This is a genomic window from Winogradskyella echinorum (genome assembly GCF_014297365.1).
GTDB classification, from domain to species: Bacteria; Bacteroidota; Bacteroidia; order Flavobacteriales; family Flavobacteriaceae; genus Winogradskyella; species Winogradskyella echinorum.
Genome location: NZ_JACOQD010000002.1, coordinates 57,672 through 115,342 on the forward strand (window position 1 = coordinate 57,672; position 57,671 = coordinate 115,342).

The 57,671-nt window shown below is 31.0% G+C and carries 49 protein-coding genes (2 of these 49 cut by a window edge); 17 read left to right on the forward strand and 32 right to left on the reverse strand.

What is annotated here, in order from left to right; genetic code table 11:
• The 3 genes in view from H8K90_RS07415 to H8K90_RS07425 are tightly spaced (at most 41 nt apart) and all read right to left on the reverse strand, a layout consistent with a single transcriptional unit that may run on beyond the window.
• On the reverse strand, window positions 1-37 hold the 5' portion of the coding sequence (locus tag H8K90_RS07415) for a TerC family protein (RefSeq protein ID WP_186845332.1). 752 nt of this gene lie to the left of the window's left edge; 37 of the gene's 789 nt are visible here — the first part of the coding sequence; it begins with the start codon at window positions 35-37; the stop codon falls past the left edge of the window.
• A gap of 6 nt (window positions 38-43) precedes the next feature.
• Window positions 44-430, reverse strand: coding sequence for a hypothetical protein (locus tag H8K90_RS07420; protein ID WP_186845333.1), 387 nt, complete (start codon window positions 428-430; stop codon window positions 44-46).
• Window positions 431-471: 41 nt separating this feature from the next.
• Entirely contained in the window at window positions 472-840 is a 369-nt protein-coding gene (locus H8K90_RS07425; protein WP_186845334.1) for a helix-turn-helix domain-containing protein, read from the reverse strand.
• Between the two features lie 304 nt (window positions 841-1,144).
• Here H8K90_RS07425 and H8K90_RS07430 point away from each other — a divergent pair, with 304 nt between their 5' ends.
• The 3 genes from H8K90_RS07430 to H8K90_RS07440 all read left to right on the forward strand — a co-directional run bounded on the left by H8K90_RS07430 (window position 1,145) and on the right by H8K90_RS07440 (window position 3,431).
• Window positions 1,145-2,290 (forward strand): M14 family metallopeptidase, encoded by a 1,146-nt coding sequence (locus tag H8K90_RS07430; RefSeq protein ID WP_186845335.1) that lies wholly within the window; start codon window positions 1,145-1,147, stop codon window positions 2,288-2,290.
• 74 nt (window positions 2,291-2,364) lie between these two features.
• Window positions 2,365-2,847, forward strand: coding sequence for an Lrp/AsnC family transcriptional regulator (locus tag H8K90_RS07435; protein WP_186845336.1), 483 nt, complete (start codon window positions 2,365-2,367; stop codon window positions 2,845-2,847).
• 68 nt (window positions 2,848-2,915) lie between these two features.
• Window positions 2,916-3,431, forward strand: coding sequence for a DinB family protein (locus H8K90_RS07440; RefSeq protein WP_186845337.1), 516 nt, complete (start codon window positions 2,916-2,918; stop codon window positions 3,429-3,431).
• Here the strand turns inward: H8K90_RS07440 and aroB are convergent.
• Window positions 3,426-4,499 (reverse strand): 3-dehydroquinate synthase, encoded by a 1,074-nt coding sequence (gene aroB / locus H8K90_RS07445; RefSeq protein ID WP_186845338.1) that lies wholly within the window; start codon window positions 4,497-4,499, stop codon window positions 3,426-3,428. The genes H8K90_RS07440 and aroB overlap by 6 nt on opposite strands.
• A 100-nt stretch (window positions 4,500-4,599) precedes the next feature.
• On the opposite strand from aroB, the gene H8K90_RS07450 reads away from it, so the two are divergent.
• Window positions 4,600-5,772: a proline dehydrogenase family protein gene (locus H8K90_RS07450; protein WP_186845339.1), complete on the forward strand. Its 1,173-nt coding sequence runs from the start codon at window positions 4,600-4,602 to the stop codon at window positions 5,770-5,772.
• On the opposite strand, the gene H8K90_RS07455 is transcribed toward H8K90_RS07450, so the two are convergent.
• The 21 genes from H8K90_RS07455 to H8K90_RS07555 form a co-directional block, all read right to left on the reverse strand.
• On the reverse strand, window positions 5,773-6,915 hold the full coding sequence (locus H8K90_RS07455; RefSeq protein ID WP_186845340.1) for a polysaccharide deacetylase family protein: 1,143 nt from the start codon (window positions 6,913-6,915) through the stop codon (window positions 5,773-5,775).
• Window positions 6,916-6,955: 40 nt separating this feature from the next.
• Window positions 6,956-9,313: a GumC family protein gene (locus H8K90_RS07460; RefSeq protein WP_186845341.1), complete on the reverse strand. Its 2,358-nt coding sequence runs from the start codon at window positions 9,311-9,313 to the stop codon at window positions 6,956-6,958.
• 21 nt (window positions 9,314-9,334) lie between these two features.
• Complete coding sequence (locus H8K90_RS07465) at window positions 9,335-10,111, reverse strand: polysaccharide biosynthesis/export family protein (RefSeq protein WP_186845342.1); 777 nt, start codon at window positions 10,109-10,111, stop codon at window positions 9,335-9,337.
• Window positions 10,112-10,140: 29 nt separating this feature from the next.
• On the reverse strand, window positions 10,141-12,036 hold the full coding sequence (locus tag H8K90_RS07470; protein WP_186845343.1) for a polysaccharide biosynthesis protein: 1,896 nt from the start codon (window positions 12,034-12,036) through the stop codon (window positions 10,141-10,143).
• The gene (locus H8K90_RS07475; protein WP_186845344.1) at window positions 12,030-13,157 is read right to left on the reverse strand and encodes a DegT/DnrJ/EryC1/StrS family aminotransferase; all 1,128 of its coding nucleotides are present in this window, start codon (window positions 13,155-13,157) and stop codon (window positions 12,030-12,032) included. The genes H8K90_RS07470 and H8K90_RS07475 overlap by 7 nt, the downstream gene beginning before the upstream one ends.
• Window positions 13,158-13,452: 295 nt before the next feature.
• The gene (locus H8K90_RS07480; RefSeq protein ID WP_186845345.1) at window positions 13,453-14,166 is read right to left on the reverse strand and encodes an endonuclease/exonuclease/phosphatase family protein; all 714 of its coding nucleotides are present in this window, start codon (window positions 14,164-14,166) and stop codon (window positions 13,453-13,455) included.
• Window positions 14,167-14,492: 326 nt separating this feature from the next.
• Window positions 14,493-15,107 (reverse strand): sugar transferase, encoded by a 615-nt coding sequence (locus tag H8K90_RS07485; RefSeq protein ID WP_186845346.1) that lies wholly within the window; start codon window positions 15,105-15,107, stop codon window positions 14,493-14,495.
• Window positions 15,107-16,252 (reverse strand): glycosyltransferase family 4 protein, encoded by a 1,146-nt coding sequence (locus H8K90_RS07490; protein ID WP_186845347.1) that lies wholly within the window; start codon window positions 16,250-16,252, stop codon window positions 15,107-15,109. Before H8K90_RS07490 ends, H8K90_RS07485 begins: the two co-directional genes overlap by 1 nt.
• A 2-nt stretch (window positions 16,253-16,254) precedes the next feature.
• Window positions 16,255-18,159: an asparagine synthase (glutamine-hydrolyzing) gene (gene asnB, locus H8K90_RS07495; RefSeq protein WP_186845348.1), complete on the reverse strand. Its 1,905-nt coding sequence runs from the start codon at window positions 18,157-18,159 to the stop codon at window positions 16,255-16,257.
• 10 nt (window positions 18,160-18,169) lie between these two features.
• The gene (locus H8K90_RS17050) at window positions 18,170-19,318 is read right to left on the reverse strand and encodes a glycosyltransferase (RefSeq protein ID WP_186845349.1); all 1,149 of its coding nucleotides are present in this window, start codon (window positions 19,316-19,318) and stop codon (window positions 18,170-18,172) included.
• 11 nt (window positions 19,319-19,329) lie between these two features.
• Window positions 19,330-20,379 carry a sugar-transfer associated ATP-grasp domain-containing protein gene (locus tag H8K90_RS07505; protein ID WP_186845350.1) on the reverse strand — a complete coding sequence of 350 codons (1,050 nt, stop codon included), beginning with the start codon at window positions 20,377-20,379 and terminating at the stop codon, window positions 19,330-19,332.
• Between the two features lie 28 nt (window positions 20,380-20,407).
• Window positions 20,408-21,484 (reverse strand): glycosyltransferase, encoded by a 1,077-nt coding sequence (locus H8K90_RS07510; protein ID WP_186845351.1) that lies wholly within the window; start codon window positions 21,482-21,484, stop codon window positions 20,408-20,410.
• Window positions 21,474-22,412, reverse strand: a complete 939-nt coding sequence (locus H8K90_RS07515; RefSeq protein WP_186845352.1) for an ATP-grasp fold amidoligase family protein — start codon at window positions 22,410-22,412, stop codon at window positions 21,474-21,476. The genes H8K90_RS07510 and H8K90_RS07515 overlap by 11 nt, the downstream gene beginning before the upstream one ends.
• Window positions 22,413-22,435: 23 nt before the next feature.
• Window positions 22,436-23,023, reverse strand: a complete 588-nt coding sequence (locus H8K90_RS07520) for a serine O-acetyltransferase (RefSeq protein WP_186845353.1) — start codon at window positions 23,021-23,023, stop codon at window positions 22,436-22,438.
• A 32-nt stretch (window positions 23,024-23,055) separates the two neighbouring features.
• Window positions 23,056-23,979, reverse strand: a complete 924-nt coding sequence (locus H8K90_RS07525) for a hypothetical protein (RefSeq protein WP_186845354.1) — start codon at window positions 23,977-23,979, stop codon at window positions 23,056-23,058.
• Window positions 23,980-23,981: 2 nt separating this feature from the next.
• Complete coding sequence (locus H8K90_RS07530) at window positions 23,982-25,415, reverse strand: MBOAT family O-acyltransferase (RefSeq protein WP_186845355.1); 1,434 nt, start codon at window positions 25,413-25,415, stop codon at window positions 23,982-23,984.
• 216 nt (window positions 25,416-25,631) lie between these two features.
• Entirely contained in the window at window positions 25,632-27,149 is a 1,518-nt protein-coding gene (locus tag H8K90_RS07535) for a DUF2264 domain-containing protein (RefSeq protein WP_186845356.1), read from the reverse strand.
• A gap of 3 nt (window positions 27,150-27,152) precedes the next feature.
• The gene (locus tag H8K90_RS07540; protein ID WP_186845357.1) at window positions 27,153-28,274 is read right to left on the reverse strand and encodes an O-antigen ligase family protein; all 1,122 of its coding nucleotides are present in this window, start codon (window positions 28,272-28,274) and stop codon (window positions 27,153-27,155) included.
• An 88-nt stretch (window positions 28,275-28,362) separates the two neighbouring features.
• Window positions 28,363-29,457, reverse strand: a complete 1,095-nt coding sequence (locus tag H8K90_RS07545) for a glycosyltransferase family 4 protein (protein WP_186845358.1) — start codon at window positions 29,455-29,457, stop codon at window positions 28,363-28,365.
• Window positions 29,454-30,986, reverse strand: a complete 1,533-nt coding sequence (locus H8K90_RS07550) for a lipopolysaccharide biosynthesis protein (RefSeq protein ID WP_186845359.1) — start codon at window positions 30,984-30,986, stop codon at window positions 29,454-29,456. The genes H8K90_RS07545 and H8K90_RS07550 overlap by 4 nt, the downstream gene beginning before the upstream one ends.
• On the reverse strand, window positions 30,979-31,968 hold the full coding sequence (locus tag H8K90_RS07555) for a glycosyltransferase (protein WP_186845360.1): 990 nt from the start codon (window positions 31,966-31,968) through the stop codon (window positions 30,979-30,981). Before H8K90_RS07555 ends, H8K90_RS07550 begins: the two co-directional genes overlap by 8 nt.
• Before the next feature lie 640 nt (window positions 31,969-32,608).
• On the opposite strand from H8K90_RS07555, the gene H8K90_RS07560 reads away from it, so the two are divergent.
• Window positions 32,609-38,272, forward strand: a complete 5,664-nt coding sequence (locus H8K90_RS07560) for an Ig-like domain-containing protein (protein ID WP_186845361.1) — start codon at window positions 32,609-32,611, stop codon at window positions 38,270-38,272.
• Between the two features lie 72 nt (window positions 38,273-38,344).
• Here H8K90_RS07560 and H8K90_RS07565 read toward each other — a convergent pair whose 3' ends face one another.
• From H8K90_RS07565 to porX, 7 genes are all read right to left on the reverse strand, one after another.
• Window positions 38,345-39,724, reverse strand: a complete 1,380-nt coding sequence (locus tag H8K90_RS07565) for a nucleotide sugar dehydrogenase (protein ID WP_186845362.1) — start codon at window positions 39,722-39,724, stop codon at window positions 38,345-38,347.
• A gap of 235 nt (window positions 39,725-39,959) precedes the next feature.
• Window positions 39,960-40,979 carry an NAD-dependent epimerase gene (locus tag H8K90_RS07570; protein ID WP_186845363.1) on the reverse strand — a complete coding sequence of 340 codons (1,020 nt, stop codon included), beginning with the start codon at window positions 40,977-40,979 and terminating at the stop codon, window positions 39,960-39,962.
• A gap of 89 nt (window positions 40,980-41,068) precedes the next feature.
• The gene (locus H8K90_RS07575) at window positions 41,069-41,446 is read right to left on the reverse strand and encodes a hypothetical protein (protein WP_186845364.1); all 378 of its coding nucleotides are present in this window, start codon (window positions 41,444-41,446) and stop codon (window positions 41,069-41,071) included.
• Window positions 41,447-41,487: 41 nt separating this feature from the next.
• Window positions 41,488-42,687: an alanine dehydrogenase gene (locus H8K90_RS07580; RefSeq protein WP_186845365.1), complete on the reverse strand. Its 1,200-nt coding sequence runs from the start codon at window positions 42,685-42,687 to the stop codon at window positions 41,488-41,490.
• 111 nt (window positions 42,688-42,798) lie between these two features.
• Window positions 42,799-43,353: a hypothetical protein gene (locus H8K90_RS07585; RefSeq protein WP_246457616.1), complete on the reverse strand. Its 555-nt coding sequence runs from the start codon at window positions 43,351-43,353 to the stop codon at window positions 42,799-42,801.
• Between the two features lie 243 nt (window positions 43,354-43,596).
• Entirely contained in the window at window positions 43,597-44,061 is a 465-nt protein-coding gene (gene tsaE, locus H8K90_RS07590) for a tRNA (adenosine(37)-N6)-threonylcarbamoyltransferase complex ATPase subunit type 1 TsaE (protein ID WP_186845366.1), read from the reverse strand.
• 199 nt (window positions 44,062-44,260) lie between these two features.
• Entirely contained in the window at window positions 44,261-45,808 is a 1,548-nt protein-coding gene (porX, locus tag H8K90_RS07595) for a T9SS response regulator signal transducer PorX (RefSeq protein WP_186845367.1), read from the reverse strand.
• Between the two features lie 61 nt (window positions 45,809-45,869).
• On the opposite strand from porX, the gene H8K90_RS07600 reads away from it, so the two are divergent.
• The 12 genes from H8K90_RS07600 to H8K90_RS07655 form a co-directional block, all read left to right on the forward strand.
• Window positions 45,870-47,099 (forward strand): HD domain-containing protein, encoded by a 1,230-nt coding sequence (locus H8K90_RS07600; RefSeq protein WP_186845368.1) that lies wholly within the window; start codon window positions 45,870-45,872, stop codon window positions 47,097-47,099.
• Window positions 47,100-47,265: 166 nt separating this feature from the next.
• Complete coding sequence (gene lpxD / locus H8K90_RS07605) at window positions 47,266-48,294, forward strand: UDP-3-O-(3-hydroxymyristoyl)glucosamine N-acyltransferase (protein ID WP_186845369.1); 1,029 nt, start codon at window positions 47,266-47,268, stop codon at window positions 48,292-48,294.
• Entirely contained in the window at window positions 48,281-49,687 is a 1,407-nt protein-coding gene (locus tag H8K90_RS07610; RefSeq protein WP_186845370.1) for a bifunctional UDP-3-O-[3-hydroxymyristoyl] N-acetylglucosamine deacetylase/3-hydroxyacyl-ACP dehydratase, read from the forward strand. The genes lpxD and H8K90_RS07610 overlap by 14 nt, the downstream gene beginning before the upstream one ends.
• A gap of 6 nt (window positions 49,688-49,693) precedes the next feature.
• The gene (gene lpxA, locus H8K90_RS07615; protein WP_186845371.1) at window positions 49,694-50,479 is read left to right on the forward strand and encodes an acyl-ACP--UDP-N-acetylglucosamine O-acyltransferase; all 786 of its coding nucleotides are present in this window, start codon (window positions 49,694-49,696) and stop codon (window positions 50,477-50,479) included.
• Window positions 50,480-50,528: 49 nt separating this feature from the next.
• Window positions 50,529-51,095 (forward strand): elongation factor P, encoded by a 567-nt coding sequence (gene efp, locus H8K90_RS07620; RefSeq protein WP_186845372.1) that lies wholly within the window; start codon window positions 50,529-50,531, stop codon window positions 51,093-51,095.
• 5 nt (window positions 51,096-51,100) lie between these two features.
• The gene (locus tag H8K90_RS07625; protein WP_186845373.1) at window positions 51,101-51,700 is read left to right on the forward strand and encodes a hypothetical protein; all 600 of its coding nucleotides are present in this window, start codon (window positions 51,101-51,103) and stop codon (window positions 51,698-51,700) included.
• A gap of 3 nt (window positions 51,701-51,703) precedes the next feature.
• Window positions 51,704-52,639 (forward strand): UDP-3-O-(3-hydroxymyristoyl)glucosamine N-acyltransferase, encoded by a 936-nt coding sequence (locus H8K90_RS07630; protein ID WP_186845374.1) that lies wholly within the window; start codon window positions 51,704-51,706, stop codon window positions 52,637-52,639.
• Entirely contained in the window at window positions 52,639-53,049 is a 411-nt protein-coding gene (locus tag H8K90_RS07635) for a nuclear transport factor 2 family protein (protein ID WP_186845375.1), read from the forward strand. The genes H8K90_RS07630 and H8K90_RS07635 overlap by 1 nt, the downstream gene beginning before the upstream one ends.
• A gap of 77 nt (window positions 53,050-53,126) precedes the next feature.
• Window positions 53,127-53,999, forward strand: a complete 873-nt coding sequence (sucD, locus tag H8K90_RS07640; RefSeq protein ID WP_186845376.1) for a succinate--CoA ligase subunit alpha — start codon at window positions 53,127-53,129, stop codon at window positions 53,997-53,999.
• Window positions 54,000-54,130: 131 nt separating this feature from the next.
• Window positions 54,131-54,877 carry a 3-oxoacyl-[acyl-carrier-protein] reductase gene (fabG, locus tag H8K90_RS07645; protein ID WP_186845377.1) on the forward strand — a complete coding sequence of 249 codons (747 nt, stop codon included), beginning with the start codon at window positions 54,131-54,133 and terminating at the stop codon, window positions 54,875-54,877.
• 52 nt (window positions 54,878-54,929) lie between these two features.
• Window positions 54,930-56,963, forward strand: coding sequence for a VWA domain-containing protein (locus H8K90_RS07650; protein WP_186845378.1), 2,034 nt, complete (start codon window positions 54,930-54,932; stop codon window positions 56,961-56,963).
• A 10-nt stretch (window positions 56,964-56,973) separates the two neighbouring features.
• Window positions 56,974-57,671 carry the 5' portion of a prohibitin family protein gene (locus tag H8K90_RS07655; RefSeq protein ID WP_186845379.1) on the forward strand. 115 nt of this gene lie beyond the right edge of the window, so the window shows 698 of its 813 coding nt (coding positions 1-698); the start codon lies at window positions 56,974-56,976; its stop codon lies beyond the right edge, outside the window.

The following is a 57,671-nucleotide window of genomic DNA, read 5'->3' on the forward strand; positions in this document are numbered from 1 at the left end:
CCATTATAGCATCCGAAGACAGTAGAAAATCTAGCATAAGAAATTAATTAATCTTTTTAGCAATACCCTTTTCTACGCGCAATTCGCTATTAGACTTTTTAATAGCAAGCTTATATTCAAAGGTATAAGAGTTATTTGTAGTAGAAAGTATTTTCATGTGTATAGCCTCTTTTTCAGACATACTATTAGGGTTAATTTTTTTTAGAATAAATTCACAATCATTTATCCAGCGTACTGTAGAAGAGTCAACTTTGCCTTCGTAATAATCTATATTTAGTGAATCTGTACGCATAAACTTCCCTGTTTTTTCCACACCGTCAATCGTGTAGTTAAATTCAAATGTACCAACTTTATAATCTGAACAATTACGCTCTATGTTGTAGCAACTTGTTAAGAATAGAAGTAATAAAAGAAAATATAAGGGCTTCATTATAAATGTTTGTACAAAGATAATGAATCGTAAAGTGAATTTTAGGGATTAAAACTTTTAAAAGTTCCATCCTTATAAAAGATGACTATTTTTTCAATTTCAGAATCAGAATTCGATTTTTGAATTTTAGACTTTAATTCTGGTTTTGGTAAATTAGAATTAGGTGATTCAGAAATTTTTGGCTTACTAGGAAATTCTCCTTTACCATTCATTAACCAATATAATTCTACTTCAGGATAGGTGTGAAGTACCTTCATTACAAAATCTAAACTAGGCTTATTTCTACCAGAAAGAATATGCGAAATACTAGAGCGTTGCACACCAATTTTTTCGGAAAAACTAGAGGCTGTTTCACCATAATAATCGATGACTTTTTGAAGTCTTTCAGTAAATTTAGCTGAGTTTATCATTGTAAACTTTGTTTCTATCTTTTAAACGTTACAAAAGTAAACATTAGTATTGTATTTCTTCGGGATTGTTTAAATATTTAACAAGAACTATTAAATTAAAACTTTCAACAATACTTATAATTGACTGAAAATAAATTAATTAATATGTGTAAAATATTATTATTAAATTATTTGCAATCTATATATTTAGATATGTTGGTATTAAGACGAAATTTGTATACGAATGTAACATTACTGGAACAAACAAGTGTTTACAATTGTAAATTATCAAATGATTACATTTGTAACTCAATAAAATTACGTAATGCAATTAGAGCAGATTAATAGTTTATATTCTTTATTAAAAACGCCAGAATTATTTGGGCGTTATATTACCAATTCGCACATTGAAAAATGTCTTGAGAAATTTCCTAAATCTTTAATTTCGGTGGTTGGTCATTCTGTAGAGGATCGACCTATTTATAGTTTAAAATTTGGAAGTGGATCTACAAAAATTTTATTGTGGTCTCAGATGCATGGTAACGAATCAACCACAACAAAAGCATTATTTGATTGTTTTAATTTGTTTGAAACAAATAATAAGATTACAAACTCAATATTAGAATCATGTACTTTACTAGTTATTCCTATTTTAAATCCTGATGGTGCTGAACGCTATACACGGTTAAATGCAAACGAGGTGGATTTAAATAGAGATGCACAGGATTTATCTCAGCCAGAGAGTAGAGTATTACGTCAAGTTTACGAAAATTTTAAACCTCATTATTGTTTTAATCTTCATGGGCAGCGTACTATTTACGGTATTGAAATGTCTGGTGTTTCTTCGACCTTGTCTTTTTTATCACCTTCACAAGATGAAAATCGTTCTTTAACTAAAAATAGAAAGACTGCGATGGCAGTTATTTCTAAAATAAATAGTGTTTTGCAAGAAGAAATACCTAATGGAATTGGACGCTATGATGATGGCTTTAATTTGAATTGTGTAGGAGATACGTTTCAAAACTTTGGAATACCTACAATTTTATATGAAGCTGGTCATTACCCAAATGATTATAACAGAGAAGAGGTGAGGCGTTATATCTTTATTTCATTGTTAAAAGGGTTGCGTTATATATCTAAAGGTGTTGATGAATTAGATTATATAGATTATCTAAAAATTCCTGAAAATTCTAAATCTTTTTATGATATCATTATAAGAAATGCTAAGATATCAGAAGATAACGATCAGCTGACTGATATTGCCATACAGTATAATGAAGTTTTAAATGGAGGAAAAATAGACTTTGTTCCTGTAGTTGAAGAAATTTCGAAATTAGATAAATTTTACGGTCATAAAGAAATTGATGCTGATGGAGCTTTAGTGGAAGCAAGTGAAAATTTGATGCTAAAAGTGGGTTACGAAATCGATTTCGTTTTAGTGAATAATAAGAAAATAGGGCTTTTTATCTAAAATAATTCAATTAAAATGCATAATTAACAATAAAAATCATCTATTTTTGCGGTTATTATAAATATTATATAAATATGGCAAAGTTTAAATTAGATGAAGTTGACCACCAAATTTTGGATATGCTTATTGATAATACGCGAATTCCATTTACAGATATTGCAAAAAAATTATTGATTTCTGCAGGTACTGTTCATGTTCGTGTAAAGAAAATGGAAGAGGCAGGAATTATAAAAGGTTCGTCTTTAACATTGGATTATAAAAAACTAGGTTATTCATTTATAGCTTATGTTGGTGTTTTTCTTCAAAACACATCGCAAACTAAATTTGTTTTAGAGCGCATTAACCAAATACCTTATGTAACTGTAGCGCATATCACTACTGGAAAATTTAATATTTTCTGTAAAATTAGAGCAAAAGATACAATGCATGCAAAAGAAATTATTTTTATGTTAGATGATATTGAAGGTGTTTACAGAACTGAGACTATGATTTCGTTAGAAGAGAGTCTTAATGATAAAAAACGATTAATGCATACTATATTTAATGAATTAGATTAGTAAGTAATTAGATAATTATAACAGAAGCCCTTGGTTTAATTAACTTAGGGCTTTTTTTAAATTTAAATATGATTTCTAATCAACTTAAAACCGAAGAATATAATTCGTATTACAGAACTTATATAGATAAAGCAGTTAACGTTGATATTGTTGACGGCTTAAAGCAAAATTTAGAATCTGTAGTAGAATTTTATTTAAGCATTCCTCATAATAAACATGATTATGCTTATGCTGAAGGAAAATGGAGCATTAAGGATGTCTTGCTTCACATTATAGATACAGAACGAATTTTTGCATATAGAGCATTGAGAATCGCTAGGCAAGATAAAACTCCTTTAGTGGGTTATGAGCAAGATGACTATGTGATTTCTGCGAATGCTAGTGCACGAACTTTAGAGAACATTATAGAGGAATATAAGGCTGTAAGGCTAGCCTCTATAGCTTTATATAGTAGTTTTGATAATGCGGTATTAAACGAAACAGGAGAGGCGAGCGGTTTCCCGTTTTCTGTGAGAGCTTTAGGATATATATTAACTGGCCACGAGAATCATCATAACCAAGTTATAAAAGAACGCTATTTATAACGCAGCATAAAAATCAAACGCTTCTAAAATCAATTCATTGCTTACTACGCAATCTATTTTAGGTTTTCCAATAGCATCGAGCAATACAAATTTTACAATTCCATGACTATTCTTTTTATCATGCTTTAGCAAATTGATAATTAATTCTTGGTCTTGTTTGTTTATATCGACTTTGGCAAAGGTTTTTAAAATACCTTCTGAAATAACATTCAATTCTTCTATACCTAAATCGCATGTTTTATTAGATATAAAGGCTTCCATTAGCATGCCAATAGCTATGGCTTCACCATGAAGCAATGGTGTTTTATCGGCATTTTCTAAGAAATAACTTTCAATAGCATGGCCAAGTGTGTGTCCGAAATTGAGAATCTTCCTTAAACCTTGTTCAGTTGGATCATCGGTAACTACTTTGTTTTTTATGATGACAGAATCATAGATTAATTTATCTAAATCAGATATGTCTAAATTTTCAAGATGAGTAAGAGTATGCCAATAATCTTTATCATAAATTAATCCATGTTTTAGCATTTCTGCAAAACCAGAAACCATTTCATTTTGTGGTAGAGTATTTAAAAACGAAGTATCAACTCCTACCATTTCACCTTCGTTAATAACACCAACCTGATTTTTTAAAGCACCTAAATCAACACCTGTCTTACCTCCAACAGATGCATCTACCATAGCAAGTAATGAAGTTGGTATGTTTATATATGCAATGCCACGCATGTATGTGCTAGCGACAAAACCACCTAAATCAGTAACAACACCACCTCCTAAATTAATTAATAAACTTTTACGATCTGCATTATACTCAGATAAGGCCTCCCAAACTCCCATGCATATATCTATGGTTTTATGGTCTTCACCATTTGGCATTTCCATTACTTCAACAATTATATCTCCAGATTCTAAACGTTCTAAAAATTGAGGCAAGCATAAATCGTGCGTATTGGTATCTACTAAAATAAATATCTTAGATGGATTTTTGGTTATAATATAATTATTTAGCTCTGTGTAAACACTAGCGTTAAAGTGCACTACTGCATTTTTTGTCGAAATAGAATTCATTGTAGAAAGTAACTAATTTTGATGCTGTGAAAATACTTCCTTTTTTTAGAAAAAAATAAACCTAAGAATAAATATATTTGCATTTATAACCATTTAGTTAATGATAGACCACTCACTCTTTGAAAATACTGGCACTGCATTTACATTAAAATCTGATTCTGAATTAGAACGTGCCTACTTTTTATTTAAAATGATTTCTTCGCAGCCTTTAGTACGAATTGGTACTGCGGCAACTAATTTTGCTCTTAAAGCCAAATTGCCTGTAGAAGGTTTAATTCGTTCTACGGTTTTTGATCATTTTTGTGGTGGAGTTAATGAAGAAGATTGTTTGCACGTTATAGATAAATTATACACTAAAGGTGTAAGTTCTGTTTTAGATTATTCAGTAGAAGGTAAAGAAACAGAAGAACAATTTGATAATGCTGTTGAAAAAATATTGAAGATTATTCGCTTCTGTGATGAAAAGGAAGCTATGCCAATTGTGGTTTTTAAACCAACCGGTTTTGGTCGCTTTCATTTATATCAAAAGAAAACTGAAGGATTAGATTTTACAGAAAGTGAGCAAAATGAATGGGATAGAGTAGTAGCGCGTTTTGATGCAGTCTGTAAATTAGCAAAAGAAAAAGATGTAGAAGTCTTAATTGATGGTGAAGAAAGCTGGATGCAAGATGCTGCTGATGACTTGGTTGAAGATATGATGCGTCGCTACAATAAGGATGTAACTATTGTTTATAATACCTTGCAGACTTACCGTTGGGATCGTTTAGAGTATTTAAAACAATTACATAAACGTGCAAAAGCAGAAGGCTTTAAGATAGGGATGAAGATAGTAAGAGGTGCGTATATGGAAAAAGAGCGTAATAGAGCTGAAGAAAAAGGCTATGCTTCACCAATTTGCGAAAACAAAAAAGCTACAGATGATAACTTCAATGCTTCTATGAGTTATATTTTAGATAACTTAAACGAGATCTCAGTTTTTATAGGCACACATAATGAAGCAAGTTGCTATTTGGCCATGGAGCTTATGGAGAAATACAATATTGCCAAGGAAGATAATAATGTATGGTTTGGTCAATTATATGGTATGAGCGATCATATAAGTTTCAATTTAGCAGCTTCCGGTTACAATGTTGCTAAGTATATTCCTTTTGGGCCTGTAAAAGATGTGATGCCTTATTTAATTAGAAGGGCAGAGGAAAATACGTCTGTTGCTGGCCAAACTAATAGAGAGTTATCTTTATTAAAAGCAGAAAAAAAGCGACGAAAATTATAATTATTTACGTAATTTTTCTAAAATCATTAACCATAATTTTTCTGCCCTGTAAATGTTTTTGTTTATGATTTTTCCTTCGTGAGACTTAAATAAATTTACAAGAAAGTTAGAGCGTTTGGCATAGTAATTATCTTTTGGTGTTGAAATAAAAGAAGTCATTGACACACGCTTAATTTTCTTATAATCTTTATACTCTTCTGCATATGGCTTATTTTTAAATGATGCTGTAGAAGCTTTATAGCCCGCTTCTATACACAAATCTATACTTAATTGATTATAGCCTCCGCCAGGCCAACAGAAGTAATCTACCGTTTTGTTAAGCTTTTCTTCTAAGATCCTTTTACTTTCAAAAATCTCATAACGGTATCTTTTTTCCATATCCTCATCAGACTCATAAGTACCAGGATAAAGACTAAGTTTATCATTTAGTTGTTTAATAATTGAAGTCTTATCTATATCACCATTATTATTAGAATATAATTCTTCGGCATATTTTAATAATTCTTCATCAGGAAAATAACGACGTAGTGCTAAAGCTCTACCAAAATCGAAAATTGGAGTTCCTTTTGGTGTAAAATGGTCTTGCTTTTCGGTATTATAATATGGTTTACGATTGGGTTTTTCAATCCAAGCCATCCAATCGTAGTTTGGTTGACCTTCGTAAATATCTTTGATTGTATTAGATTGATAGTAAAAATTATGACTCATGCTATGAGACTGTATGTCCATTACACCAGAAGCATCCATTATTTTTAGCTCAGACCAATTAACAAATCCGAGAGGTGTTAATTTATTTCTCTCAATCTTATTGTTCCATACGTCTTCTAAGTTGTATCGAGCTTCTAAAGATCCATCAATAAATTCTGGGTTTACAAATATGGTTCCTTTTAAATTATATTTTTTTAAAATAGGATAGGCATAAACCCAATTATCTAAATAGCCATCATCAAAAGTGATTACAACTTGCTTTTTAGCAGATGTGTTTTTTTTGCTATCAAACCATTGGTCTAAAGAAACGGTCTCATAGTTATGCTTAACTAAGTATTTACAAAAATTTTCAAAATGATCTAAGGATACAGAAAGCCAGCGACGATACCAGTCCTCTTTTTCGCATCCAATACTATGGAACATTAATAAAGACATTTTTTCCAGGTTAAATTGTTAGAAATATTTTGAAAATGATTTATAGAAGTTTTTTCTTCTTTTTCTTTTGAGGATTGTTACCGTAGCCATATCCATAGCCATATCCACTTTTGTTAGTGTTTACGCCATTTAATAACATGCACATTTTCGGCAATCTTTCTCTTTCAAATAAAGGTTGTGAAACGTGTACTAATTGTCTCTTGTCTATATTATCGGCACTTACTACATAAATAAACATATCTGCATGCTTAGCAATAAGCAATGTATCACTCACCAGACCTACAGCAGAGGTATCTGCTATGATATAATCGTATTTTTTATCAAAATAATCAAAAAGTTCCGCAACTCTATCACTCATTAATAATTCTGAAGGGTTTGGTGGTATAGAACCAGAAGGAATAATGTCTAGAAATTTATTGTCTTTATGTTTTACAACAATGTCTTGAGGTTTAATAGACTTATCAGCAATATAATCAGTTAATCCTTTTTGGTTTTCGCCAGAAAGACTTAGGTAATCCATTATTTTAGGAACTCTAATATCTGTTTCAATTAAAAGCACAGACTTCTCTGAAAAAGAAATTGAGGTAGCAAGATTTGTACTTGTATGCGATTTACCTTCTTGTGCCTTAGTGGAAGTAATAAATAGTTTTTTAGAATTTCCTTTTACTTCAGTTAACATAAAATCTATATTAGATCTTAATATTCTAAAAGCCTCAGCTTTAGGAGAGTAATCTGTTTTCTTTACAATCTTATACTTCTTACTAGATTTTGGAATATCACCAATGTATGGAACATCTGTAATTTTGATTAAATCATCTTTATTATGGATTTTATTATCAATAAAACTCAATAAATAAATAGAACCAATTGGTATAGCTAAACCGAATAATATTGCTCCTAAGAACGTCATCATTTTGTTTGGTGCTATTGGAAGATACGACGAATGCGCTTTATCAATAATTTTGGCATTTGGAGAAAACATCCCTAATCTAATAGCAGATTCTTCTCGCTTTTCTAATAAATAAAGATAAAGAGATTCTTTAATTCCTTGTTGACGCTCAATATCTCTAAACTGTTTTTGTTTTGTTGGTGCAGAATAAAGTTGTCCACGTATTCTTGCGCCTTCTCTATTTAGGCTTCCTAGAGTTATTTCACTTGACTTTTTTAGATTATTTAACGAACTTTCTAGATTAGCTTTTAATGCTTTAATCTGGTTGTCTAAGTTTATTACAACCGGGTTCTTTTCACTAGAAGTTTTTAGAATTTTATTTCGTTTAGCTACTAAATCATTATGGTTTTTTGTAACCAAAGATATGTTGGGATCTGAAATAATATTTGGTGGTAAAAAATCTGAACTCGTATTCTTTTGCTTTATTTCGTCTTGTAAATAATCTATTAACTGTATCGTATTTGCAGTAGTGTTAATCTGATTTTTTGTTGCTTTCTCACTTTCCAAATATAAGGAAGCTTGCGAACTCAAAGCTGTAAGGTTATTCTTTTTTTGAAGTTGTTCTGCGGTAAAGTCAACCTCTTGTAGTTCTTTTGATACAACCTCTAGTCTGTTATCAATGAATTCTGAAGTTACCTTTATAACAGATTCTTTATCTAATATTACATCATTATTATATTCATTAATTACTTCGTTAAGTATATCTATTGATCTTTCAGGAATATTATCGCTCAATTCTAATTTAAGAACACTTGATCCAGTTTCAGTTATAACATTAATTCTTCTTTGGTACGTATTAACTAACTTTCTTACAGATACTAATGAGACTCTAAGGTTACTACCAATAGTAGGAGAGTGCTTACCTACATTAGGTACTATTACTAATCCACCAAAGCCTGTATTTATTTTATCACCAAAGTTATAAGGCTTGCCTTGTGATTCGTCTCTATCCATTAAAGACTTTCCATCGTCTTTAAACATTAAATACTTTGTAGGAGATACAATTTTTATATACAACGTGGTATCTACTTTGTGAATTAAAGAGTCGCTAGCAAAGAATTTTAACTCTATAGGCGGATTATTGTATATCTCTTGTTCTTTAATTTGACCTTGTGTAAAATATTTAATATTTAAGTTTAATTTTTTTACGACATTAGCCATTAATGCTCTAGACTTAATAACTTCAATCTCATCCATTATTTTATTAGAGCCGTTTGCAAATAGTCCTTTACTGGTTATTTCCTCTAAACTTGGTAATTTTTGAGACTGTTTTTCGTCCTTAATTTTTATAGTGGCGCTAGCATTATATTCATAGGTAGCATATCTTAGTTGTACATAGGCCAATGAAACAGCAATTATTAAACAAAGAGAAATTATTTTCCAATGGGATAAAATTAATTCCAGTTGCTGTTTTAATTCATTATTAGCAGATTTAGATTTGCTTTCCATATTATTGTGTTGAAACGATTTTTATTTTACTAAGAATATAGCTAAAATTGTGGTTAACGTACCAATGGCAGAAATTAATACACCATTGTTTTGATTATATGTAGACGAACGAATTTTTGCCTTGTTTGGCTCAACATAAATGACATCGTTTTGTTGAAGATAATATACAGGTGAGTTAACTGTGTTTATTGACGTTAAATCGATTTCGGCAAATTTCTTTTTACCATTAACATCTCTAATTAAACGAACATTTTGGCGTTTACCAAAAATGGTTAAATCATTTGCAAGTCCTAGAGCTTCAACAATTGTAATTTGCTCATCTTCTATAGTAAATGTACCTGGATTAGAAACTTCACCTAGTACTGTGATTGTAAAATTAGATAATCTTACATTAACAAGAGGATCTTCTGCATATTCTTTAATGCGCTCAGTTAGCATTGCTGTAAGTTCTAAACGTGTTAAACCAGAAACTTTAATAGTTCCTAAAACTGGAAACTCAATATTACCCATGTAATCAACCAAATAAGGTTGGATTTGTAAACTACCTTGCAAACCATTTGGGTTATTTGCATTATTCGAAGCTACAGTTAGGTTAAATGGTGCTACAGTTTCTTGTACAAATGCAGAAATATTTATAGTTAAGATATCACCTGGTTTATATACCAATTGAGAAGGAGAAGACGCTTCTAAGCCTTCACTCAGCGGTTCGTCTTGAAAATAAACTATTTTTTTACGCGATGCACATGAGGTAGCCATAAATACAGCTAAGATTGAGATTAAAAAAAAACGAGTTTTCATGTTTTATATAGGTGTTGTTATGTATTTAGTTATTTTTTTGAATCTAATACTTCAAAAGTTGAGTTATTAGAAATATATTCTGGTATTAATGACTTAATAGAAGATACAATTTCTAAAGGCTGAGTTAATGAATTGATAGAAGTTAACTTATTAATATGATTTTCAGTTTTTTCTATATCAACTCGTCTAGATTTTGCAATCATAATTTTTTCATGATATGTTTTTTTAGTGTTTTCTCCGTCAGCAAGAAGTTCTTCATAAATTTTTTCACCAGGTCTAAGACCAGTAATGCTTATGTCAATATCTTCTGGATAACGTAAACCTGATAAAATTATCATGTTTTTTGCAAGATTGAATATTTTAATAGGTTCACCCATATCAAATACAAAAATTTCGCCACCATTACCCATAGCTGCTGCTTCTAAGACGAGTTGACACGCTTCAGGTATGGTCATAAAATAACGAGTAATGTCTTTGTGGGTTACAGTCAGTGGACCTCCTTTGTCTATTTGCTTTTTAAATAAAGGAATAACAGAACCATTAGAACCTAGTACATTTCCAAATCTTGTTGTTATAAATTTAGTATGACCTTTTCCTTTAAGACAAGATACGTAAAGTTCTGCAATTCTTTTTGTTGCGCCCATTACATTTGTTGGGTTTACAGCCTTGTCAGTAGAAATTAATACAAACTTATCTACGCTATGTTTTACAGCAATATCAGCTACATTTTTTGTACCACCAATATTTACACTTACAGCTTCAAAAGGATTGTTTTCCATTAATGGAACATGTTTATATGCGGCTGCATGAAACACAACTTTTGGTTTATGTAAGTTAAAAATTTGGTCTATTCTGGTTTTATTACGTACATCCGCAACAATAGCTTCAATATTTGCTAAACCTTGTTGTCTAAATTCTTGTTGTATATCATATAGTGCAGACTCTGCATTATCTACAAGAATTAATTTTTTATAATTATACAGGCTTACTTTTCTACAAATTTCACTACCTATTGATCCAGCAGCACCTGTAATTAAGATAACCTTATTGTCATATTGTTCTTCTAAGTCTGGATTTTTAATATTTATAGGGTCTCTACCTAAAAGGTCTTCAATTTTTACCTCTTTAATTTGCCCAGCACTTAAGTCGCCATCAATCCAACTCTGAACAGGAGGTACAATTTTAACTTTTAATCCAAGAGCAAAAAGATTTCCTGTTATTTGTAATAATCGAGAAGGATCAATATTTTGTATCGAAATAATAACTTCTTCAATACTATGCTTAGCAAGGAATTTCTCATTGATATCCTTTATGTTATAAACTTTGAGTAAGTTTATTTTTTTTCCTCTTTTTCTTTCGTCATCATCAATAAAGCCTACAATATTGAGTCCATTTTTAGTATCATTATTAATAGCATCATAGGTAAGCATACCGGAATTCCCAGCACCAAAAACTAATACATTGGTAATAGTCTCAATATCATTAGTTATGTAATTATACATTGACTTAATAAAAAGTTTAGCACCAATTAAAAATAAAATATTGAGTAAAAGATGAATATATATTATAGAGCCCGAAATATTGAATAGACTTTCTGAATCAATTACTTTTCTACTTAAAAAAGTTGAGCAAATAAGAATAGTAGCTAAAATATTAGCACCAATAATAATATTAACAATATCCTTGAATCCTGTAAACCTTACAACACTTTTGTATGATCCAACAGCTATAAAGCTTATGATTGCTGCCACTATTACATATGGTATCTGCTCTATAAGTATCCAAAAATCAAAATCAATTTTAAAATTATAACGGATAAGATATGCTAAGAAAAATGTAGCTACAATGATAACAATATCAAATAGTAGGACTAACCATTTTGACGCATATTTTTTTGATATATTATGTAAAAATTTGATTAACATAATGCAAAATACGTATTTATAGCAGAAACTACTCTATCTAATTCAATATCAGTTAAGTTTGAACCACTTGGTAAACATAGACCTCTATCAAATAAATCGTCTGAAACTCCATTTAAATAACTTGGCGCATCGTTGAAAATTGGTTGTTGATGCATAGGTTTCCATAAAGGTCTTGATTCTATATTTTCTTTTTCTAGAGCTAGTCTTAAACCTTCGCGAGTAGATTTAGAATCTAACAGAATACAAGATAACCAACGGTTAGAAAAATAGCCATTAGGCTCTTTTAGAAATGTTATTTTATCTATATTTTTAAATGCATTTACATATAACTCATGATTAGATCTACGTTTTGCTACATGGCTATCTAAGATTGTCATTTGGCCACGACCAATACCTGCAACAATATTAGACATTCTATAATTGTAACCAATATGAGAATGCTGATAATGAGGTGCACTGTCTCTAGCTTGTGTTGCTAAAAAAACAGCTTTATCCTTTTGCTCTTTTGTTTTAGTGACTAAAGCACCACCACCAGATGTTGTTATAATTTTATTACCATTAAAAGACAGTATAGAAAGATCACCAAAAGTTCCACAGTTTTGATTCTTATAATGACTTCCTAATGATTCGGCACTATCTTCTAAAACAGGGATATTATATTTTGAGGCTACATTATGTACTTCATCCACCTTATAAGGCATACCGTATAAATGCACCGCAATAATAGCTTTAGGTGTTTTACCTTTAGAGATTCTATCTTTAATTGCGATTTCTAATTGCTCTGGGCATATATTCCATGTATCCTTTTCACTATCCACAAAAACAGGAGTAGCACCTTGATACACTATTGGATTTGCTGAAGCAGAAAAAGTTTTACTTTGGCAAATCACTTCATCACCATTACTAACGCCCAATAAAATAAGGCCTAAATGTAATGCAGACGTTCCAGAAGCTAAAGCAGCCACATGTATGTCTTCATTAAGATACGATTGTAAATCACTTTCAAATCCATTAACGTTTGGTCCTAATGGAGCCACCCAATTGGTATCGAAAGCTTCTTTTATGTAAGATTGTTCATTACCACTCATATGTGGTGATGATAACCATATTTTAGGTTTCATAAGCAAAAATTGTTAAGTAATTTGCATTACTATTCAATTTCATGTCTATAGAGGGATCTGGGACACGATCTAAATATTGGTTAAATATGCATCAATAAATTGAGACAGCCCAAATTAAAACGATAAAAGGCAAATATTTACGTTATTAAATATTAATCTCATTTTTGATACTTAAATGGTTGGTTTTTTATAATTTGAGGTGGTTTTGAGATAAAGTATATTATGAATAAACCTACAATAATATATGATCAAAGCTTAGTAAAATCACTTAAGCATATTTAATAAAATTTTGTTGTTATAATTTAAACTTTATGTAAATAGGCTCATGATCTGATAAGTTTAAATCAAAGTTTTTGTGATCAAGTATTTCAATTTGTTTGTCTGAAAGAAAATAATCTAATCGAAGCGGATAGTGCAATCGTGTATAAGTGGCACCAAAACCATTCCCTTTACTAACATAAGAATCATTCAATCCTTTTTTAAGTATTCTATATGGTTGACTATATGGTGTTGCATTGAAGTCTCCACAAATAATTACTTTATTAGTTGATTTTAAAGCATGATTTTTTACAAGTTTAGCTTGTTCTATCTGCCTTGAAATTGTACTATTTAAATTACTTAAATAACCGTAATCATTATATTTATGTGCAATAATATAAGGTGAAATAAAAAATGATTGTAAATGGGTGTTGTATATTCTAACAGTATCTTGCTTTATTTTTATATCGGCATAGATTGCGTTGTTATATGTATTTGAAAAGTCAATAAACCCCTTATTAATTATTGGATATTTGGAATATATAGTAAGGAGTGTTTTTTGTACATCTTTCCGGTAGCCTAAAAATACATATGGATAGTCTTTTATCTTAGATCCTTCTTTATAAGCCGATTCTTGTAATAATAAAATATCTGGTTTTAGTGAGTCAACAATCTTTTTAATTTCTGTAATTGCAGTAAGATTAGAATCTCCATAAACAGGTTGTTTAAAAGCTCTCACATTATAGGACATTATGCTTAAGGAATTTTTAGCTTCGTCATAGGTGTGATATGAAAATTGAAAGAAAAAATTATAACAAAGAAAATAGCATATAACCCCTATTATATAGTAGTACCTTTTTTTAAGCATCCCATAAATAGCTGCTATTAAGTTTATTAATAATAGAACAGGCATTATTACACTAAACAAAACAGAGATGACACCAAAGTTGAAATAAGAACTAATAATCCCTATTATTATAGTAAATATGGCAAACTTAAAAAAGTTATGCTTAGAGAAAAACTTAGGTTTCATTAACAAATATTAATTACCAATAAAAGGATAAAATAAAGAATCAATTATTCTTTTGTACCTGTAAATATTGGCATATCATCATTTTCAGAATTATTTACATCTTTTCTGTTTATAACTTTGTCTATAGTCATAAATATGATTTTTAAATCCAATGCAAAAGATTGATTGTCTACGTAATGCACATCGTACTCAAATTTTTGTTCCCAACTTATTGCATTTCTACCATTAACCTGAGCCCATCCTGTAATGCCAGGAGTTACCTCATGTCTTCTAAATTGTGTTTTATTATAAAGTGGTAAGTACTTTGGTAAAAGTGGGCGAGGCCCCACTAAACTCATATCTCCTTTTAAAATGTTTATTAATTGAGGGATTTCGTCTAAAGAATATTTTCTACAAAAGTCTCCTGTTTTAGTAATACGATACATAACTGGTAAAAGATTGCCTTCACTATCAGTTTTATCATTCATTGTTTTTAGCTTTATAATAGTAAAGAGCTTACCATTTTTGCCAGATCGTAGCTGATAAAAAAATGGTTTTCCATTATTAGATATAGCAAGAACAATTATTAATATTAGCAATAATGGAGAAACAATTAATAAACCAACTAAGGCAGCAAAAAAATCGAAAAAACGTTTTATTAAGTCTGGGTAAAGTTTCATTAGTTTAGGTTATTATAAAGTTCTAGTAATTCTTTCCAAATAAGTTCTCTTTTGTACTTATTTATAATGTTTGGTCTAGCGTTTACAGCTAATTCTTTAATTTTATTTGGGTTGTCGTATAAAGTCATCATAGCCTTTCTTAAAGCTTCACTGTCTTTTGGTGGAATGATGAGACCGTTATAATTGTTAGAAATTATTTCGTTACAACCGTTTATGTCAGTTACAATACAAGGTTTTTCCATACAACTTGCTTGTAAAACCACATTCGGAAATCCTTCTCTGTAACTTGGAAAGGCAAGAACATCACTAACGGCAACATATGGTCTAATATCTTTTACAGCTCCAGTTTCATGGATATTATTATTACTAGCAATTATAGCTTCAGTAGCAGGTGCAATTGGGTCTAATTCTGCCTCTTTACCACCTACAATTATCAATTTAGCATTAGAACGCGATTGAGATATTGTGTTAAATGCTTCAACTAACTCGTTTATACCTTTGTCTTTTACAACTCTTCCGATAAATAAAAACACAACATCTTGTGGTGTAATATTGAGTTGTTGTTTTAAGCTTTCAATACTTTCTAAAGGAACTTTTTTAACATCATAATGATCTGTGTCAATACCATTGGAACTACCATTACCAATAACTCTAAGCTTTTTTTCTGAACAAAATTTTTCTTCAATAATTATGTCTTTCATTGCAAAAGAGTTGGGTAATACTAACGTGGCACCAGAGTAGGTGATTTTTTCAACCAAATTCAAAATTTTTCGCTTCATACCTGTAGCCTCTAGTAATGGCATACCAGCAATGGTATGTAATCTATGTGGTACTCCTGCTAATCTTGCAGCTAACATACCAACAGTTCCAGCTTTTGGTGTGTGGGTATGTACAATCTGAGGCTTCTCTTTTTTGAAAACTCTATATAATTGAAACAAAGCTTTGAGGTCTTTAAAAGGTGTAATGGTTCTGGTCATATTTACCGGAATCGTTTTTATACCTTCATTGTGATTTACTTCCTTAAGCGCATCACCTTCACTAGAGACACCAATGACTTCATAGTGTTTGCTCATAAACTTAAGCTGACCTTTTAATAAAGTACCAAGCGATACAGGAACAGTAGTTATACGTATTATTTTCTTCATCACTATTTTAGCATTAAATAGGTGTTTAGATACCATTTCTGAAAAGTATAAAAACACCAAACTTGCATACTTTTGTCTTCCTTACCAGAGATATGTTTTTTAACTAAATCTGATACAAAATCTATATTAAAAAGGTTTTGAGATTCTATAAATTTTGGTTCTACGTAAGATTCTAATTCAGCTTTTAAGCTACCTCTTAGCCAATCGCCAACAGGTACTCCAAATCCTTGTTTAGATTTATCTAAAAAGCCTGGAGAAAATTTATCTGCAAAAGCTTCCTTTAGAATATATTTTTTATTCCAACCTTTCATTAAATAATTTTCTGGAAGTGAGTTTGTTAAATCCCAAATGGCTTTATTTAAAAAAGGAGCTCTACACTCTAATGAACTTAGCATACTTGTTCTGTCTACTTTTACGAGCATATCTCCTTCTAAACTTACATCTTTATCAACCATTCTAAAATCGGTAAGATTTTTAGGTTTATGTTGATTAAGTCTTGACTTAAACTCTGCAAAAGTGTCTTCAATTAAACTATTGTCTTTTAATAGTTGTGTTTTTTCATAATCGGTAAATGCTAATGAGATGATGTTCCAATATTGATTTCCATCATAATTAAAAGCTTTTAATAATCGATTTAGCTTAAAACGTTTCCCTCTATTATCATCCTTTGTATTAAGCAGTCCATTAGATAGTTTAAGTATTTGTTTGTGCAAACCTTTTGGTACTACAGAAGTGTACTTATTGTTAAGTTTGCCCATGTAGTATTTGTTATAACCTCCAAAAACTTCATCTCCACCATCACCAGTTAAAGCAACTTTAACATAGTCACTTGCATGTTTAGAAACTAAATATGTTGGTAGGGCAGAGGAGTCAGCAAAAGGTTCATCAAAATTTAAAAGAATATTATCAATTCCATTTTTAAAATCTTCTTCTTTTACTATAAACTCATGATGATTACTATTAACAAGTTTAGCTACAACTTGAGATTTGTCCGTTTCATCATAAGTTTTCTTTTCAAACCCTATAGAAAAGGTTTCGATTTTTTCATCAGAAATTTCAGCTAAACAATGAGTTACAACTGATGAATCTACACCACCAGACAAAAATGTTCCTAAAGAAACATCAGCAATAGATCTGCTTTCAACACTTTCCATCACTTTGTTATAGACTTCTTTTTTAGCTGCATCAAAAGAAATATCTATTTTTTCTATAGGTTTTTGCTTTTCAATTTCATGAATAGAAAATGTATCTGAACTTAAATCATAGTCTATATAGTGATTACTTGGTAGCTTATGGATATCCTCGTAAATTGAGTAAGGTGCTGGTATATAGGTTAATCTAAAATAAAGGTTAATACCTTCTTTACAGATATTTGGTTTGCTAGGTAGACAACTTACAATAGATTTTAACTCTGAGCCATAAATAAAATCGGTCTTAGTTTTTGTATAGTACAAAGGCTTTTCCCCAAAGAAGTCTCTAGCAATAAAAACTTTATTTTTAATCTTATCGTGTATGCTAAAAGCAAACATACCGTCTAATTCTTTAAAAGCATCAACTCCTTTTTGCTCATAGAGTTTTAGAATAACTTCTGTATCGCTGGTGGTTTTAAATGTAACACCAGAGTTTTCTAATTGTTGCTTTAAAATTCTATAGTTATAGATTTCTCCATTAAACACAATACCGATTTGATTGTTATCTGTGTACATTGGTTGTTTACCTGTACTTAGATCGATTATAGATAAACGACGCATAGCCATTGCTACAGAAGCCGACTCTGAAGCATCAATATAAAAACCATCTTCGTCAGGACCACGATGAAAAATGAGTTGGTTCATCTTAGCCAAATGATTTTTAAGCGATTCTTTATCTTTGTTTGTGTTACTTATAATTCCGTTTATTCCACACATATAGCGTCGATTATTTTTGTAAAAATTGGTTAAAAATAGAATAAATACTATCAATTTGGTAGGCTTTAGACCTTTTTAAGCTTAGTCTACCGTACTTTACTCTTTCTTCTGGGTTGTCTCTAAAATACTCTATGGCCTTTTGTAAACCAAGATGATCATCGTTATTTACTAAGAGTCCATATTTAGCAATATAGAACTCACCATTATTAATAACTACATCTTCATTTTCATTTAGCAATTCTAATGGACCAGATAGGCAATTTGCAGAAATACATGGAAGACCAACAGCCATTGCTTCTAGTAAGGCATTAGGAAAACCTTCTGTAAAAGAGGATAATACAAAACAATTACTTTTTATAAAATAATCATTTACATTTTTTACTTTCCCACCTAACTCTGCATAGCTTTCTATATTAAATTCTGCGATTTGGTCCTCTAAATAATCCTTTAACTCACCTCCTCCCAAAATTGTTAACTGAACATTGGCTTTTAGATCTTTTAAAGCTCTAAGGATCATTATATGATTTTTTCTTTTATTTAATGTGCCAGCAGTAATAATGTTTAGTGACTGTCCACTTTCATCTAAAGTTTCTGGTATAATTGTTTTTGCAGGAATTTCAATTGGGTTATAGATAACTTTCATCGGAATTTTAATTCCGAAATTATCTTTTAAATCCTTGTTTATATGAGTTGAATTAGAGAATAAAGCATCACATCTATTATAAAAAATAGGGTAAAACACCTTTGAAATTAAAAGCGATATTTTACTCGTTGTATTATCTGAAGGAAAGCCACGCTCACTTATAATTGTTTTTACTTTTTTGTTAAGCATTGCTATAATTCCATTAATTAAATTTGGAAAAGCAAGAAAAGAAACAGCTATATCAATATTTTTATTTTTGATAAAGCGTTTGTACTTGAATAGAAAAGTAATAAAGTCAAAAAACCTTAAATAATAAGGTCTATTCGCACCTTTTTCTGATAATATTATTACATCTACTTCTTCTGGAATAGGAAAATGAATAACATTATAAAAAAGAACTAGGCTAACATTGTAATCGTTTTTTAATTCTTTTAATAATAAACTAATTACCTTTTCTGCACCACCACTACCTAATGATAAGGTGAGAATACTAATATTTTGTTTGGGGTTGCTCACTCTTTATGTATTTACTTTCTTAAACTTTCCCAATTTAAACCTTTAAAACATGGTCCTTGTACCATCTCATTGAATGAGATTCCGTTATGCCCACCATTTAGCTCAATTAGTTTCACTTTGTTATTTTTATCTACTATAATATCCCAACCTATACATCTAATGTAAGGGACGCGGCTATGCATTTTTTTTACTTCAGATATACAATCGTTAAAAGAAGGTAAAACTTTACCAGCAAAATCAATATCGATGTCTGGTAGTTGTTTAGTAGGTTTAGTGTCTGGAAAAAAAGCGGTATCACATAATTTTCCATTTTTAATATCTATTGGTATTCTCATTTGCTTATCGTGAATAATATGTGTGTCATTACCACGAGCAAATCTAAAATAGCCAGCTTTTACATCAAAATTTCCTTCGTCATCACAAGTTGAAGTAAGACGAATTGTAGCAACAGATGAATTGTGAAACTCAGAGAAAAACGAATGCTGTTGTATATATTTTTGAAAAACACCATTGCCTAATTTTTTAATAGCATTAATATCAAAATTATTTTTGTTAAAAAAGTATACACCTTTTCCTTGTAATGAACTTTCAATTTTAAAAACAACTTTTTCATTTTCAGAGAAGAGGGTGTTTTTTAATTTTTCTTCATTTAGAATCTCATAATTTGGATTTAAGAATAAGTGATTTATATAGTAGCAAATATCTAAAGAATCGGTCTCTTCTAAGATTTTGCTTACAATCGCATTTCTGTCGCAAATCTTACCATATTCACCTTTTAAAATTGGTACTACACGTTCACCGTAAAAATTGTCAGGGATCCACCCTTCTTTAAACTCTTTTGAATAAGCGCTAAAGGCATAAAGCCAAGGAGCATATATTTTGCTTCCAAAAACATCATTAGCGTATTCATCACACATTTTTCTGATATTTGGCTCAAGTTTGCCCATTTCAGTTTCAGCAATTTTCAGCATTTGACTAGCTTCTTTGTTTTGCTCGTAATGGTAAACATAACTAGTACTCTTATCTAATATGCTTTTGGCTATATTTTTAATTGTTTTCATTTTTGTTTCGTTTAGAAATGATTTAAAATCAGTCTAATATTTTGTAAAAGAAATTTTCGTAATCTTTAATGATTTTATTCTTATTAAATTTTTTGTAAACAGATTCTCTAACTTCTTGAGGATTCCATTCTCTTTTATCATTTAGTCTTTTAAGAAATTCCTCTTCATCATCGACTAAAAAACCATTTACTTGGTCTTCTACTATTTCTTTTGTTCCACCAGGTGCCTTAAATGCAATTACAGGTGTTCCTACGGCACAACTCTCTAATAATGCGTTAGGGAATCCTTCTGAAAAAGATCCTTGCAAAAACATATCACTTTCCACTAAATGGTTTGCAACCTTATCGCTATAGTTTATTAGAGTAACACTCTCTTTAATACCCAATTTATCAATTTCATTTATAATTGTATCGTAATAACTACCTTCGCCAATTATGGTATAATGAAAAGGAAATTTTAATTTACTTAAGACTCTCAGTACTCGCACAAATCCTTTGGCTTCACTTAAACGACCAACAGTTATATATTTTTTTACTTTACTATCTGATTGGCTCGTTTTGATTATATCTATTTGTGTAACAGGGTTATTTAAAATTGTAATCTTGTCTTCTTCAATGCCACGAAACTGTATTAAGTTTTCTTTCATATCAGCTGATTGGCATATGTAGTAATCTAATTGTTTAAAACCGTAGCTATGATAGTCGAAAAAGAAGGTGATTAAAGATTTATTCTGTTTTCTTGGTTTATTATAATTAACGGGTGTGCCTGGAACACCAGCTTGGCGACCAACATATTTAGGTTTTGGAATAAACACTGAAATTATACCCATCATTACGTTAAGGTGAGCGATACTACTCAATACCACTTGGGGTTTTTCTTTTCGTATTATTTTGCATACAGCAAAAAAACCGTTTAGAACTCTAGATTTATTTAAAAAGATAACAGGAATACCAGATACCTTAAATTTGCTTTCACTTTCTTTACCTATTACAATTAGTGTAACATCAAATTTTTCTTTATCTAAATTTTGAGATACAAACGACATAATGCGTTCTGCTCCACCTGCAAATAGGGTAGGGAGTATAAAAAATATTTTACTTCTCATTCTCTAATTCTTTTATCTTTAAAAGTTCTCCAAATTTATAATCCCATTCTTCTTGAATGAATTTTTGATGTCCTGAGTTGTGATGGAAGGTAATTTCACCGAAATATATTTTTCCCTTTACTAAATAAAGATCCACTCTTACATAAATAAAGTCTTCAGCTAATTTCTCTACTACAGCAATCATTTCTTCTAGATTATCTGGCTTTTCTAGGTCTTTACCATAAGGTCTTCCCCAGTTACATGGAATTAAATTCCAGTCTTTATCATAAAGATTACGTGTTCTTAATTCACCAAAGCGATCGAAATCAATCATTATAAATGCTAGTTTTCCATTAAAACAATGAAATTTATAATCTTCGGGTATACTGCCGTCTTCATATGTTAGTAACTCTTCAGCAATTATGCGAGGTTCAATATTTTTATACTGCCATTCTCTAGAACTGTAAAAATAATTTTCTTTTAAAGTTCTTTTAAATCTTTTACGAGCTGCTTCCCAATCTACTTTAGTTTTATCTCTAACAATTAGACCGCCAGAACTATTGTGATTAGCCTTAATTATAAAATTGCTTTCTGGAAAATTTTCGGGTCTTATATCATTGGAATCTTTTGTTTCTAGGATTAAAGGAATTAAATATTTAGAACCAACTTTTTCTTCTACATAGTCTCTAACTTTATATTTGTCTGCAACTATTGTATGCAAATCCTTTCTGTTATAGAGCTTAAGCCAATTCATTTTCTCATTTAAAGTTTTAGGGTTTTCTAAATCTAACTTATAACCCATGCGCGCTTTAAATTGCTTTTTTATAATATGCTTATCGGACATAAATTTTAATATAAATTGATATATTAAATAAATAGGTCTAACTATATTATATCCAATGTCTGAATTTCTATAAATTTTACCAGCTCTATCTTGTAATTTTTTCATTTCTAAAACTTAATTAGATTATACTAATTATTTAAATGCTTTATAATTTGTTTAATGTTAACATCTCCAATAACTTTTGCAGGTATACCGGCTAAAACAGTATTTTCTTTATCGAAAGATTTATTTACAACAGCATTAGCTCCTATAGCCGTATTACTTGCAATAGTAATATTGCCATAAATTTTTGCGCCAGGTGCTATATAGACATTGTCACCTAATGTTGGTGCTTCATCTTCGCCTCCAGATGCACCAATATTTACACAGGCATGCATTCTACAATTGGCACCAATTTTGGCATTACCATTGATAACTATAGTACCATAATGTACAATAGCTAAACCTGGTCCAAATACATTTGGTGGTATAGAAAAACCTAATTTTACTGAAATATTTTTGTATTTATATTTTAGGTATAAATAATATAATTTGGATAAACCTCTGTTATTACAATTCTCATAATATTCTAAGGTTCGAAGTGTTTTTTGAAATTTCCAAATTAGATTAGGAGAAATACAAGAAACTATGCGTCCTAAAAAATTATTTTTTCCAATACGCAAGGCTTTTCTATCCTGATCTAGATAATATTTATAATCTTCTTTGCTCTGTATCATTGTAACAATATTAATTGTTCTACCGTAAGTGGCTATAAATTATACCTTAATTTTAGTTTATTATAGACTTGCTTGGACACTCTTTCATGGCCATAACATGTCCAATGTGGATCATGATCAAACGACCAGTTTTTATCATTAGATGGATCAAGTAGTATTGTATTAAACCCTAAAGATTTAAAAATGTTAATTATATTATGATCACTATTTGGTTTAAATACAAAGACTTTATCATCTATACGATAGTTGTTTTTTATGTAATTAATGAGCACCCTGACTTTGGTTTCGTTAGTTTTAAATTTGCTGATTTCTATTTTAACCTTTTTAGAATCTTCTTGAGTTTCATTACTTAAATTAATAGGAAACCTATTATATAAGTAATACAATAGTTTACAAGAGTATAATACTTTTTTTAAACCAGGTGATTTCATTTTGCCTTGTACTATTTCTTCCGTATTAGTATTTAACTGAGTTATATCAGTTAAACTTTTTATTTCTTTAATACTTTCATATATATCACCGTCACCTGTATGAATTAGGGTTAAAACAGGTTTTAAGGTATCCATTTGTTTGCTAATTTCCATAGACTCAATTAAAGTAACACCAGATCTTGCTGCTTCAAAAAAGTTATGATTTGGCATTTCCTTTTTTAGAAATGAAGATTGATGGCAGTCGTTAGGGTTCATAAAGTTTTCTATATACGAATCACCTATAATGGTTATAAGATTGTCATAACTTTCTGGAAGCTCACCAGGCCATCCCATAGAATTTATTTTCCATTTATGGTCTCCACCTTTCCAATATCCTTCTTGGTTTGGATAATATTTTTGAATACCATCAACATCTATAATTCGTTGAGGAATATCAGAATTTACATGAGTTAAACGCACTACAATTTCACCTATACAAATAGTTAATAAAAGAAAGAGGACTATATTTTTAAAGAATTTCTTCATAATTAAAACTGGAAGTATATGAATTGTTGTTCTTCACCAGTAAAGCTAAACATTAAGATAATTAATGTAATATAGAAAGCCCATCGTATAGGTCGTTTTATAAAGTCGATTTTTTCTATGGCATATTCGCCACTTCTTCCAAACCATTCGGTTATAATAAAGAATAGAACTAATAAAAGTATTGTACTTGGAAATATTTCTACTTTATAAAATAATGAAGAGGTTAGCAAATTTTGCAAATAAGAAATAGCATGCGAAACACTATCAGCTCTAAAAAACACCCATGCTAATAATGTTAGAAAAAATGTTAAAGTCATTTGAGCAAATTCTTTTATACTTGGAAGGTATTTACCCTCAGCGACTAAATCTGTGTTTTTTCTATTTTTATTAGTTAATAATAACGGTAAAAAATACAATGCATTAAGGGCACCCCATATTATAAAGGTCCAATTTGCACCATGCCAAAAACCACTCACAACAAAAATTATAAATGTATTTCTAACTTTCATTTTTGTACCCCCTCTACTACCTCCAAGTGGAATATAAAGATAGTCTCTAAACCACGTAGATAGCGAGATGTGCCATCGCCTCCAAAACTCTGCTATATCCCTTGAGAAGTAAGGGAATGCAAAATTTCGTTTTAAATTAAAACCAAATAATCTAGAAATTCCAATTGCAATATCAGAATAACCAGAAAAGTCACCATAAATCTGAAATGCAAAGAAAAATGCACCTAATAAAAGCGTACTACCGTTATATTCTGTATGATTATTAAATATAATATTGGCGTATTTTGCACAATTATCGGCAATTACTATTTTTTTAAATAATCCCCAAAGCACTTGGCGTAAGCCATCAACTGCATTGGCGTAATTAAATGAACGTTCTTTAGAAAACTGTGGTAATAAATTGGTTGCTCTTTCTATAGGACCAGCTACTAATTGAGGGAAAAAGCTAACAAAAGCCATAAAACCAACAAAATCTTTGGTAGGCTTTAATTTTTTATTGTAAACATCTATTGTGTAGCTTAAAGTCTGAAACGTATAAAAACTAATTCCAACAGGTAGAATAATATTTAGCGTATTGATATTTAGTTCTTTACCAAAAAACGTAAAAGAATCAACTAAACTATCAATAAAGAAATTGTAATATTTAAAGAACCCTAAAAAGCCAAGATTAACACCAATACTGATCCATAGTAAGACCTTTCTTTTAGATAGTTTTTCTGTTTTATTTAAATATATACCAATAGTATAGTCAACTAAAGTACTAAACAGTATTAAAGATAAGAATCTCCAGTCCCACCAACCATAAAACACATAACTGGCAATAGCAATTAAAAAGTTTTGTTCTTTAATGCGTTTACTGCCAATAAGCCAGTATAATCCGAATACAATCGGAAGAAATACAAAGAAATCTATGGAGTTAAAAAACATATTAGGTTAACAATTTGGGTCTTAGTTTTAATTCCTTAAAACTTCGAGCGGTAAATATGTTATAACTAATTGTAATAATCAAAATTATTCTATGAATTGTATTATAATAACCTCAACTAACATTATATATTAACTTCTTTTTACGAAAATCATCTGATAATCAACGCAATAAATTTATGCAATTATAGGGTATTTATTTTTGAATAAAGAGGGTGCTTATTCTTTAGTTATAAACAACTCATTTTCGGTTGTGTAGATATAATTCTTGTATAGAGCATCTTTGTTATTTGGTCGATAAGGATTTTTCAATAAAAATTCTCTCAATCTATTATTAAAAGAATAGTCTTTTAGCTTATAAGATTTATTATTAATATTTTTTTCTATTTGTAATGATATTTTTTGATTAGACTGATCACCTATAACAGTCCAGCCGATAGTTTCATTTGCAATTTTATAATCTGAAGTTTCAATTGGTAGTTTATCTTCTTGCGCATTAAATAATGGAATATACTTGTCTACATAAAATGCTACAATTAAAGACCGCAATGACCATAAGCAGCTACCAGCTCCGCTGTAACCGTCTAAAAGTCTATGATCATCATTATAATAGCCTTGAGTTAGTTTTCCTTTTTGTAATGCGTTATTTTTAACAAAATGAGCCCATGTTAAGTCTAAGGTTCTTAATGCAGTTCCTGCTGAAATTTCTTCAGGGGCAATTAATGCGGAAGTAACAATAGGAGCAGGTGCAGCTAATCTATAACAAACACTTCTTCCCATTATAGGAAAACCATTTTCACTAAAAAGATGCTTGTAGAATTTCACGAATTCAGAATGGCTTTGTCTTATAAATTCTCTGTCGAATGTTGGGTCTATTTGGTCTAGCCAAAATAGGCTGTAGTGTATAGACCATGCGTTATAATAGTCAATTCCTTTTGGAGGATCATCAAACCAGCCTTCGCCTAAGTAATGTTTGCTTTTGTATTTTTTATACAAATTATTAATAAAATTAATATTGTTTTCATCCGAATATCCTAAAGCTTCTAATGCTTTAACTATTGTAATAGGGAAGAGGTTCCAATTATTGTCAACAATTTTTTTATTGACACTTAGGTTTAACCACTTTACAATTCTATCTTTTTCTGATGTCGTTAATGTACTCCATATTTGGTCTTTAGATATCCATAAAGCTAAAGCAATATCAGCAGCTTCTACAATACGTTGATTTTTATCTTTAACATCACCCCAATATTCGCTATGCTTAGGATTTGTTCCATTTAATAAGCCTCTTTTTATTGTTTTAGTGATACTGTAGGTTTCATCATTTAAGACTAAAGTTTCAGAATGATTTGAGGATAACCATGCTGCTGCTAAAGGAAAAAATCTAGCAAATCCTTCAATACCGTTTATTGTTCTTCCTCTAGAACTAATTTCCCCTGGATAATAGATAAAAGCCCCTTCTGGCGATTGGTATTTTACATTTCCATAAGCAAAATATTTAAACAATTGCTCGTAACGGTTAGTTGTAATTTGATTTTCTTTATCTAAAAATGTTTCTTTGATGGATAAATCAATTTTTTCATAATTGTCATATGGTTCAACTTTATCAGACCAACCATCTGCTGCAATTGTTGACACCTTGTATTTGTAAACTACAAACAAAGCAAGAAGTGCAATAATACAAACTACTAGTATCTTCTTTTTGTTATTTTTAATAAAAAGGAATAGCTTTTTCATATTCTATTTATCTGGTTTTTTGAAAAAATCTAGATGACCTTCATTTATTCTATTATTATCTATCATATATCCTATGAAAACAAATAATACTATTAAATAGGGTTGATTGATTACACTTTGCAAGCTTACCATAAAAATGTAAAGCACAATTAAAATAGCCATTGCAAAAAACCGAAGATGTTTCTCTAAAGTGAAGGTTTTAAAGAAATAGTAAAATAAAATAAAAAGAAATAATATAAAAGTAAAAATACCGGCATCCACCCATATACCAACATATGTGTTATGACCTCTCATATATCCCGAAAACTCAACACCGTTACCTAAAATTGGATTTTCATAAATATATTGAATCACATTTTGTACCAAATCACCTCTTCCAGAATTATCCACCTTATCTAAATTTAAGGTTAATACATTAATGATATTATCAATTTTTACAATTTGTGCTTTAGATAAATCTAAATTTTTTGTCTCGGATTTCAGTGCAAAAATCCCTACATAAAAGACTGCAATTAAGACACCAAGAAGTATAAGTCTTATACCCGTAAAGAACTTATAATTAGTAATAAAAAATACGATTGTAAAAACAAATAGTCCGGTAGTAGAGAAGGTTAAAAATACACTATAGAATAAGAGTAGTAAGATTAAAATTTTAGTAACTTTAGTAATAAAGTTCCATGGTATAAAGAATTTATCAAATAATATATAAGCAATTATACTTGCTAATGCTGCATTATTTGCATCACCATAAAGTCCTTCAGCACGATCTAATTCGCGGGCATAAACACCACCAGAACCGAGACTATAGTTAAGTTTAATTAAAATAACAGTAATAATTGCAGATACAACAAACGAAAATGTAATGACTTTAAAAAACATTTCAAATTGCTCTCTGTTACTCAATAGAAAATAAAAACCTACGAAATAAATGAGAGGTATAAGTGATGCTGCTAGAGATGGTTGAAATCCACTTAATCCTGTGGCAAGAATTCCAAAACAATAATATATAAGATAATATACAAACCATAATCTGTTTGTAGTAGAAGTTGTCTCGATATTTTTTCTAAATAAAAATAGGCCTGCTACTATGAGTCCAAGATTTGCATATGCAAAAAGTTGAGACATTGTTTCACCTCCTATTTTATATACAACGCCTTGAAGCTGTAAGCAACTACTAAATAGTGGCCAATAAAAACATATGAAAACAATAAGTTTATTCATTTGTATTAACTATACTATTAAATAAAGCCTCATAACGCTTTGTGATTTCAGAGATATGGTATTTATCTAATGACTTTATTCCTTCATTAGAAAGTCTTTTTCTTAAATCCTCATTTTCTATAAGCTTTCTTAAACCATTTTGCATTTGAGGTATGTTTTGGTCTTCTATAAGTAAACCATTTACATTATCTTCAATAATATCTGAAGGTCCTGTTTTACAATTGTAAGAAATACATGCCATTCCTTGCGACATCGCTTCTAGTAAAACCATTGGTAATCCTTCAAAACGAGATGATAATATAAAAATAGAAGATTCATTCATTACTTCGGCAATATTATTAATAAAGCCTGTAAAAATAACCTTATCCTCAATTTCATTTTCAATGGCTAGTTTCTTTAAATATGCTAATCCTTCATCACCAGCTCCAGCAATTTTTAATTTCCAATCCGGATATGTTTTAACTATAGGAGCTATAAGTTTTATTAAATTATCAAACCCTTTGTGATTGTAGCGGTTTAAATGGCCTGCGGCCAAAATGATCTTTTCTCTTTCATGAGAGTTTGTTTCAATTGCTTTAAAACTGCAAGGGTTTGGCATAACATATACTTTAGAACCGTAACTTTCGTAATATTCTATGTCAAAAGATGTCAATACAGTAATAATATCCGCCTTTTTATAAATATGTTTTTTTGTGAAATTGGTAATCCGTTCGCGACCTTGCATAAATCTTAAATGAGAATTATGCTCTTGAGCGATGATTTTTATTGAAAATAATTTAGCAACTATAATAGCTATTAAGTTAGTTAAAGTTACAAAGGACACAATGATATCTGGTCTATTGTTTTTGTTTTTGTAATGCCTGCTTAAGTTAATAATACTTCTAATAGTATGGCTAGGAATATAGTTAGTTTGTTTTAATTTTATTCGCTTTACATTAGGGTTGAGTTCATAACCTCCTTTTCCTTCAAAAAGTGAAATAACAGAAATCTCATTATTTGGATTTTTTGCCAAGCTATTTACCATAAGCGCTAAAACGCGTTCTGCTCCGCCACCTCCTAAAGATGATATAATAAAATCTACTTTCATTTTTTTAGTTTTATTAGTCCTAATAATCTTTTAGTAACATTCCTAAAGCCTACACTTGTAAAATAAATTATTGGCGTGTAGATGATAACAACAAGTATTAATATTTTTATTGAATAAAGGACTAAATTCAATAGATTGACTTCTCCTAAGTCAATATATTTATGTAATTCGTAGCAAATATAATATGGCAATATAAATGACAATATCAAAAGCAAAAAGCCTTTCCAATAGTCCCATATACTTGATTTAAAGCCATGTTTATATAAATAGTAAGGTCTCCACATAAGTATAACGATTGAAAAGGCTATGGTTGTACCCATTAATATACCTGCTAAATCAAAATACTGTAGTAAAATCATAGATGCAGTTAGATTTATTACACTTTGAACAACTGGTGCCCAAACATCTTGATAAAGACCATAGGCATCTTTAAAATGATCTACAGGTATTCTAATCTGCATAATAAACATGTTTAAGAGAAATAATAAAAGAACATATTTACTTAAAATATATTTTTCACCTAGCCACACTAAAATAAAGGGTTCGGTAACAAAATAGAGAACTATTACAGATACACCTCCAATATAAAAGCGTAGTGCCATCATCTCCCAAAATACTTTATGAGTATTTTCTTTATTATTCTCAGCGACGAGATTACCTATGCCTGCAGCTGTACCAGCAAAAGCTGTGTTAACAAACTGTAATAATCTACTAAAAAGCATCTCATAATTAGCAAAAAATGCAACACTCTCAACACTTATAAAACTGAAAATCAGTATTTTATCAGTACCGCCTGTAACAAAAGCTCCTAATTTATGAAATGAAATTTGTTTAACTTTCTTTATAATTTCAGGATTGGTCTTAAGTATTGAGTTAGTAGTTTTTTGATTAAGGTGTAACCACGGATAAATTTGTTTTACTTTTTTTCTAAGAATAAAACTATTAACTATGTAATAGAGCAATTCTAATGTAATCCAACCATAAATACTTTGATAGTAATAAACAACAATACACTGTATAAGAATTTTAACGAGATTAATGGATTGTGAATTAGAGGTAATCACATAATCTTTTTGATCTGCTTGGAGTAGTATAATGTGAAAATTAAAGAAAAAGTTTAAGCACATTCCAAATAAAAATGTGTAAAAGGTATAATATACAATGGATAACGGAGCTTGAAGGGTATCAAAAATTATAGGAAAAAATGCAGATATTATAAGTCCGCCAACTAAAATGAACAATCCTATTTTCTTATAGAGATGACCAAATAAGCTAATAAGCTCATTAATACGTCCGTGGTCTTTATTAAAAATTGGTTTATATAAGCTAAAACCAACTGCCGCACCAATTCCTAATTCAGCTAAATTTAAAAAACTTAAAAAACTCCTAAGTGTACCAGAAAGTCCCATAAATTCATCACCTAAATTATCTAAAAATAATTTTCTTGAAACAAATTGTAGAACTAAAAAGATAACATAAAAGAACATGCTAAATTTCATGTTCTTTATTGCATGACTTACTCTAGACATTTCTAAATTTTTGAGAGATTTTAGACTGAAGTTTAATTCTTTTTTTATTACTAAAAAGGAATAATTTATAAAGTGCAGGTGGTAAAATAACTATTAAGTAACTGTAAAAATTAAAGTTTTTGTTATTATGATATTTTTTTATTGTATTTCTAATATTTCTTCGATGTACGCCATCTTTATCTAAATCTACATTAAAATATAAGGCGTCATAATGATATGTTAAGAATTCAAACATATATTGTTTTGCTAGTTCTTGGACATCATTATTATATTGAGTTGTATTCTTAACTACATATTCTCCAGCACCTATAGAGTTTAATTTTTTAATTGAATAATCACTTCTAATTACGCTGGTAGGATTTTGAACATTATATACATAATGCTCATTCTCAAAAAAGCCGATTTGAGAAACTTCATTTATAATGTCTAATGTGTAATAAACATCTTGATGTAAAATACCTTCGATAAAAAATCGGTCTTGAATGATAGAACGATGATATATACGTCTCCATACAGCAAAACGTTTGTTTTTAATAATTCTCTTTAGCGCTGTGTTTTTATCTTCAATTTTAGCTAGAATGGTATTGTTATTATGAGAGTTGTCCTTTACTAAATGATTGTGTACAGAACTAGTTTCAATAACCTTTAAATTATTTTTTAGTGCAAAATCAATAAGCTGCTCAAACATTTCGGGTTTAACCCAGTCATCACTATCTACAAATCCTATAAAATCACCCTTGCTTTTCTTTAAACCATAATTTCTAGCAATACTTGAGCCACCATTTTCAATATGATAAACTTTTATACGATCATCTTTTAATGCATATTTATCGCAAATAGCACCGCTATTATCCTTAGAGCCATCATTTACTAAAATTATTTCAAGGTTTTTATAGGTTTGATTAATAAGAGACTCAATGCAACGATCTAAATAGGTCTCAACATTATAAACAGGAATAATAATTGAAATTAAAATGTTCATTTTCTCGATTTGGGTTTAGATAGTTTTATAGAATTTAGTGTTTATGTTAAAAACGACTATACTTCCATACAAATTTAGTCTAATGATTTTTTAGAAATTATTTGCTTGATACTATCAATTTTAGCAAATATTAATATTTTTTTTAACGATAAATAATAATCATGGCAAATAAAGGTTTTTTACGATTAAATTCATGGTTAGTTCTAATAAATTCTAAAAGTATCGATGAAATACAACTTAAATATTCACTTTACATTTCTAAATCCTTATTTAATTTATTTTTTCAATAATAAAGTTGAAATATACTCTGCACATTTAGCTATAAAAAATGTAGTATTTTACTGTGATAAGTTAAAAATAAAATAGAATAATCCATTTTATAGTTTTATCCGTAATTAACTGTAATTGTCTGTTTGTCTAAGTTTTTAGTAGTTTGTAGATAACTTTTTTTTAAAACTCTTAAACTATTTGCTTTTTTATATATTTTTACAGTACACAGTATTAAAAGTAATTTCTTACAAAAAACATACAATTAGTCGAATAATAATGGTTTTAAACTTGTATTTACAAATATATTTTTAGATTTAAATCCCAAATGATAACAGAGTAATCCCTTAGAACTCGTAATTTTAACCCTTTTATGAAAATCATTACAAAACCTACAAATGCTTTTAATAAAATATTATTTTTTTGCTTATTAGTACTTCCTCTTCAATTAATACAAGCTCAACAATTAGCATTTCCCAGTGCAAAAGGTGCTGGTGCTTATGCATCTGGTGGTAGAGGTGGAGTAGTATTACATGTAACAACTCTCGCGGATAGTGGACCTGGTTCTTTAAGATGGGCATTAACAGACCGCGATCATAGAGCTTTAGATAGAACAATTGTTTTTGACGTTAGTGGTGTTATAAAACTTCAGTCCGTTATTCGTATGGGTAGTGAATATACTGGAGGTATAACTATAAATGGATTTACTGCACCTGAAGGTGGTATTACTATTATTGGTCAAATGTTTAGAATGACTGATGCTAAAAACGTTATAATTAGAGGTATGAAATTTAGAGGTGGGTATAATTATACCGATCCAAATAATCAATATAGTAAGTCTGCCTTTTTAATGGGTAACACAAAAGGATTTATAGTTGATAGATGTTCGTCTGGTTTTAGTTTAGAACAATCAATTGGTGGAAATGGAGGTAATGCAAATGACCCTTTGAGCGGAGCTACTTTTCAAAATAATTTAGTAGGTAATACATCTAGAGTAGGAATTATTGGGCAAGGTATAACCAGTGATCAATCTCTACGAAATATGCCAACCAAAGTTAGTTATCACAGAAATGTAATGGTAGATTGTGGTTGGAGAACACCTAATGTAGCAGGTAATGTAAGAGCAGATATAATTAATAATTTTGTACACAACTGGCAAAATAGAACATCTAGTTTTACAGGTACTGCATATAATGGGCAACCTAGTACACAAAAAACTCGATCAAATATTATTGGTAATTATTATCAAGCGGGTACTAATAGTAGAACTAGTGGTTCTAATGTTCTTTATAAAATAAACGATAATAATATTGAACCTGAGTTTCATTTCTATGATAATTATATAACATCAGATGTTCTTAAAGGAAAGGCTACAGGTTACGATTATACTGATCCTAGTACAGCGCACAATGCCTTTACAAATTATCCTGATGGTTCATCACAAACGATAGAGCCAAGTTGGTTTACATATCCGCAATTTCCTTTATTAGGTGAACCTGTTTCTATTTTGTCTTCGCAAGATTTAAAAGATGAGTTATTTGATACAGTTGGTGCGTGTCATTACATTGACAATAATGGTAATATTCAATTCTACAGAGATGCTATCGATACTGAATTAATTCTGCGAGCATCTACAAATTCAACACAAATCAATATTGGTGATTATTTGGCAAGAGCAGAAGCTCTATTACCAGGAGGAAGTAATCCAATACCAAGTGAAACAAGACCTGATAATTTTTATCAAAGTAACCCGCACATACCAGAAGCGTGGCTTATTTCTAAAGGGCTAACAGGAACTCCGACCATACATAATGAAATAGCACCAAGTGGTTATACATGGTTAGAAGAGTATATTAATCAAATTGATAATATCGTAATTGGAACTAACATTCCGCAAATAACTAGAACAGACACTAATCCAACCACAATAGAAGTTGGTGGTGTATATAATGCAATAACCGGAACTTGGACAGATGTTGAAGATGGTAGTGGTATTGCAACCGTTAGCGGAGATGTTGTGGATGTAAACACTATAGGAACATATAATGTAACATTAGAACATACAGATACGGACGGTAATAGAGGATTTTTAAATGTGCCTATCAATGTAACTGCCGAAATTGTAAATGCAGAAAGTGTTTCGATTACACCTTCGACAGTTACCTTAGCAGAAGATACTAGTGTGCAATTAAATGTTGAATTTATGCCATTAAATACTACCGACCAAACAGGTGAGTGGACAAGTAGTAATACTAATGCAACAGTAGATCCAAATGGATTAGTAACAGCAGTTTCACCAGGTACATCGATAATAACGTTTACAAGTAATGATGGTAGTTTTACAGCTTCTAGTACTATAATTATTAATGGAAGTATAGTTCCTACAAATATAACATTTGAAGGTGGAATGACAGGTCATTTAAACTGGATTGAATTTGATGAAAACACAGTGAATCCAACTGCTACTCTCATTACAACGGATCCAGATCCAAACGCCACACATACTTACAGTATACCAGCGAACAATGTTGATGATTATCAGCGTTTTAGTATTTCAGGAAATCAACTTACTTTAAATTTAACACCAGATTACGAGAATCCGGTTGATACTGCTGATAACAATATATATGCATTATATGTAAGATCTGAAAATAGTAATGGTGGTATATATGATGGGTTCGTTTTGTTTTGGATTAGAGATGTTGCTGACGAAACTATAGTTTTTGCAACTGGCGTAGATGTATTTCCAGAGACTGCAGAAATACAAATACCAGAAACAATTGCTTTAGCCGCAACATTTTCGCCTATCGAAACTACAAATCAATCAGGAACATGGAGTTCGAGCGATGAATCTATTGCAACAGTTGATTCTAGTGGTGTAGTAACTCCAGTTTCAGTAGGAGTTGTTACAATAACTTTTACGGCTCATGATGGAGGTTATAGCGATTCATCCGAAATAACGGTTTTTCCTGAAGCGCTTCAAGCAAGCGCAGGTACCGACCAACAAATTTGTGAAGGCGAAAGCACTACGCTTACAGCAAGTGGCGGAACTGGTTACCTTTGGAATACAGGAGAAACAACTGAATCTATTGAAGTATCACCAAATTTAACCACAACTTATACTGTTACAGTTTCAGATGATTTTGGTCAATCGGAAGACGCAAGTGTTACCGTTACTGTTAATCCATTACCAAATGCAAATGCTGGTGAAGACCAAACTATTTGTGAAGGTGAAACCATTACTTTAACAGCAAGTGGAGGAACATCTTATTTATGGAGTACTGGAGAAACAACTGAATCAATTGAAGTGACTCCGCTTGTGGAAACTACTTATAGTGTAGAAGTTATTTCAAATGATTGTTCTAGTGCAGATAGTGTTATAGTTTTTGTAAATGAAGCTCCAGATATTACTGTTACAGAAGATAGTGCAATAGTTGAAGGAAATTCAATTACACTTTCTGCAAGTGGTGGTGATAATTACGAATGGAGTACAGGTGAAACTTCAGAATCAATAAATGTTACACCAACCTCGACTACCACTTATACTGTTACGTCTCTTGGTATTAATGGGTGTTCAACATCTCTAAATGTTACAGTTACTGTAATTCCAGAAATAATTGCAGACGCTGGTGAGGATGTAACAATTTGTAATGGTGATTCGATTACTTTAAATGCTTCAGGAGGTGTAACTTATACATGGAATTCTGGAGAAACAGGTTCTGAACTTACGGTTAATCCTACTACAACTACAACTTATACAGTTACCGCAGAAGATGCATATGGTTATACTGATACAGATACTGTTACCGTATTTGTTAATGATATTCCCAATATTACAGCAGATCAAAATGTATTTGTAATGACAGGTAACTCAGTAACGCTTACTGCAAGTGGTGGAGATACGTATGCATGGAGTACTGGCGAAACAACAGCATCGATTATAGTATCACCAGGTGTAACAACAACATATACCGTTACTGGTTACTCAGTAAATGGTTGTGAGAACACTATTGATATATTAGTAACTGTTGTGGAAGAATTGAATGCTAATGCAGGTGAAGATATGACTATTTGTTTAGGCGAAAGTGTTACTTTAAATGCTTCGGGAGGTATTACATATACATGGAATACCGGTGATATAGGAGCATCACCAACTTTTACACCAATAGAGACTACAACATATACGGTTACAGTTACTGATGTATTTGGTAATTCAGATTCAGATGATATTACAGTAACTGTAAACCCAATACCAGTTGCATATGCAGGTGAAGATCAAACGGTTTGTCAAGGTGAGTCTGTAACATTAACCGCAGAAGGTGGTGATTCTTATTTATGGAGTAATGGGGAAACCACTTCTACAATTACAGTAAATCCAAACATAGATACGACATATACTGTCGAAGTATTTTCTAATAACTGTTCTGATAGTGATGAAGTTACTGTGTTTACACTAACAACACCTGAAGTTTCAGTGAGTGAAGATATTGTTTTAATAACAGGGAATACTACAACACTTGTAGCTTCGGGTGCAGATTCATATCAATGGAATACTGGAGACACATCAAATTCCATTTCTGTTAGTCCTGCAGAAACAACAACTTACACTGTAACAGGTTTTTCACTTAATGGTTGTCAAAGTACAGCAGAAGTTACAGTAACGGTAGTTGCAGAGGTTATAGCTAATGCAGGTAATGATGTTACTATTTGTAGTGGCGAGAGTGTTACATTAAATGCATCTGGTGGTGTTACTTACACTTGGAATACTGGTGGCACAGGTGCATCACCAACCTTTAGTCCAACAGAAACAACAACTTATACAGTTACTGTCACCGATGATTTTGGAAATTCGGATTCTGATAGTGTTACAATATTTGTAAACGAGACACCAAATATTACAGTAAGTGAAAATGTTACCATTGTTGAAGGAGAAAGTACAACTTTAATAGTAAGTGGTGCTGACAGTTATCTTTGGGATACAGGTGAAACATCGAGTTCTATAACAGTAAACCCATTAGAAACTACTACTTATACTGTTACAGGAACGACTAATTCATGTTCTGTACAAGCAGAAGTTACAGTAACAGTTGAAGAACAATTTCAGGCTTCAGCTGGTGAGGATAAGCAAGTTTGTCAAAATGATGCTTATGAAATTGTTTTAACTGCAAACCAAGGAGATAGTTATTTATGGAACACAGGACATACAACTCAAAGTATTACTGTAAGTCCAACATCTACATCAACTTATACTGTTACAGTAACTCAAGGTACACAACAAGATACAGATGCTGTAACAGTCTATGTGAATCCTAATCCAAATGTTGTTATTACAAATGGTGATAGTGTAGATATCATGGATGGTGATTTTGTAACTTTAACTGCTACTGGAGCAAATTCTTATGAATGGAATAATGGTGCTTCACAGCCAAACATCGCTGTGAGTCCGTCAATAACTACTACTTATGAAGTTAAAGGTTATATTGGCGATTGTTACGATGAAAAACAAGTTACAGTAAATGTAATTCCAGAGGTTGTAGCAGATGCTGGTGAAGATGTAACAATATGTACAGGTGAATTTGCAATTTTAACAGCTTCAGGAGGTGATGATTATGTTTGGAGTACTGGAGAAACTACGCAAACCATACAAGTATCGCCAACAGAAACAACTGAATATACAGTTACAGTGTTTAATGCCCTAGATTTTGATGAAGATACAGTTACTGTAGAGGTAGATACAGATTGTGAAGAAGATATTGTTGAAATACCAGGAGAAGAACCACAAGATTTTAATTTCGAAATATATCCTAATCCTTCTTCTAGTGTAGTAAATGTAAAACTTACAGGATCTAATATTCTTACTAATATTTATATGTATGATATAACAGGAAAGTTAATATATCAGACCAGAATTACAAATAATGATTTAAGTAGTTCTTCAACTACGCAAATAGATGTAAGTTCATTGCAACCAGGTATGTATTACATAAAATTATTTGATGTTAATAGAGAAGTATCTAAAAAACTAATTGTTGAATAATAACAATTAAAAGCAAAAAAAAAGCACTTCTATTTTTTTAGAAGTGCTTTTTTTGATTATTTAATCTATAAATTACTTTCCTATAGATGAGTATTCAAAACCAATTTTTGTTATTTCATCTTTGTTAAGGATATTTCTACCATCAAAAATAAATGCTGGTTTTTTCATTTTATCATATATTTTCTGCCAGTCGTAAGTTTTAAACTCGTCCCATTCTGTCATTATAGCAATGGCATGTGCATCTTCGATTGCTTCATATGGATCATCATACGATTTTACAAGCTCCATGTTTTCTTCTTCAGATCTTGTATTTAAATAATTAAGATCTGCTTGTGTTTTCTTTCCTGATACCTTAGGGTCATAAACAGCAATATTTGCTTGCTCACTTAATAAATGATCAGCAACATATATGGCAGCAGATTCTCTAGTATCATTAGTGTCCTTTTTAAATGCCCAACCTAACATTGCGATTTTTTTACCAGAAACCGTATTGTATAACGTGCTAATTAAGTTATCAGAAAATCTTCTTTTCTGATGGTCATTTAGAATAATAACTTGCTCCCAATAATCTGCTACAGCATTTAAACCATAACTTCTGGCGATATAGACAAGGTTTAAAATATCTTTTTGAAAACATGAACCACCAAAACCAATTGAAGCATTTAAAAACTTAGGTCCAATTCTAGAATCCATACCAATTGCTCTTGCTACTTCACTAACATCAGCTTCAGTATGCTCGCATAATTCTGAAATTGCATTAATAGAAGAGATACGTTGTGCTAAAAATGCATTAGCAGTTAGTTTAGATAACTCAGAAGACCAAACATTAGTTCTTAATATTCTGTCTTGTGGCACCCAACTTCCGTAAATATTGGCTAAACTTTCTATTGCTGATTCTGATTCCCCACCAATTAAAACACGATCCGGATTCAATAAATCTTGGATTGCAGTTCCTTCAGCTAAAAATTCTGGATTAGATAAAATCTCGAAATTAACATCACTACCTGTATTGTGTAAAATGCTTTTTATAGCCTGTGCTGTTCTTACTGGTAATGTAGACTTTTCAACAACTATTTTATCTGTCTTTGCAACTTCAGCAATGTTTCTTGCACAAAGCTCAACATATTTTAAATCTGCTGCCATTCCTTTACCTTTTCCATAGGTCTTAGTTGGAGTGTTCACAGAAATAAAAATCATTTCAGATTCATCAATAGCCTTATCTATTTCAGTAGAGAAAAATAAGTTTTTCCCTCTAGTTTCTTCAACTATTTCTGCTAAACCAGGTTCGTATATTGGTAATTTTGAAACATCATTATCATTCCAAGCAGCAATTCGCTCAGCATTAATATCTACAATTGTTACTTGAATATTTGGATTTTTCTTTGCTATTACTGCCATAGTTGGTCCACCAACATATCCAGCACCAATACAACAAATCTTATTTATTTTCATAGTTTTAAGTTTATATGACTTGGGTTAATTTTTTAGTTTTTATTATTGTTTACATTTTATAACTCAAAAGCCTCTCTATTAATTTTAGTGTTTTCAGGTTTAAAATGAATTTGTCGACAAATTTGTATGAAAAATTCTAATTTCTCTAAATTATTATATCAACGTCGTGTTTTTACGATAAACTTCAATCTCTATCTTTAATAGAAACTAAATCTGTCGTTAAAATACTTTTATTTTATTTGTAATAGGCTTTAAACCAATCTATAAATGATTTAACTCCATGTTTAATAGATGTGTTTGGTCTATAATCGTAATCTTTAATGAGTTCATCAACATCTGCCCATGTACGTTCTACATCACCTGGCTGAATAGGTAACATCTCTTTAGTAGCCTTTTTATCTAAGTTTACTTCTATTTCGTTTATAAAGTTTAATAATTTTACTGAGTTGTTATTTCCAATATTATATACTTTATAATACTTATTAGCATCAATTCTTTGTTGTGGTGATTTTTCAATGATTCTTACTACGCCTTCTACAATGTCATCTATATAGGTGAAATCACGTTCCATTTTTCCATGATTAAAGACTTTTATAGGTCTGTCATTTACAATGGCATCTGTAAACAAAAACATAGCCATATCTGGTCGTCCCCAAGGTCCATAAACTGTAAAGAATCTTAAGCCTGTAGTTGGTACTTTAAACAAATGACTATACGTATGCGCCATTAATTCATTACTCTTTTTTGTAGCTGCATAGAGGCTTATTGGGTTGTCTACATTATCATCAGTAGAGAATGGAATTTTTTCATTTAAGCCATAAACACTAGAACTACTAGCATATACTAAATGCTTTATATCATTGTTTCTACAACACTCTAAAATATTTAGAAATCCTACTAAATTAGAATCTACATAAGTTTCTGGGTTCTCTAAACTATACCTAACACCAGCTTGAGCAGCAAGGTTACATACAATATCAAATTGTTCTTGTTTAAATAATTTTGGGAGTGCCTCACGATCTTCAAGATTCATTCTTACAAATGAAAAGTTTTCATTTTCACTTTTACAAATCGAATTAAATACTTCAGCATCTGCTCTAGAAACTCCAAGTTCTTTTAATCTCGAGAACTTTAAATTAACATCGTAGTAATCATTTACATTATCTAAACCAACAACTTTGTGCCCTTTAGATAATAATACTTTAGAGACATAAAAACCTATAAAACCAGCGGCTCCAGTTACTAATATTTTCATATTATAATATTTACTATTTTAAATATTGGCATCAAAGATGAAGATTTAGAATGAAATTACTAAATTTTATATCAAACAATTTCAACAAATTAGTTGTTTGTATAATTAATATCGAGGAGCGTAGCTAAAGAATCGCAGTTCTTTACTTTTAACGTTAATTCACGTTCTTTATAGCTGTTTTCAATATGATAGACTCTACAAGAATCCTTTTTAGTATCACTTTTTGAAAAATCTACACTTCCATATTTAATTAAATTAGTAATCGTTAAAGAATCTAATTTATAATTGTTTACAAATGTATTAGCATTAACTGAATAGTTTAAAGGCTTAGAGCTAATATTCTTTACTGTTCTTGCATTTGGCCCATAATCACATGAGGCATCTTTACCGTTTAAAAAAAACATAAGAATAATAAGGCCAATGGCAAAACCACCAAGATAATAACCTAGTCGATGTACAAATTTCATAGTTGAAATATTCTTTTCTTTCGAGTGTAGTCGAAAACTAATTAAAAGATTAAAAGATTGGCATCATTGTAATCTAATCCAAACCAATCGGCTACAGATTTATTAGTAAGAATGCCGTGGTAAAAATACAACCCATTTTTTAATCCTTTATCAAATCGAAGTGCATTTTCTATACCTCCGTATTCGCCAATTTCTAATAGGTAAGGAGTAAATATATTACTTATAGATACAGAAGCAGATCTAGAATAACGAGCTGGTATGTTTGGTACACAGTAATGAATAACACCATTATGATCAAAGGTTGGGTGATCGTGTGTAGTCACTTCACTAGTTTCAAAACAACCTCCCATATCTATGCTAACATCAATGATTACCGAACCTCGTTTCATATGATCAACCATAGATTCTGTAACTACAATAGGTGAGCGGTTAGTGCCTCTTACGGCTCCAATGGCAACATCACAACGTTTTAATGCTTTTAAAAGATTTTTTGGTTGCATTGTAGACGTGTAAATTGTTCGCCCCAAATTATTTTGTATACACCTTAGCTTTGTAATAGAACTATCAAACACTTTTACATTAGCACCCAAACCAATTGCAGAGCGTGCGGCAAATTCACCAACTGTACCTGCACCTAAAATAAGAACTTCGGTTGGTGGTACACCATTAATATTACCCATCATTAAACCATTACCACCATTAACATTAGATAGTAATTCTGAAGCAATTAAGATAGAAGCAGTGCCAGCAATTTCGCTCAATGAACGTACAGCAGGATAAGCACCATCTTCATCTTTTATATACTCAAATGCTAAGGCTGTGATGCGTTTTTTTGCCAAGGCTTCAAAATAGGCCTTATTCTGAGTTTTTATTTGTAATGCAGAAATTAAAAGTGTCTGTGGATTAATTAGTTTAATCTCGTCTAAAGAAGGTGGTTCTACCTTAAGAATAATAGGGCAGGAGTATACTTTTGCTGTATCTTTAGTAACTTCTGCGCCAGCTTCACTGTAATCTTTGTCTTTAAAATTAGCACCTTTACCAGCACCAGATTCAAATAATACACGATGACCATTAGCCGTTAAAGCTGAAACAGCATCTGGAGTTAAGCACACACGCTTTTCTTGAAAGTGAGTTTCTTTAGGTATGCCAATAAAAAGTTCGCCTTTTTGTTTAAATATTTCTAAGGTCTCTTCTTGAGGTAATAATTGGGCTTTGGTAAATGGTGATAAAGATTTACTCATTTAAGTTAGTTAATTGGTCTAGTAACTGCAAGATAGTAAATCACTACAATAGTTACTATATTAATATAACTTCAAATTATAAATAAAATATTAAATGAGTAAAAGTATAACCTAAAAATACTGCTTAACCTTACCCCAAACCGTTTTAGGTTTTATCATAAACTCTTCTTCGAGTTCTTCCATGGTTTTGTCATGATTATTAACCTTGTCAAACATTTTAGCCCTTATCAAATAAATAGAAGGAAAAATAATTGCCATTAATGGTAATAACCAAATTATGTCAAATTCATCTGTGTATCGAGCATCAAAATTTAATGCACTTATGAGTTGAAATGAAAACATAGTTATTGGCACTAATAGAGCATGATACCACCAATGTTTACATGTGAAAAACCAAATTAGAGATAGTAATAAGGGTATGACTTTCATCGACAAAACCCACATCGCAACATTAGCACTTTCGTATTCAATACTTTTATATGTTCCAAAAATTGTTTCCCACTCTGCTTCTAACGGTACGTATTCGTATAAGTAAAACAAAAAGGGAGTAGCAGCTACAAATGATGCAACTATACTCCCTATAAGTATCCTTTTGTTGTAAGATTTTTTATCCGTGAGTCGGAACTTTAAGTTTTCTTTTGTCAACTTGTGTTGTAGTCTGTCCATCTAAGTCAATAATGTTAGTTGCCTGTACAGTAAATAACATTCCTCCGAAGATAGCGATCGCTAGTACTAGTTTTTTAGCTTTCATAATTTAAGGGATTTTAATTAATTAATTACGTCAAAAGTAAGCGCATTGTTAAAGGCTTACAAACGTAAAACTGTTAAAGTCCAAGAAATTTTGAGGTCTCCATTACGGTTTTCCCGTAAAAGGTGTGCTATCTTGTAAGAATAGTTATAAAAATTTATCTAAAAATTTTCTGTTGTCATGGCTGTATTTTCGGTTAAATGTTTAGTGTTTATAGTTAATTTGAGGGATCTTTTATTGTCTTGTAAGTCGGTAATAGTAATGGTTTGCGTGTCTTCTGGTAATAGGGCTTCAATACGCTCTGGCCATTCCATAAATAACCAATGCTCACTACTTAAATAATCTTCTATACCAAAATTGTAAGCTTCATCTACGGATTCTATTCTATAGAAGTCAAAATGATAGACTTTATCGTTAGGTATAGTGTATTCATTTACTATAGAAAAGGTTGGGCTAGTTGCAACGTCTGTACTATGCATAGCTTTTAAAAGTGCATTTATAAACGTGGTTTTACCAGCTCCCATACCACCATTAAACAATATTGTCTTAGACTCTAAATGCTCTAAAACGCTGGCGGCAATGGCATCAATATCTTTTATGTGGTATGTTAACTCTATAGTTTTCAATGTATTCTTTTAAAAATAATAGGATACAATGTTAACAATAAAAATTTGGAAATCCTAGAAAAAAGTGTATTTCATCGGTTTTTTTTGCATTTTAAGGATTTGGTCATTAACCCACTTTATAAGAATAATGTATAAGAGGATACAATGAATTCATAAAGAATTAATCTATTGGTAAAATTTTATTATGTAAAAATCAACACTATTTAGGATCTAAAACCACAAATGGAATAATCATTTCCTCCAAAGAAACACCACCATGTTGATAAGTGTTTCTGTAATAACTGACATAATGGTTGAAGTTATTAGGATAAGCTAAAAACAAATCACTTTTTGCAAATATAAATGAGCTACTCATAGATAAGGATGGCAAATGTACAGACTTTGGGTCTTTTACTGCTAGCACATCTTTATCTTGGTAAGTAAGACTGCGACCTGTTTTATAACGTAGGTTTAAACTCGTATCTCTATCTCCAATTACTTTAGAAGGAGAGGTAACGTTTATAGTGCCGTGATCTGTGGTTAAAATGAGTTTAAAACCAAGTTGTTGTGATAATTGAATCATCTCAAGTAAAGGTGAGTTTTTAAACCAACTAACTGTTAATGAGCGATAAGCTTTATCATTAGAGGCCAATTCCTTAACAACTTCCATCTCAGTTTTTGAGTGAGAGAGCATATCTACAAAATTGTAAACAACGACATTAAGGTCATTATCTTTTAAGGACTTAAAGTTCTCTACTAATTTTTTACCAGACTTTAAATTTGTGATTTTATGATACTCGTGCTTAATATGATTTAATCCTAAGCGCTTTAACTGTTCTCTTAAAAAATCACCTTCATGTAAATTTTTACCTCCTTCATCAGTATCGTTCTTCCAATATTGAGGAAATAAACTTTCCATGTCAGCAGGCATTAATCCAGAAAATATGGCGTTACGAGCATATTGTGTGGCTGTAGGCAGAATACTAAAAAAAGATAATTCTGAAGCCTTCTTGTAATAATTGTTCACTATAGGTTCAAAGGCTTTCCACTGATCGTATCGTAAATTATCAATAACAATTAATAACGTAGGTTGTTTGTCACTTAATTCTGGTACTACTTTGTCTTTAAAAAGTGTGTGCGACATTACAGGTGCATCTGTATTGGGTTGAAACCAATTTTCGTAATTTTTCTCAATAAATTTTCCGAATTGAAGATTAGCTTCAGTTTTTTGAGATTCTAAAATTTGGGTCATACCAACATCCTCAATGCTTTCAAGCTGTAATTCCCAATAGATGAGTTTTTGATATAAATCTACCCATTCCTCATAAGAATTTACTATAGACAAATCCATTGAAATCTTTCTAAATTCTTGTTGATAGTTAGAAGTTGTTTTTTCAGAGACTAAGCGCGAATGGTCTAAATTCTTTTTTAAACTCAATAAAATCTGATTAGGGTTTACAGGTTTAATTAAATAATCAGCAATTTTATTACCAATGGCTTCTTCCATTATATATTCCTCTTCACTTTTTGTAATCATTACAACAGGAAGGTTGGCTCTACGTTCTTTAATTTCATTAAGCGTTTCTAAACCAGTTAGTCCAGGCATATTTTCGTCTAAAAAAACAATATCAAAGTTAGTATCGTTTATTATCTCTAAGGCTTCCGTTCCACTTTGGCAAGTGGTAACCTCATATTGTTTTTGTTCTAAAAAGAGAATATGTGGCTTTAATAAATCGATTTCATCGTCAACCCAAAGAATATTTATCATGTTGTGGTATATTTGTTTTCAAACTGGTTTAAGCCAGTTTTTTAATTAAAATTTTAAAATTTTGCCTACAAATAATAAGCTAAAGATATTTAACGATCCAATTTACGGATTTATTACGATTCCTAATTCGTTAATTTTCGATATAATTCAGCACAAATATTTCCAAAGGTTGCGTCGTATTAGTCAAATGGGATTGTCTTATTTGGTATATCCTGGCGCACATCATACACGTTTTCATCATGCACTTGGTAGTATGCATTTAATGCAAAAAGCTGTCAATGTACTTCGTTTTAAGGGAGTTGCGATTTCAAATGATGAAGAAAATGGTTTGCTTATTGCCATTTTATTACACGATATTGGTCATGGGCCATTTTCTCATGCCATGGAGCATAGCATTGTAAATGATATTTCTCACGAAGAAATTTCTTTGCGTTTTATGGAAGAACTCAATACAGAGTTTAACGGAAGTTTAACGTTAGCCATTTCAATATTTAAAGGAGAATACCCTCGTAAATATATGTGCCAGCTTATATCTAGCCAATTAGATATGGATAGAGCAGACTATTTAAAACGCGATAGTTTTTACACAGGTGTTGCAGAAGGTAATATTAATAGCGAGCGCTTAATTACCATGCTCAACGTAGTTGATGGGCAATTGGTTATTGAAGAAAAAGGCGTGTATAGTGCAGAAAAGTTTTTGGTAGCAAGACGCTTTATGTATTGGCAAGTGTATTTGCACAAAACTAGTTTGGTAGCGGAACAATTATTAACGCGAATTTTAAAACGCGCCAAAGAATTAGTAAACCAAGGTAAAGTATTACAATGCAGTAAAGCCTTATTGTTTTTCTTAAATTCTGAAAGAGGTGGCAATAGCTTTAATAATGAAACCTTAGCTATATTCGCAAAATTAGATGATTACGATATCGTTTCTGCAATGAAAGATTGGCAAACCAATGATGATTTTGTATTGAGCAATCTGTGTGAAATGATTATAAATAGAGACTTGCTGAAAGTAAAGCTAAAGAACAAACCAATAAAAACATCAGAGTTAATAGCGCATTCTAATGCGTTAATGGAAAAACACAATATCTCGAAGTCTGAAGCTGATTATTTTGTGTTTCAAGGAGAGATAACAAACCAAGCCTATCAGAATAAAAAGCAAAACATAAATATTTTATTAAAGTCTGGTAAAATTAAAGATATAGCCAAAGTCTCAGACCAATTAAACTTAAAAGCGCTAAGTAAACCTGTCACTAAATATTATATGTGCTATCCTAAAAAGAAAATGTAATCCTTTTTTTCTATTTTTGCGAAAGCCAACAGATACTTTAAAAATAACTAATTGAAATATTGGTACTCAAAACTCAATGCTAAAAGCGAATCATTATTTGAAATGTTCCATGTATATACTAAGCGTAGTCGAAGTAGGATCATTTTAGAATAATAGATATTAATACATGAAATTTACAGCAGAACAAATAGCAGGAATATTAGAAGGAACAGTAGTTGGCGACCCAAATATTGAGGTTTTTAAGTTGTCTAAAATTGAAGAAGGTTCTAAAGGATCTTTATCATTTTTATCAAACGATAAATACACACCTTATATTTATAAAACTGAAGCCTCTATTACAATAGTAAATTCAGATTTTGAACCAGAAAAACCTATAACAACTACTTTAATAAAAGTAGAAGATGCATATGAAGGTTTTTCTAAATTATTAGAATACTACAACCAAATTAAGTTGAATAAATTTGGGATAGAACAACCATGTTTTATTTCAGAAACAACTAAAACTCCAGAAAACATATATATTGGTGCTTTTGCTTACATTGGTAGTAATGTAGAAATTGGAGAAAATGTAAAGATTTTTCCTAATGCGTACATTGGAGATAATGTGAAATTAGGTGATAATACAATTGTGTTTGCAGGCGGAAAGGTCTATTCAGACTGTGTTATTGGCAATAATTGTGTAATAAACTCTGGTGCTATAATTGGAGCAGATGGATTTGGATTTGCACCTAGTAAAGCAGGTGAATATTCTAAGATTCCACAAATAGGCAATGTTATATTAGAAGATTATGTAGATGTTGGTGCTGGTACTACAATAGATAGAGCAACAATGGGTTCAACCATTATAAGATCTGGTGTAAAATTAGATAATCAAATACAGATTGCTCATAATGTGGAAATCGGAAAAAATACAGTAATTGCTGCTCAAACAGGTGTTGCTGGATCTACCAAAATTGGTGCTGGCTGTCTTATTGGAGGACAAGTAGGTATTGCAGGTCATTTGGTAATAGGAAATAATGTTAGAGTGCAAGCGCAATCTGGTATTGGAAGAAATGTAAAAGATAATGAGATTTTACAAGGCTCACCATCTTTTGGATATTCCGATTGGAGTAAGTCTTATGTACATTTTAAAAATTTACCAAAGCTTGTTAAAACGATAGACAAATTAGAAAAAAAAGTAGATGGCAATAATTAAAACGGAAACGAAACAAAAAACCATTGAAAAAGAAGTAACGCTAAAAGGTGTTGGACTTCATACAGGTGCAGATGTAACCTTAGTTTTTAAACCAGGAGCAGAAAATTCAGGTTTTCTTTTTGAGCGTATTGACCTCGAAGGAAGCCCTAAAATTGAAGCTGACGCAAATTATGTTACCAATACGCAACGCGGAACTTGCCTAGAAAGAAATGGTGTAACCATACAAACATGCGAACATGTTTTAGCAGCTTTGGTCGGTTTAGACATAGATAATGCCATCATAGAGCTAAATGCTTCCGAGCCACCAATTATGGATGGTTCTTCAAAATTCTTTGTAGAGGCTTTAGAAAAAGCGGGTGTTGTTGAGCAAGATGCATTAAGAGAAGAATATGTGGTAACAGAAGTTATTTCATATTCCGACGAAGAAACAGGAAGTGAAATTATTTTAATGCCATCTAATTCTTACCAAGTAACAACAATGGTAGATTTTGGCACCAAAGTTTTAGGTACTCAAAACGCTACACTGAACAATATTTTAGATTTTAAATCTGAAATTGCAAACGCTAGGACTTTTAGTTTTTTGCATGAAATAGAAATGCTTCTAGAAAATGGGTTAATAAAAGGTGGTGACTTAAACAATGCCATTGTTTATGTAGATAAGGAATTATCTTCAGAGACAATGGAAAAACTTAGAATCGCCTTTAATAAGGAAGAAATTGCTGTAAAACAGAACGGTATTTTAGACAACCTTACTTTGCACCATCCTAATGAAGCAGCAAGACATAAGCTTCTAGATGTTATTGGAGATTTAGCTTTAGTGGGTACAAGGATTAGAGGTAAGGTTATTGCTAACAAACCTGGACACTTTGTAAACACTCAGTTTGCTAAAAAGATTTCTAAACTGATAAAAAACGAAAGACGTAATAATGTACCACAAATAGATTTGAATTCGGCACCATTAATGGATGTCAATCAAATAATGGATATGTTACCACATAGACAGCCTTTCTTATTGCTAGATAAGGTTTTTGAGTTAACAGAGAACCATGTCATAGGAATGAAAAATGTAACCATGAACGAAGAGTTCTTCAAAGGTCATTTTCCAGGGCAACCTGTAATGCCAGGTGTGTTAATTGTTGAAGCTATGGCGCAAACAGGTGGTATTTTAGTATTAAGTACAGTGCCAGACCCAGAAAACTATTTAACTTTTTTCATGAAAATGGATAATGTAAAGTTTAAGCAAAAAGTAGTTCCTGGTGATACACTAATTTTTAAATGCTCATTAATTACTCCAATACGAAGAGGTATTTGTCATATGCAAGGTTATGCATATGCCAACGGAAAATTATGTGCTGAGGCTGAATTAATGGCCCAAATTTCAAAAGTAAAATAATAATATATGAACCAACCGTTAGCATATGTGCATCCAGGCGCAAAAATTGCAAAAAATGTGGTTATAGAACCCTTTACAACTATACATAATAATGTAAAGATTGGTGAAGGAACTTGGATTGGAAGTAACGTTACAATAATGGAAGGAGCGCGCATCGGAAAAAACTGTAATATTTTTCCAGGTGCAGTAATTTCTGCCGTGCCTCAAGATTTAAAATACAACGACGAGGATACCACTGTAGAAATAGGTAATAATGTTACAATAAGAGAATGTGTAACAATTAATAGAGGTACAACTGACAAAATGAAAACCGTCATTGGTGACAATTGTTTAATTATGGCATATTGCCACATTGCGCACGATTGTATTGTTGGTAATAACTGTATTTTTTCTAATAACAGTACATTAGCTGGTCATATTAATGTTGGCGATTATGTAGTTTTAGCAGGTATGACAGCTGTTCATCAATTTTGTTCTATAGGTAACCATGCGTTTGTCACTGGTGGTTCGTTAGTGCGTAAAGATGTGCCTCCTTATGTAAAAGCTGCTCGTGAGCCTTTATCTTATGTTGGGATAAATTCGGTTGGATTGAGACGAAGAGGCTATAGCTCTGAAAAAATTAGAGAAATTCAAGATATATATAGAATTTTATATCAAAAGAACTATAATAACACACAAGCTTCAGATTTAATAGAAGCAGAAATGGAAGCCACTCCAGAGCGCGATGAAATTCTTCAATTTATTAAGAATTCGCATCGAGGCATTATGAAAGGCTATTTTAAATCAAATTGATTTTGAGAAATAACTCAAAAATTATATAACACAACAATTAAACAATTATATGGCAAGTACTTCAGACATCAGAAACGGATTATGCATAAAATATAATCACGATATATATAAAATCATTGAATTTCTTCATGTAAAACCAGGTAAAGGACCTGCTTTTGTAAGAACAAAATTAAAAAGTGTAACTACTGGTAAAGTTATAGATAATACCTTTTCTGCAGGACATAAAATTGATGATGTACGTGTAGAAACACACAAGTTTCAGTTTTTGTATAATGATGGTGAATTTTACCATTTTATGAATGAAGCTGATTATACGCAGATTAGATTATTAGAATCTGCTTTAGATAGTCCAGATTTAATGAAAGAAGGTGAGATTGTAACTATACAAATAAATACTGAAGATAATATGCCATTGTCTGTAGATATGCCTGCAACGGTGATTTTAGAAGTAACAGCTACTGAGCCTGGTGTAAAAGGAAACACGGCTACAAATGCTACAAAACCAGCAACAGTAGAAACAGGTGCTACAGTTAATGTACCTTTATTTATCAACGAAGGAGATAAAATTAAAGTTGAAACAGATAAAGGAACATATAAAGAACGTATAAAGGAGTAATATTGATGAAAAAAATTACAAGTATTGCCTTAATTTGTATAATGGTTTCATTAACCAGCTGTTTGGAGATGATAGATCAGGCAGCAAAGAAGGCATCAGAACAAAGTTCTGAATCTTTATCTAAAGAAGATTATAAAACCATATCAGTAGAGAATTTATATAGTTTAGATGTACCAAATTATATGAAGGAGATGAAAAGCCTTCATGATGAGGCATCACTTGAGTATGCTAATATCTTTAAAGATGCTTATTCTGTAGTTATACACGAAAATAAACAAGAATTTATTGACATTTTTAAAGAGATTGATGAGTATGACTCTGAGCTTTCTCCTGTAGAAAATTATGTAATGGTGCAGAAACAAATGTTTCAAGAGAGTATAGACGATTTTAAATTTCAAGATTACGGTTTAAAAAAAATCAACGATTATCCTGCAAGACAAATAAAAGTATCTGGAATAATTGATGGTATAGATATTAAATACGTTGTCGCTTTTATTGAAGGCGAGGATTATATCTATATGATAATGAATTGGACAAGTGGTGAGCGCTTTAGTAAAATGGAGAACACATTTGAATACATTACAGGGACTTTCAAATTATTATAAACCATGAAATTTCCTAAGCAATATAGCCTTAAAGAGATTGCAGATTTAATTTCAACTAAGTATGTTGGTGCAGATGATTTTCCAGTATTGGGTATTAACGAAATACATGTTGTAGAACCTGGTGATATTGTTTTTGTTGACCATCCAAAGTATTACGATAAGGCTTTAGAGTCTGCCGCTACTATTGTATTAATTAATAAAGAAGTAGAGTGTCCTGAAGGTAAGGCGCTTTTAATATCAGATGATCCCTTTCGAGATTTTAATAAGCTAACGCAGCATTTTAAACCTTTTAAGGCATCTAATTCTGCAATAGCTAAAGATGCTATTATTGGAGAAGGTACTATAATACAACCCAACTGCTTTATAGGTAATAATGTTATAATAGGTAAGAATTGTATTATTCATTCTAATGTTAGTATTTACGATAATGCTATAATAGGTGATAATGTTACTATTCATGCAGGTTCTATATTAGGAGCAAGTGCATTTTATTATAAAAATAGACCAGAAGGATATGATCAATTATTGTCGGGTGGTCGCGTTATTATAAAAGACAATGTAGATATTGGTGCATTATGCACTATAGATAGAGGAGTAACTGGTGATACAACTATTGGTGAAGGGTCTAAGTTAGATAATCAGATTCAAATAGGACACGATACTGTAGTAGGTAAGAAATGTTTAATTGCATCGCAAACAGGTATTGCAGGTTGCGTAGTTATTGAAGACAATGTTACTATTTGGGGACAAGTAGGTATTAAAAGTGATGTCACAATTACAAGCGGTACTGTAATATATGCACAAGCTGGTATAAATAAATCTACAATTGGTGGAGTTACTTATTTTGGTTCTCCAGCTCAAGATGCTAGATCCTTTTTCAAGGATATGGCGTATGTAAAAAAGATTCCTGGAATACTAGAAAAATTAAAAAACTTATAATGTCAGCAATAGATATAGTCAAAGCTTTTTACGATGCAGATTTAGCAAACGATACAAGTGTTGTTTCTGAGTTTTTTCATAAGGATTGTGAATTACACTGGACAAGTAGTCAAGGATTTATGCTACTAAACTACAATGAAATTGAAGTTTTTTTTGAAGGTACTAGAAAATCTTACGATAGCCTTAGATTTGAATTTACGCACCTCATAGAAGCTGGTAATACTGTAACGACAAGGCATACGCTTTTTGCTAATACAATAGAAAACCCAGATGTTGAAGTGGTTTTAGCACATTTTTCTGCGATTTGGGAGGTTAAAGACGGAAAACTATATAGATGTTTTGAAATTAGTAACCAAGCAGATGAAAATGATTCTGCAAGTTTGAAATCCTATTCAGAAAGAAAAATATAAAAAGAGGTCGCATTTGCGTATCAAAACTCTTATTTTTGCACAACGAAATTTACAAAACTTAAAAACAAAAATATCAAATGAGCGTTTTAGTTAATAAAAATTCTAATATCATAGTACAAGGTTTTACAGGTAGTGAAGGAACTTTTCACGCAGAGCAAATGATTGAATACGGTACTAATGTAGTAGGTGGTGTTACACCAGGAAAAGGTGGTCAGACTCACTTAGGTAAGCCAGTATTTAATACAGTTTCTGAAGCTGTAGAGAAAGTAAATGCAGATACGACTATAATTTTTGTGCCGCCAGCTTTCGCTGCTGATGCTATTATGGAAGCTGCAGATGCAGGTATTAAAGTTATTATTACAATTACAGAAGGTATTCCTGTTGCAGATATGATTAAAGCTGCAGATTATATTAAAAATAGAGATTGTCGTTTAATTGGTCCTAATTGTCCAGGTGTAATTACTCCAGGAGAAGCTAAAGTTGGTATTATGCCAGGTTTTGTTTTTAAATCGGGTAAAGTTGGTATCGTTTCTAAATCTGGTACATTAACTTACGAAGCTGCCGACCAAGTTGTAAAACAAGGATTAGGAATTACAACTGCAATTGGTATTGGTGGAGATCCAATTATTGGTACAACCACAAAAGAAGCTGTTGAATTGTTAATCAATGATCCAGAAACTGAAGCTGTAGTAATGATTGGAGAAATTGGAGGTCAATTAGAAGCTGATGCTGCACATTGGTATAAAGAAAGTGGAAGTAAAAAGCCTGTTGTAGGTTTTATTGCTGGTGAAACTGCTCCTGCTGGTCGTACCATGGGACATGCAGGTGCTATTGTAGGTGGTAGTGATGATACTGCTCAAGCTAAAAAAGCAATTATGAGAGAATGCGGAATTCATGTTGTAGATTCTCCTGCCGAAATAGGAAAGAAAGTAGCTGAAGTATTAGGCTAATCAATTTCACATAAAACTGTTAAAAACCTTACAAAATCTTGTGAGGTTTTTTTATTTCTTGCAATTTGTAATTGGTATATTTGAATAGGCCTTTGTGTCTTTAAAGTTAAACTAACTAATCGAAATTTTATATGAAACTATTAGAAGGAAAAACGGCAATCATAACTGGCGCAAGTCGTGGTATTGGTAAAGGTATTGCAGAAGTATTTGCTCAGCATGGTGCTAACGTAGCTTTTACGTATAGCTCTTCGGTAGAAGCCGCAAATCAATTAGAAAAAGAATTAAATAATCTAGGAGTTAAGGCAAAAGGTTATCAAAGTAATGCTGCAAATTTTGATGATGCACAAAAATTGGCGGAAGATGTTTTAGCAGAATTTGGTGCCATAGATATTTTGGTAAATAATGCAGGTATTACAAAAGATAATCTTTTAATGAGAATGGGAGAGGAGGACTTTGATAAAGTTATTGAGGTAAATCTTAAGTCTGTTTTTAATATGACTAAAGCCGTTCAGCGTACAATGCTGAAACAACGAAAAGGCTCAATTATAAATATGAGTTCTGTTGTAGGTGTAAAAGGTAATGCAGGACAAACAAATTATGCGGCATCTAAAGCCGGAATTATTGGTTTTTCTAAATCTGTAGCACTAGAATTAGGATCACGAAATATTAGAAGTAATGTGATTGCACCAGGATTTATTGAGACTGAAATGACTGCCAAGCTAGATGAAGAAACTGTAAAAGGTTGGAGAAGTTCTATTCCATTAAAACGAGGTGGTACACCTGAAGATATTGCGAACGCTTGTGTGTTTTTAGCAAGTGACTTAAGTGCTTATGTTACAGGTCAGACTTTGAATGTTGATGGTGGTATGTTGACATAATCTGTCATTCCTGCGTAAGTAGGAATCTCATGATTTTTCACTTAAACATTAAATGAGTACAGAAACAATAATATACATAACAATTGCTGGATTAGCAGCGCTTTTATTAGCGCTGTTTCAGTATATATATAAATCTAAAGTTAAATCTAACTTAAAATATTTTTTAACTGTACTCAGAACGATTTCAATTTTTAGCATTTTACTTTTACTAATCAATCCTAAATTTGAATCGCTAACTTTTTTTGATGAAAAACCAACACTAGTTGTTGCTGTTGATGATTCAGAATCTATTTCTTACTTAAAACAAGATGAAAGTGCGGGTAATATTATAAAAGCTCTTGAAGAAAATGCAGAGTTAAATAATCGCTTTAATATAGAAACCTATAGTTTTGGTAAATCAGTTAGGAGTTTAGATAGTTTAATTTTTAATGAACGTCAATCAAATATATCACAAGCCTTAAAGAGGTTTGGTGAAGTTTACGATAATGAAACCGCACCAATTGTGTTGTTAACCGACGGAAACCAAACTTATGGTTCTGACTACTCATACGTCGCAAAAGGTATAAAACAACCTATATACCCAATAATTTTAGGTGATTCTACGATATATTCAGATTTAAGTATTAAGCAGCTTAATGTTAATCGTTATGTGTTTTTAAAGAATAGATTCCCTGTAGAAATTATTGCCAATTATAGTGGTTTAGAAGCAATAACAACTGAACTTAAAATTTGGTCCGGTAATTCAGTGGTTTTTAGAAAAATGCTTCAGTTTGATGCTTCTAAAACATCTGAAATTATCTCAACTTCGCTTAATGCAAACAGTGTTGGAGTAAAAACCTATCGTGTAGAGTTAGTGCCTATAGCAAATGAGAAAAACATAGTTAATAATACTAAGAATTTTGGTGTAGAAGTTATAGATCAGAAAACAAATATTGCACTAGTTGCAGACCGATTACATCCAGATTTAGGAACATTAAAAAAATCTATCGAGAGTAATGAGCAGCGTAGCGTGTCCATTTTAAAACCAAAAGATTACTTATCTAGTATTAATGATTTTCAATTAGTTATATTGTATCAGCCAAATAGTAACTTTAATACTGTTTTAGAAGAAATTAAAGCGCAAAATCTAAACACATTTACAATTACTGGCGCAACAACAGATCTAGAATTTTTAAATAATACCCATTTAAAACTGTTCGCTACTGTAACAAATCAGACTGAAGATTACCAACCAATTTTAAACAGAAATTATAATACGTTTATTGTAGATAATATTGATTTTGTCGATTATCCACCGTTAAAATCTGAGTTCGGTGGGTTAGAATTTTTGGCACCAACTGATGTCATTTTATATAAATCTATAAACGGGATAAAAACAGACGATGCCATGTTGGCAACTTATGAGTTTAACAATATGAAGCATGCTGTTTTACTGGGTGAAGGCATTTGGAGGTGGAGAGCACAGGCATATTTAGATACAGAAAGTTTTGCAGATTTCGATAATTTTATCGGAAAGCTCGTTCAATATTTAAGTTCTAATAAAAAGAGAAAACGTATTAATGTAGATTATAAATCCTTTTACAATGGTAATGATGATGTTAGTATTTCAGCACAATATTTCAACAAAAATTATGAATTTGATGCTGAAGCTTCGTTAAGTATTGTTCTTAAAAATGCAAACAACGATTCCACTAGAGAGTTCCCTATTTTACTAAATAACGGCAATTATACTGTAGATTTAAGTGGTATAGAAGCTGGTGAATATAACTTTACAGTTAAGCACAATTCTGAAGCCATAGCTACTTCTGGTAGTTTTCAAATTTTGGAATATAATGTAGAACAGCAATTTTTAAATGCAGATATCGACAAACTAAAATCTTTGGGAAAAAATAGTGAAGGCGGAGCTTATTTCAGTACGGAATATAATAGTCTTATTAAAAGTTTAATTTCAGATAACAGATATGCAACTATACAGAAAAGCACTAAAAATATCGTACCTTTGATAGATTGGAAATATCTACTCGGTTTAATAGCGTTGAGCCTTTTTATAGAGTGGTTTATTAGAAAATATAACGGATTAATTTAAAAACAAAAAAATGGAAAAATTACCAAAGATTGGATTGCCAATTTTAATTGGAGTAATAATAGTAGTTATATTAATTGCTAAATCATTAGTAACGATAGGGCCAGGTGAAGGTGGTGTTTTGTTTGAGCCACTTGGTGATGGTATCAATACAGAAAGAACTTATGGAGAAGGGTTTCATATAGTAGCACCATGGAATGATATGATCGTTCAAAAAGTACGTCAGCAATCTATTTCAGATAATATGAATGTACTTTCTGTAAATGGTTTAGATATTACTGTAAGTGGAACTATATGGTATCAGCCTGAGTTTAAAAACTTAGGGAAATTAATTCAAACCAAAGGTGAAGATTATGTTAGAGAATTATTAAGTCCTGCAATTAATGCAGCAGCCAAAAGTGTTGTAGGTCGTTATACACCAGAGCAATTATACTCTAGTAAAAGAGATATTATTGAGCTAGAAATTTTAGAAGAAGTAAGGCAAGAACTAGATGGACAATTTGTAAATGTTAAACGTGTCCTTGTAGAAAATGTTAAGCTTCCTACAACAATTAAAGATGCTATTGAGCGTAAATTAAAGCAGGAGCAAGAATCATTAGAATATGAATTTAGACTTGAGAGTGCAAGAAAAGAAGCTGAAAAAGTAATTATTGAAGCAAAAGGTAAAGCAGAATCAAATAGAATTCTTAGCGCTTCGTTAACGGATAAAAT

Excerpts from the sequence above, each read along its gene's own strand:
- H8K90_RS07420 (WP_186845333.1), bottom strand. The coding sequence starts at position 430 with ATGAAGCCCTTATATTTTCTTTTATTACTTCTATTCTTAACAAGTTGC.
- H8K90_RS07425 (WP_186845334.1), bottom strand. The coding sequence starts at position 840 with ATGATAAACTCAGCTAAATTTACTGAAAGACTTCAAAAAGTCATCGAT.
- H8K90_RS07430 (WP_186845335.1), top strand. The coding sequence starts at position 1,145 with ATGCAATTAGAGCAGATTAATAGTTTATATTCTTTATTAAAAACGCCA.
- H8K90_RS07435 (WP_186845336.1), top strand. The coding sequence starts at position 2,365 with ATGGCAAAGTTTAAATTAGATGAAGTTGACCACCAAATTTTGGATATG.
- H8K90_RS07440 (WP_186845337.1), top strand. The coding sequence starts at position 2,916 with ATGATTTCTAATCAACTTAAAACCGAAGAATATAATTCGTATTACAGA.
- aroB (WP_186845338.1), bottom strand. The coding sequence starts at position 4,499 with ATGAATTCTATTTCGACAAAAAATGCAGTAGTGCACTTTAACGCTAGT.
- H8K90_RS07450 (WP_186845339.1), top strand. The coding sequence starts at position 4,600 with ATGATAGACCACTCACTCTTTGAAAATACTGGCACTGCATTTACATTA.
- H8K90_RS07455 (WP_186845340.1), bottom strand. The coding sequence starts at position 6,915 with ATGTCTTTATTAATGTTCCATAGTATTGGATGCGAAAAAGAGGACTGG.
- H8K90_RS07460 (WP_186845341.1), bottom strand. The coding sequence starts at position 9,313 with ATGGAAAGCAAATCTAAATCTGCTAATAATGAATTAAAACAGCAACTG.
- H8K90_RS07465 (WP_186845342.1), bottom strand. The coding sequence starts at position 10,111 with ATGAAAACTCGTTTTTTTTTAATCTCAATCTTAGCTGTATTTATGGCT.
- H8K90_RS07470 (WP_186845343.1), bottom strand. The coding sequence starts at position 12,036 with ATGTTAATCAAATTTTTACATAATATATCAAAAAAATATGCGTCAAAA.
- H8K90_RS07475 (WP_186845344.1), bottom strand. The coding sequence starts at position 13,157 with ATGAAACCTAAAATATGGTTATCATCACCACATATGAGTGGTAATGAA.
- H8K90_RS07480 (WP_186845345.1), bottom strand. The coding sequence starts at position 14,166 with ATGTCCTATAATGTGAGAGCTTTTAAACAACCTGTTTATGGAGATTCT.
- H8K90_RS07485 (WP_186845346.1), bottom strand. The coding sequence starts at position 15,107 with ATGAAACTTTACCCAGACTTAATAAAACGTTTTTTCGATTTTTTTGCT.
- H8K90_RS07490 (WP_186845347.1), bottom strand. The coding sequence starts at position 16,252 with ATGAAGAAAATAATACGTATAACTACTGTTCCTGTATCGCTTGGTACT.
- asnB (WP_186845348.1), bottom strand. The coding sequence starts at position 18,159 with ATGTGTGGAATAAACGGAATTATAAGTAACACAAACAAAGATAAAGAA.
- H8K90_RS07505 (WP_186845350.1), bottom strand. The coding sequence starts at position 20,379 with ATGAAAACAATTAAAAATATAGCCAAAAGCATATTAGATAAGAGTACT.
- H8K90_RS07510 (WP_186845351.1), bottom strand. The coding sequence starts at position 21,484 with ATGAGAAGTAAAATATTTTTTATACTCCCTACCCTATTTGCAGGTGGA.
- H8K90_RS07515 (WP_186845352.1), bottom strand. The coding sequence starts at position 22,412 with ATGAAAAAATTACAAGATAGAGCTGGTAAAATTTATAGAAATTCAGAC.
- H8K90_RS07520 (WP_186845353.1), bottom strand. The coding sequence starts at position 23,023 with ATGATACAGAGCAAAGAAGATTATAAATATTATCTAGATCAGGATAGA.
- H8K90_RS07525 (WP_186845354.1), bottom strand. The coding sequence starts at position 23,979 with ATGAAGAAATTCTTTAAAAATATAGTCCTCTTTCTTTTATTAACTATT.
- H8K90_RS07530 (WP_186845355.1), bottom strand. The coding sequence starts at position 25,415 with ATGTTTTTTAACTCCATAGATTTCTTTGTATTTCTTCCGATTGTATTC.
- H8K90_RS07535 (WP_186845356.1), bottom strand. The coding sequence starts at position 27,149 with ATGAAAAAGCTATTCCTTTTTATTAAAAATAACAAAAAGAAGATACTA.
- H8K90_RS07540 (WP_186845357.1), bottom strand. The coding sequence starts at position 28,274 with ATGTCTCAACTTTTTGCATATGCAAATCTTGGACTCATAGTAGCAGGC.
- H8K90_RS07545 (WP_186845358.1), bottom strand. The coding sequence starts at position 29,457 with ATGAAAGTAGATTTTATTATATCATCTTTAGGAGGTGGCGGAGCAGAA.
- H8K90_RS07550 (WP_186845359.1), bottom strand. The coding sequence starts at position 30,986 with ATGTCTAGAGTAAGTCATGCAATAAAGAACATGAAATTTAGCATGTTC.
- H8K90_RS07555 (WP_186845360.1), bottom strand. The coding sequence starts at position 31,968 with ATGAACATTTTAATTTCAATTATTATTCCTGTTTATAATGTTGAGACC.
- H8K90_RS07560 (WP_186845361.1), top strand. The coding sequence starts at position 32,609 with ATGAAAATCATTACAAAACCTACAAATGCTTTTAATAAAATATTATTT.
- H8K90_RS07565 (WP_186845362.1), bottom strand. The coding sequence starts at position 39,724 with ATGAAAATAAATAAGATTTGTTGTATTGGTGCTGGATATGTTGGTGGA.
- H8K90_RS07570 (WP_186845363.1), bottom strand. The coding sequence starts at position 40,979 with ATGAAAATATTAGTAACTGGAGCCGCTGGTTTTATAGGTTTTTATGTC.
- H8K90_RS07575 (WP_186845364.1), bottom strand. The coding sequence starts at position 41,446 with ATGAAATTTGTACATCGACTAGGTTATTATCTTGGTGGTTTTGCCATT.
- H8K90_RS07580 (WP_186845365.1), bottom strand. The coding sequence starts at position 42,687 with ATGAGTAAATCTTTATCACCATTTACCAAAGCCCAATTATTACCTCAA.
- H8K90_RS07585 (WP_246457616.1), bottom strand. The coding sequence starts at position 43,353 with ATGGACAGACTACAACACAAGTTGACAAAAGAAAACTTAAAGTTCCGA.
- porX (WP_186845367.1), bottom strand. The coding sequence starts at position 45,808 with ATGATAAATATTCTTTGGGTTGACGATGAAATCGATTTATTAAAGCCA.
- lpxD (WP_186845369.1), top strand. The coding sequence starts at position 47,266 with ATGAAATTTACAGCAGAACAAATAGCAGGAATATTAGAAGGAACAGTA.
- H8K90_RS07610 (WP_186845370.1), top strand. The coding sequence starts at position 48,281 with ATGGCAATAATTAAAACGGAAACGAAACAAAAAACCATTGAAAAAGAA.
- lpxA (WP_186845371.1), top strand. The coding sequence starts at position 49,694 with ATGAACCAACCGTTAGCATATGTGCATCCAGGCGCAAAAATTGCAAAA.
- efp (WP_186845372.1), top strand. The coding sequence starts at position 50,529 with ATGGCAAGTACTTCAGACATCAGAAACGGATTATGCATAAAATATAAT.
- H8K90_RS07625 (WP_186845373.1), top strand. The coding sequence starts at position 51,101 with ATGAAAAAAATTACAAGTATTGCCTTAATTTGTATAATGGTTTCATTA.
- H8K90_RS07630 (WP_186845374.1), top strand. The coding sequence starts at position 51,704 with ATGAAATTTCCTAAGCAATATAGCCTTAAAGAGATTGCAGATTTAATT.
- H8K90_RS07635 (WP_186845375.1), top strand. The coding sequence starts at position 52,639 with ATGTCAGCAATAGATATAGTCAAAGCTTTTTACGATGCAGATTTAGCA.
- sucD (WP_186845376.1), top strand. The coding sequence starts at position 53,127 with ATGAGCGTTTTAGTTAATAAAAATTCTAATATCATAGTACAAGGTTTT.
- fabG (WP_186845377.1), top strand. The coding sequence starts at position 54,131 with ATGAAACTATTAGAAGGAAAAACGGCAATCATAACTGGCGCAAGTCGT.
- H8K90_RS07650 (WP_186845378.1), top strand. The coding sequence starts at position 54,930 with ATGAGTACAGAAACAATAATATACATAACAATTGCTGGATTAGCAGCG.